Consider the following 57,671-nt stretch of genomic DNA (forward strand, 5'->3'; position numbering starts at 1 on the left):
GCTATTACTGCGGTATTGCTGAGAGACGATAAATTACCGGCACCCTCTCAGGCATCGCTGAATTATATCGCATCAGAGTTTAATGGTCTGACACTGGATGAGTCTATTGATAAAGTTCAGAGTGAAAAACAACAATTTGATTTTTTTATTCAAATGGGCGGAAACGATAATTTATATGACAAACGAACGTTAGTTATATCTTCGGATGATGAATATAAAAATCCATATTCTATTCTGACCATTGATAAATATCAGCAGGCGTTTAATGAAATGATAACGTCATTGTCATTTAATCAGGATATTTATTATGGGTACTCATTGGTTACACTTAATATAAAAGATATGCCGTCAAAACAGCAGCCAACTGTAAAAATTAAAAAGATTACTTATATGGATGGCAGCGAAGAATTATCAGATGAAAGCATAAGCGAAGAATTAAAGCTGGATAATGATAAAACAGTAAAAAATATAGATGTCAGTGTAACATATAGCTATGTTTCTGCGCTTGACAGCTATCACCTCTCAGCAGATAAAACTGACATTACAGAGCCTGGTTTTACATTAAAACTGGCAACAGCAGATAAGAATTACCTGAGTTATACCCGTGATGGTGATTTGAATATCATCGCAGAAGATATCTCGGACAAAAATGGAAAAATACTATCATCATCATCCTGTGTCCGTGGTGATGTTGGTTTTACCGACAAAATGAGCGGGTTTATTAATAGTGCAGATAAAGTATCAAAGAAAAATAATAAAGATAAAGATGAGTTGATATACAGGATTGCTACGTATTATGAACAATTTGAAAAAGAAATAAATGAGTCTTCATTATATCAGGTTGCTTGTTTATTTCATGGGACACCGGCTGCGGTTACTGTTTATGCTGTAAAAGATAACGCTAAGGAAAATAGTGAGATAACCATTGTCCCCCGGCATATGATTTTATATCCTGTTGTTGAAGATGAAAAATCAAAGGTATTCTATATTATTGGTCAGGATGGAACTAAGATAGTTAATAACGGGAGAGAGCGGTTATACGCTGTAACCCCACCGTATTTTTATACTGCGCACACAGAGAAAAGAAAGGATGATGATGGCGGTGAATATGACATCACTCGTTACCGGTTATATAAATTAGATACTGAGAATAAAAAATTAGAACAGACAGCTGAAATAAAGAGTATTTTAAATTTATCTGATAATACCTTTGTTACCCGTGATAGTAACGCTATTGTTTTATATAATAAACATAATAAAAAACCGGTTATTTTTTCAGGTAATTATAGTCGGATCAATTTGCTTGAATTTGATGATGGCCGTACCGGGTTTTTCGAATTTCAGGATAAGCAGGGTTATCATATTATTAATGACAAAGGCATGCATATCTTGCCGATCACCGATTACAGCATAGATAAAGGCGGAAATAACAGCCTTCTTTTTAGTCCGGGATTTTTTATTGAAGATAAAACAAACACGGCAGATAAGCGGTTTTATTTTCTTAATCCGGAAGGGAGCATATTTCTGACTCTTAATGGTTATGACAAAGTCTATGCTATAAAAAATAATATGATTCACGTCAGCCGGGAAAAAGCACACGGATTTACCGATTTACAGGGTAAAGAGGCAATCCCGCTGATTTATGAAGACGCACGTGACTTTGATAATGGTTATGCACTGGTGAAAAAAGATGATCGCTGGGGCGTGATTAATAAGCAAGGTGAGGTTGTTATCCCGTTTAAATATAACACACATAATTCTCGGTCAACCTCCAATGGTCTTACATCATACGGTATTGATGATAAAGACTATACAATGACTGAATTACTTAACGCGAACGGACTGAAAACTGAAGAAAATGTGCCAAAAACCGCACACTAACCGAAAGAGGATGTTATGGTCAGGAATACATTGAAATATTCGGTATTAGCGCTGCTTGTCAGCGGTACAGTAAATGCCGCGACAGTAGATTTACGGGTGATGGAAACCTCTGATATTCACAGTAATTTAATTGATTTTGATTATTTTAAAGACAAACCGACAGAACAGTTCGGGTTGGTGCGCACCGCCGGGTTGATTAAAGCGGCAAAAAATGAAGTTATTAATTCAGTATTAGTGGATAACGGGGATTTAATTCAGGGCAGTCCGTTGGCGGATTACATGGTAAATAAGGGGCTGAATAAGGGTGAAGCGCATCCGGCTCATAAATTAATGAATACCATGGGATATACCGTTGGTAACTTTGGTAATCATGAATTTAATTTCGGGTTGGATTATCTGAAAAAGGCCATTAGCGGCGCAGATTTTCCGTATGTGAATGCCAATGTGATTGATGCAAAAACCGGTAAGAATGTATTTACACCTTATATTATTGTTGATACGCCGGTAAAAGACCGTGACGGAAAAGAGCATATACTGAAAATAGGCTATATCGGGTTTGTGCCGCCGCAAATTCTTATCTGGGATAAAACAAATCTGGAAGGAAAAGTACAGGTTAATGATATTACCGAAACGGCTAAAAAATTAGTTCCGCAAATGAAAGCGGAAGGTGCGGATATTATCGTTGCTATTCCGCATTCGGGTTTCTCGCAGGAGCCCTATAAAGCAATGGCAGAAAACTCGGTTTATTATCTCAGTGAAGTACCGGGAATTAATGCCATTATGTTCGGGCATTCTCACGGTGTATTTCCCGGCAAAGAATTTGCGGATATTAAAGGTGTGAATATAACAGACGGCACTGTCAATGGCATTCCGGCAGTGATGCCCGGTCAGTGGGGTGATCATCTGGGTGTCGTGGACATGGTGCTGAATAATGATGACGGAAGTTGGAAAGTCACACAGGCTAAAGCACAAGCGCGCCCGATCTTTGATAAAATAAATAAAAAACCGCTGGTCGCGCGTGATGATAAACTGGCATCTGTTATTGATGAGCAACATAACGCGACACGTGAATTTGTCGGTAAATTAATCGGTAAATCACCGGATAATATGTACAGCTACCTTGCGCTGTTACAGAGTGATCCGACAGTGCAGATTGTGAATAATGCACAAACTGATTATACCCGCCGCTTTATTCAGGGTGATCCGGATCTGGCTGATTTACCGGTGCTTTCTGCCGCCGCGCCATTTAAAGTGGGCGGACGTAAAAATGCACCGGCTGATTTTGTTGAAGTAGAAAAAGGGGATATGACCTTCCGTAATGCGGCAGATCTCTATCTTTATCCCAATACGCTGGTGGTGGTGAAAGCAACGGGCGCAGAAGTTACTGAGTGGCTGGAGTGCTCCGCAGGCATGTTCAACCAGATTGATCCGCAGTCAGAAGCGCCGCAGAGCCTGGTTAACTGGGATGGTTTCCGGACCTATAATTTTGATACTATTTCCGGGATCAATTACCAGATAGACCTGACTCAGCCGGCTAAATATGATGTTGATTGTCAGTCAGTTAATCCGCAGGCGAATCGTATTAAAAACGTGACATATCAGGGTAAACCTATTGATCCGAAATCGGTTTTCCTGGTGGCAACCAATAATTACCGTGCATACAGCGGCAAGTTTGCGGGCACCGGTGATGATCATATTGCATTTGCATCGCCTGATGAAAACCGCAGTGTGCTGGCGGCGTATATTGCTGCTGAAACTAAAGCAAAAGGCGCGGTATCGGCGCAGGCAGAGCAAAACTGGACATTTGTACCCATCAAAACGGATAAGACATTAAATATTCGTTTCGAAACCTCCCCGGGGGATAAAGCTACTCAGTTTATTAAAGAGAATGCCCATTATCCGATGACCCGCACCGGCACCGATGATGTAGGTTTTGCTGTTTATCAGGTTGATTTAAAAGCGAAGTAAGTCTTCACTGACAAAAAAGCCGCCCATTAACTGAGGCGGCTTTTCTATCTTAAAAATCAGCAAAGTGTCGCGATAATTACCTGATCTGCATTAAACAGGGCGGTTACCTCATCACCGATATTGAGCTGCTGACGGCTGACTTCCGGGTTATCCAGCGTTGAGCACAGATGCGCGCCGCCGGTCAGTGTGACCAGAATTTCACTGTTTTCCGCCCCGCGGGCAATGGAGTCTATTTTGCCGGTGAGCCGGTTATCAAACTCCGCACTGATATCGCCGGACTTACTTATTTTTACCCACGGCGCTTTAATCAGAGTAAGTACTTCCTTACCCACGGAAAGCCCCAGCCGGTTGGCGCTCTGTTCTGTCAGTGCAACAGCCAGCTCCGTTTTTTTATCCGCCAGCAGAACATTGACATGTTGCTGAACGTGAGAGTGATTACGCGACACAATGGTGCCGAAAAACTGATTGCGTGCGCTGGTCTGTAATGAAAAGCGGGAAATAGCCGCCAGCAGGCTGTCGAGAGGGAGATTATCCTCTTTCAGCACATCAAAGGCCTTTTGCTGGATCTGTGCCAGCAGATCATATAACTGAAGTAAGCGCTCACCATAGCGCGTAAGTGTTGCACCGCCGCCGCCTTTCCCGCCTGTTGCGCGGTCAACAATGGTTTCCTCAGATAACTGATTCATTTCATTGATGGCATCCCACGCACTTTTATAGCTGATACCGGCGAGTTTTGCTCCCTGACTGATGGATCCGGTCGCTCTGACCTGTTTGAGTAATGCAATCCGCCGTGGATCGGCAAATAAATTACCCTGTAATTTCAGCGTTAGTAAAATATCCAATGTAAAATACCTTGTATATTATTCAGGCAGGAAATCCGGGCAGAATGTCCGTCCGGTGCGGTATTGATCGTCTGCTATTCTAGCAAATCGCCTGTTTTTTTCATTAGCGATTATGGTCGTTATTATGACCGCTCATTTCAGATAAGAATTTATAATTCGGATGAAAGCAGATATGGTATACACCCGACGTCATTCAGGATGCAGTCAACGAACCTGCAGTTTGAATGAATAAGGGTATGGCTATTATCTATTATTCAGGGCGGTATCTCTATGCAGAATATCTTATTCAGTCTCCACCAGGCGGTAAAAGATTCCCCGGAAGGCGATGGTGACAGCACAGAAGTTTTTGCGCGGGCGCTGGCAGAACAGACATTCTGGGTTGAATCTCAGGGAGCTGAGTCAGGCGGACAGGTCGGGCTGGCATTTTCTCAGGGAGACGATGACGAAGAGCCGCGTTTATTTGCCTATATGCGGGATGACGGCAGTGATGATGCTCCGGCGGACATTGAAAAAGAGATGGCATCGGGAGAACGGGATTACACCTGGCTGCCGGGCGCTTTTTTGCTGGGATTATCCGGAAAAATCGATTATACGCTCTGTGTGGTCGGCGGGGACGGGCAATCATTATCGTTGAACAGTCGTTTCGTTAAGATGCTTTTCCTTTATATGCAGGCGTTATATCAGGAAGAAGATGAACCGGCTGCGGCACCTGTTAATGCAGTAAAAACCATTGCACAGCCTGCCGGTAATATCAGCGATATTGTGGCAAAACCTAAAAGTGGTGCCGGAAAAGTAATTGGAATGCTGCTTGCAGCGGCGGTTATTGTGGCTGTTGTGTATTTTACACAGTCATAGACCGCACGAATCGCTATGCCGTCGCAGGGATGATTTGTATAGAATGATAACGATTATGACGCTATTATATACTTGTCATACTTTAGTATGCTGTTGAATATCCTTTTCGCCCGATGCAAAGAGATTTATCACTATGTTTGAGTTGATTAAAAGTTTAGGTTTCGCACTGTTAATGGTGCCTGTTGTCATGGTAGGGCTGGGCGCTTTAATTTGGGGATTAGGTGAAATTTTCAACCTGATTTCAAAAGGCGATCGCCACGGAAAGCAGCATTAATTATACCTTATTCAGGATTACCTGCGATCGCGGGTAGTCCGTTTTTATTCTGTCACTCCTCTCATTTTTTGCGTAACCCCCCATTTTTCGTAAAGTTTCCGGCTTAACTGACGATAGTGCGATAAACACTCTTTCATTTTCCGCTGTATCTTGTTATATACAACGGGTTAATCCTAATTTATCCTGGTGGAAAAAATGAAAAAACAGTTCAGTAAGTTACTTGCCGGTGTTGTTATCTCTGCGGCAATGATGAGTCAGGCGTGGGCGGCGGAAAAAGTGGTTGTTTTTGCTGCGGCATCGCTGACCAATGCTGTTGATGAGATCTCGGCAAAATATAAGCAGGAGAAGAAAGGTGAGGTTGTTGCCTCTTATGCTTCTTCTTCAACGCTGGCACGTCAGATTGAAAACGGCGCACCGGCAGATATTTTTATTTCTGCGGATCAAAAGTGGATGAATTACGCGCAGGAAAAAAATCTCATCGTGAATGACACCCGCAAAACACTGCTGGGTAACGAACTGGTGCTGATTGCCGCGAAAGACAGTAAAATTGATAAAATCGATATTAATAAACAGACTGACTGGGTTAAATTACTGGATGGCGGGCGTTTAGCTGTCGGCGATCCGGATCATGTACCGGTCGGCATTTATGCACAGGAAGCGCTGGAAAATTTAGGTGCCTGGAAAATGGTTGATCCGCTGCTGGCGCGTACTAATAATGTGCGCAGTGGCATGGCACTCGTTGAGCGCGGTGAAGCACCTCTGGGGATTGTTTACGGCTCTGATGCAGTGGCAAGTGATAAAGTAAAAGTGGTCGCGATTTTCCCGGCAGATACCCATAAGCCTGTTGAATACCCGGCAGCGATCCTTAAAGAACACAATAATGCGGATGTGAAAGGCTTCTATGATTATCTGCAAACACCGCAGGCAAAAGAAATTTTCAAACGTTACGGTTTCAGCCCTCTGTAAAAGTAAGGACTAACAAACAGCGATGTTGAATGAGTATGAATGGCAGGCGGTCATCCTCAGCCTGAAAGTGTCAGCGGTTGCCGTGGCGGTGAGTTTGCCGCTCGGTATTTTGATGGCATGGGTGCTGGTGCGCTGCCGTTTTCCCGGCAAGTCGCTGTTAGACAGTCTTATCCACTTACCACTGGTGTTGCCGCCGGTGGTAGTGGGTTATCTGTTGCTAATCAGTATGGGGCGCAAAGGATTTATCGGTGAATGGCTCTATAACTGGTTTGGTTTCAGTTTCACCTTCAGTTGGCGCGGTGCGGCGCTGGCATCCGCTGTGGTTGCTTTTCCGCTAATGGTCCGGGCTATCCGCCTCGCGCTGGAGGCCGTGGATATGCGGCTCGAACAGGCGGCACGGACACTGGGTGCTTCACCATTGCGTGTCTTTTTTACCATTACACTGCCGCTGTCGCTTCCGGGGATTATTGTCGGAACGGTACTGGCGTTTGCACGCTCGCTCGGCGAGTTTGGCGCAACCATTACGTTTGTATCCAATATTCCGGGAGAAACCCGCACTATTCCGCTGGCAATGTACTCTCTGCTTGAAACGCCCGGAGCTGAAATGGATGCGGCAAGACTGTGTGTTATCGCCATTATCCTGGCAATGGCGTCGCTGATGGCATCCGAATGGCTGACCCGGTGGGGGCGTAAACGACTGGGGATGGCAGCATGTTAATTCTGGATTTTGAGCAGCAGCTCGGCGATTTATCCATGGTTATCAATACGCAACTGGCAAGCGACCGGATAACTGCCGTTTTCGGGCTTTCCGGCGCCGGGAAAACCTCGTTTATCAATGTGATAGGTGGACTGACCCGCCCGCAAAAAGGGCGGATTGAGCTGAACGGCCACACACTGGTGGATATTGAAAAACGCATTTGTCTGCCACCGGAAAAACGCAAAATTGGCTATGTTTTTCAGGATGCCCGCCTGTTTCCGCATTACCGGATAAAGGGCAACCTGCGCTACGGTATGGCACCGGAAATGGCGGATCAGTTTGACAGTATTGTTGCACTGCTCGGTATCGGACATTTATTAAACCGTCTGCCGATGACCTTGTCCGGCGGAGAAAAACAGCGGGTGGCGATAGGGCGCGCATTACTGACCGCCCCGGATATCCTGTTGATGGATGAACCGCTTGCCTCGCTTGATCTTCCCCGCAAGCGTGAACTTCTGCCTTTTCTGGAAAAATTGGCGCAGGATATCCGTATCCCGATCCTGTATGTCAGCCACAGTCTGGATGAAATTCTGCGTCTGGCGGAAGATGTGGTTATCCTGGATAAAGGCCGTATTCTGGCACAAGGTCCGCTGGAGGAGGTATGGGCAGGCTCTGCACTGCGTCCGTGGCTCCGTGAGGAGAGTCTTTCCAGTGTGATTAATGTGACAATTCTGGAGCATCATGATCGCTATGCAATGACTGCAACCGCCATCGGCGACCAGGTTCTGTGGGTGCCGCATATTGACGGCGGGCGGGATACGGCGGTGCGTGTGCGAATCAGCGCAGATGATGTCTCTGTTGCGCTGGAAAAACCTAAAAGCAGCAGTATCCGCAATATATTGCGTGCAAAAATCACAGAAATGTATGAAGACGATAACGGACAGTCAGACGTGCGCCTGGCGGTGGGTAATCACTTTATCTGGGCGCGGATCACCGGCTGGGCAAAAGATGATTTACAACTCAAACCCGGGCAATGGGTTTATGCGCAGATCAAAAGTGTTTCTCTGAGCCGCCGGTTATAATCCGTTTACCGGAAATTAATTCAGAAAAAATAAAATAGCGGAATAAATTTCCGCATTTTTATTTTCAGTAATAAAGTATCCATTCATCCTATTCTTATTGAATTTATTTTCTGTCAGCGATATATATTACCGGATGATCCTGAGGATTATAACAGATAACCACGATCCGATTTTCGGATCAAATAAGCCACTTATATTCTCAGGCAATGTATTTTCAAACAATGTATTCTCAGAAAATGGAATTATCACGAAATCAGAGGGATTAAATGAAAAAAGCGCTTCTTGTGTTATTACTGGGTATTTTTACCGGCGGCCAGGCGCTGGCAGCGAATCAGGTCATGTGTTACACCTATCTGAAAAAAGTGAAAGATGTTGAAATCGAAAGCTTAAAAGTCTGGTGTCTCGGCACAACGGACGGGTCGCAGGGCGGAATGAAAATACCGGAACTGCTGAATATGGGCTATAACGTGGTTTCAATGCAGAATTTCCCGTATGAATATTCCGAAGGTGGCTATACCTATGACGGTGCAAAACTTCTGTTGATCCTTGAGGATACTAAATTCCCGAATCAGGACCCGGCTGCGAAGAAACCGGCAAACTGGAAGTTTGATAAATATAAATAACGAGATTATCTGTTATTGAATTAATATAAAATAATAACGCCTTCAGTCAGAAGGCGCTTTCGTTGCCAAAAATAATAATCAGATAATAAATTGTTCCCGGAAATAAATCATCCCCGGAAACAAACCGTATCAGCTCAGAATATGCTGACGGATAACCTGTGCAATGCCCGGGCGGGTATTATCCAGAGTCACAAGATCCGCATGTGCTTTTACATCATCACCGGCATTTCCCATCGCTACACCCAATCCTGCATTTTCCAGCATACTGATATCATTATGATTATCACCGAATGCCATCACGTCGCTCATGGACAGCCCTTGTGATTCCACCCACTCCTGCAAACGGCGGCCTTTACTGTTACCGCGCCGGGCGATATCCACCTGATTGATCCACGACCATTCGCAGGACAGCCCTAATTCTGCTTCCACTGTATCGGTAAAATCGCGCAGCTTGTTCAGATCATCAGAGCAGGTGGCGAATTTCCATATGGTGTCAGTACGGGTCAGCTCATCAATAAAGTTATCCACTTTACGCATGACCGGGCGCTGATGTTCGGGCAGCGTCGCAGACCAGTTCAGCGTGCGCTCAATGGTGCTGCTGTCAGTGTGATATAACATGGCATCAGACACATACATCAGATGCTCAATATCCGTTTCGGCCAGGCGTTCCAGCAACAGGCGGGATTCACTGACACTCATCGGGTCGGAGGCTAACACCCGGCGGGCATGATAATCATAAAGATAGGTGCCGTTACAACAGATCGCCGGGGTATCGAGCTGTAATGTCTGGTAAAACGGATGGATAGCCACATGGTGACGACCGGTGACGATCAGCACCTGCACACCGGCACGGCGGGCCTCAGTGATGGCATCCAGGGATTCCTGTAAAATGTGTTTATCCGGATTGAGAAGTGTACCATCGAGATCAAAAGCGATGACGCGATAAGACATAGCAGGGTGCCCCTTGTGTGATTATCAGAACCGGATCATGACAGCGCAGGCGGCCTGGCTGCCCCCTGACGGTATCCCGAATGAGTCCGGGCGGAGATAACTGTAATATAGCATGTTAATTGTTTCGTGATAAACGCTAAGTGCGGTATTATTATACAGATAGGCTTATGTTTTTTATTACAAATCAGGTTGTTAAAAACTAAATAAGTAAGTCATGAGAATTAAGGAGCGCAAATGAAGCAGGTGGTTTATGTTGCCAGCACTGAGAGTCATCATATTCATGTCTGGCAGATGAATGAAAACGGTGATTTATCACTGTTGCAGACGATAGTAACCCCCGATCAGGTGCAGCCGCTGATAACCAGCCCTGATGGTCGTTACCTTTATGCGGCGGTCAAACCGGCGAATGCGGTGGTAACTTACACGATTGCAGCAGATGGTCAGCTGACACAAACCGGGCTGACCCCGCTTCCCGGCACTGCCGCTTATATTACAACAGATAATACCGGGCGCATGCTGTATGCGGCTTCTTACCATCAGGGGACTCTGGCGGTGCTGCCTGTCGGTGCAGACGGTATCCCGGCTGTACCGGTGCAGATAATTGAAGGGCTGAAAAACCCGCACTCCGCCAATATTGCACAGGATGGGCGCACGCTGTTTGTTCCGTGTCTGGGTGAGGATCATATCCGCACTTACACGATTGAGGATGATGGTCGGTTAACGGAGCGTCGCGCGGATATGCTGACGGTCGCAGCCGGTGCGGGTCCGCGCCATATGGCGTTCCATCCGGAAAAACATGTTGCGTATTGCCTTAATGAATTGAATGCCACGGTGAATGTCTATCGTGAATGGATAAAAGTGCGTGAAATTCAGTCTGTTGATCTGATGACAGATGAGTATCAGGGACGCCGCTGGGCGGCTGATATCCACATAACCCCGGACGGACACCATTTATATACCTGCGAGCGCACCACGAGTGTGATTAATCACTATCGCGTCTCTGATGATGGCGGGCATCTGCAACTGGCGGGTGTCTATCCGACTGAAACGCAGCCGCGCGGTTTTGCGGTGGATAAGAGTGGGAAATTCCTTATTTCAACCGGTCAGCTTTCTCATCATGTGTCAGTTTCACGAATTGATGCGATCACCGGTAAATTACATTTGCAGGCGCGCTACCCGGCGGGACAGGGACCGATGTGGGTCACTGTACTGGCACTGAAGTAAGGTCTTGACTTCAGCCGGACAATACTTCCGGGACGGGGCTGATAACGGGCAAAAACGAAAAGATGCTGTAAATACATCCATGGCGCAGATGCTTTTCGTTTTTGCCCGTTATCGCCATTTACATTGACTACAGAGTAGCCAATGAACAGATATATTTTGATTTAGACAGTAACCAAATCAATTGCCTGAGTGAGTTTTTGCAACTGTTCATCGGTGATGATATATGGCGGCATAAGATAGATCAGACGCCCGAACGGACGGAGCCACACTCCCGCATCAACAAATCTGCGCTGTAATTCCCCCATACTGACCGGTTTTTCTGTTTCAATGACGCCGATCGCCCCCAGCACCCGGACATCACGAATACCGCTGCGTGTTTTCAGTCGCAGCAGGGCGGCTTTCAGTTGTGTTTCAATCTCTGCAACGCGCTCAGCCCAATTCCCCGACAGCAGCAGATCAATGCTGGCGACCGCTGTGGCGCAGGCGAGCGGGTTGCCCATAAAGGTCGGACCGTGCATAAAGCAGCCCGCATCTCCCTGACTGATGGTGTCTGCGATATGACGGGTGGTGAGTGTGGCAGAGAGAGTCATATAACCCCCGGTAATCGCTTTGCCAAGACACATAATGTCCGGTGATATTCCGGCATGTTCACAGGCGAATAATTTGCCGGTACGACCAAAACCGGTGGCTATCTCGTCGGCAATCAGCAGGATATTGTAGTGATCACACAGGCTTCTAACTCCTTTCAGGTATTGCGGATGGTAAAAACGCATGCCGCCCGCACCCTGAACAACCGGCTCCAGAATAACCGCCGCCACATCCCTGTGATGTGCTGCCAGCAGCGTTTCCATAGAGATGAGATCGTCACTGTTCCACTCATCGTAAAATTCGCACTGCGGTGCATCAGCAAACAGGTGATTTGGCAGATAGCCCTGCCAGAGGTCGTGCATCGAATTTTCCGGGTCGCACACCGACATCGCGCCGAATGTGTCGCCGTGATAGCCGTGGCGCGGGGTCACAAAGCGGTGACGCTTTTCACCGCGTGCCTGCCAGTATTGCAGTGCCATTTTCAGTGCCACTTCCACGGCGACAGAGCCGGAGTCGGCTAAAAACACACACTCCAGCGGCGCAGGTGTGATTGCCACCAGGCGGCGGCACAGGGCAACTGCGGGTGAATGCGTTATCCCGCCGAACATCACATGTGACATCTGTGACAGTTGCGCTGTGACGGCGTCATTAAGTTCCGGATGATTATAGCCGTGGATTGCGGCCCACCAGGAGGACATGCCGTCAACCAGTTCGCGCCCGTCTTCAAGCGTCAGTATTGCACCTCGTGCCGATGCAACCGGATAGACCGGAAGCGGGTTACTCATTGATGTATAAGGGTGCCAGATATGTTTTTGGTCAAAATCAGCATCATCATCTGACCAGATGTTCTCCGGGAAATGGGGCGTCAATGTCATCATGTAAACCAATTCAATTCAAATATAGTTGACATGATAATGATGATATTTAAACTGGCAACACTTTTTTATTGGGAGTTGCCGTTATGAGTCATCGTCGTCAGTGGACATTAAAAGAAGCCAAAGACTTGTTTGAAAAGCCTTTTTTTGAATTGTTGTTTGAAGCACAGACAATCCATCGTCAGCATTTTGACCCGCAAAAGGTACAAATCAGTACGTTGCTTTCTATTAAAACCGGTGCCTGTCCGGAAGATTGTAAATATTGCGCGCAGAGTGCGCGATACAAAACCGGGCTGGAAAAAGAGCGTCTGATGGAAGTAGAGCAGGTGGTGGAAACTGCGCGCAAAGCCAGAGCTGCCGGTTCAACACGGTTTTGCATGGGGGCGGCGTGGAAAAATCCGCATGAGCGCGATATGCCGTATCTGGAAACCATGGTGCGGGAAGTCCGTGCGCTGGGAATGGAAACCTGCATGACTCTCGGAATGCTCAATGATTCGCAGGCTGCACGTCTGGCAGAGGCCGGGCTGGATTATTACAATCATAATCTCGATACCTCGCCGGAATTTTACGGCTCCATCGTCACCACCCGCACATATCAGGATCGGCTGGATACCCTGGACAATGTGCGTGATGCCGGGATAAAAGTCTGCTCCGGCGGCATTTTAGGGCTGGGCGAGGATGTGCGTGACCGCGCGGCAATGCTGGTTCAGCTGGCAAATCTGCCAAAAGCCCCGGAAAGTGTGCCGATCAACATGCTGGCGAAAATTAAAGGAACGCCGTTTGAAGATAACGAAGAGGTTGATCCGTTTGATTTTGTCCGCACTATTGCCGCCGCAAGGATAATGATGCCGCACTCTCATGTCCGTCTGTCCGCCGGGCGCGAACTGATGAATGAACAGACCCAGGCGCTCTGTTTTATGGCAGGGGCTAATTCCATTTTTTACGGCTGCAAACTGCTCACCACCACCAATCCCGAAGAAAATACCGATATTCAGTTATTCCGCAAACTGGGGATCAAACGCGAAGCGATCCATGTTGAGCTGGGTGATCAGGAGCAGAGCGCAAGCCTGCTGGACGCCATCATCCACAGCGACGAACCGCAGTTTTACAACGCAGCACTCTGAACGGCACAATAATTATGTGGCAAACTTTTCTTTCTGATCGCCTGAAGCAGGCGCACCAGCAGGACGCCGTGCGTGTGCGCGAAGCCAACAGCGGCGCAGACGGGCGGACAGTCCTCATAAATGACCGGCGGGTGATTAATTTTTCCGGCAATGATTATCTCGGTCTGAGCCGCCATCCGGCAGTGATCCGCGCCTGGTGCGACGGCACGGCACAATTTGGTATCGGCTCCGGCGGCTCCGGACATGTCACCGGCTACACAACTGCACATCAGTCACTGGAACAGATGCTGGCAGACTGGCTGGGATTTGACCGGGCAATTTTGTTTGTCTCCGGGTTCAGCGCAAACCAGGCGGTGATCACCGCACTGATGCAGGCCGGCGATCATCTGATTTGTGACAAACTCGCGCATGCATCAATCATGGAAGCCGCGATGCATTCACCGGCTGAATTTACCCGGTTTCATCATAATGATACCGCCCATCTGAGCACCCGGCTGAGCCGGACTCAGCACAAGAGCGGCAAAACGCTGGTGATCACGGAAGGGATCTTCAGCATGGACGGGGACACGGCACCACTGCGTGAGATCGGCACACTCACCCGGCAGCACAATAGCTGGCTGATGGCAGATGATGCGCACGGAATTGGTGTTTGCGGCGCAGAGGGCAGAGGATCCTGTGATGCCGCCGGGATACATCCGGATATCCTGATTGTCACCTTCGGCAAAGCGGTCGGTGTCAGCGGTGCTGCCGTGCTGTGCAATGCGCAGACGGCGGATTACCTGACACAATATGCCCGCCATCTTATCTACAGCACCACATTTCCTGCCGCCCAGGCCTGTGCGCTGTATGCGGCAATTCAGGAAATTCAGTGTGGTGATCTTTTGCGCGAACAGCTTGCAGACAATATCCGTACTTTCCGTCAGCAGGCGGCACATCTGCCTTTGCAACTGTTGCCGTCATCTTCCGCTATCCAGCCGCTGATCGCCGGGGATAATGCCACAGCGCTGGCACTCTCGCACTATTTGCAGGCGCGCGGCTTGTGGGTGAAAGCTATCCGCCCGCCAACAGTGCCGCCGGGCACAGCGCGCTTGCGTATCACAATCACCAGCGCCCATCAGAAAGCGGATATCACCTTACTTACGGAGGCGCTGGATGCATTCTGCTGTCAATATCGTCCCGGTGAATAAAGCGGCGGTTGCCGCCGCATTCGGGCGTGCGGCGGGGCAATATGATGCTGTCGCACATCTCCAGCAGCAGACCGGGAAACACCTGTACAGCCTGACGAAACAAAGGCTCTGTCCGCAATCACTGACACAGTTGCACGGGCTGGATGCCGGGTGCGGCACAGGTTTTCTCAGTGAGCAATGGAAAGCGGAGTGCGGATCGATCACCGCGTTTGATCTGTCACCGGCAATGCTGGCACACGCCCGCGCGCAGCAACGCGCAAGCTGTTATGTTCAGGGCGATATTGAACAGCTGCCGTTTGCGGATAATCAGTTTGATTTCTGTTTCAGTAATCTTGCGGTGCAATGGTGTGATTCCCTGAGCGCCGCACTGGCCGGGTTGTTTCGTGTTACGCGTGCGGGTGGCACGGTGGCATTTTCCACCCTCAGCACCGGCTCATTAGCCGAGCTTAATCAGGCATTTTCCTGTGTTGACAGCGCGCGCCACGCCAACGGCTTTCTGAGCAGGGATGCTATCCGGGCTGCCTGTCTGCCATATCATCATACTCTGTCTGAAGTGCAATACCGGCTTACCTTTTCATCTCTGCCTGCACTATTACACTCACTCAAGGGAATTGGTGCGACGCGTGTACATCAGGGGCGAAGCGCCGGGCTGATGACGCGCAATAAGCTGGCACAGCTTGCGGCGCACTATCCGGCAGAAAACGGGGCATACCCGCTCAGTTACAGTATTCAGTACGGAGTTATTCATGTTGAAAAATAATTGGTTTTTAACCGGCACAGATACAGATGCCGGAAAAACGGTGGTCAGTTGTGCACTGTTACAGGCAGCAAAGAAACAGGGATTCCGCTGCGCGGGGTACAAACCGGTTGCATCCGGCAGTGAAATGACGGCTGACGGGCTGCGTAACAGTGATGCACTGGCGTTGTGGCGTAATACAGTGGTACCGGTCAGTTATGAAGAGATAAACCCGTACACCTTTGCAGAGCCGACGTCACCGCACATTGTTAGTGAGCTGACGCAAACGCCGGTTGATTTTGCCGTAATGACCGCCGGATTATATGCACTGAATCAGCGGGCTGACTGGGTGTTAACAGAAGGCGCGGGGGGCTGGTTTACGCCGCTCTCACAGACTCAGACCTATGCGGATTGGGCAATACAGATGCAGATGCCGGTTATTTTAGTGGTGGGTGTGAAGCTCGGCTGTATTAACCACGCGCTGCTGACAGTACAGGCGATACAGCAGGCAGGGCTGCGGCTGGCGGGCTGGGTGGCAAATGAAGTCACACCACCGGGTGCTTATCAGACGCAATATCTGGAGACGCTCACGCGGCTTATCCCTGCTCCTTGCATGGGTAAGCTGCCGCATCTTCCTGATCCGCTGCAGTATGATTTATCGGGCTACATGAATATTTGTCTGCCGGAGGTATAACTCCCGGTTCTGCTGTCACCGGGCGGATCCTGCCGGGATCACGGTTAATCTTCCGTCCGGTAGTTTTTAATCAGGAAAAAATCCTGAAATATATTTTCAGATTGTGCTGAAAGTGACAGTTTTATGAAGTCACGATGTCACGCAAGCACCCATTCCCAAACGACTTTATTAAGTTATCCACCATTTCTGTGGATAACCCTGTGCATTAACTTTAGAAAACTCACGCCGACCTTGCAAATACGCGGCTTTCACTGACATTGTTGTAAAATCGGGCTTTTGTGATTTATTGTTAAATTACAATAAGATAAATAAAAGCAAGAGCGGTTCCGCGGGAAAAATAACGACTGGTTAATGGTGCATCAAAATTCAGCATATTTTAAAATTGCAAGAGGTTTTTTTTGGGGATAACTGTGTCTGAGCAATATAATTTTCCGGGGTTTTGCAAGCAAAAAATAACAAAATTACGGATTTTTTATACCGGGGCTTGAAGCTGGTTTTTTATCCAGTATCATAGTCTCCCTATTCGCGCAGGATTCGGGCAGGGGAGCTCATGAGCAAACAATTTAAACTGCATTCTGACTTTAAACCGGCCGGTGACCAGCCGGAGGCAATTGCAAAGCTGGTGGAAGGTCTGGAAGACGGACTGGCGCATCAGACACTGCTGGGCGTGACCGGTTCCGGGAAAACGTTCACCATTGCCAATGTGATTGCCACACTCAACCGCCCGACCATGATTATGGCGCCGAACAAAACCCTTGCGGCGCAGCTTTACAGCGAACTCAAAGATTTTTTTCCTGAGAATGCGGTGGAGTATTTTGTTTCTTACTATGATTATTATCAGCCGGAAGCCTATGTACCCAGCTCGGATACCTTTATCGAGAAAGATGCATCGGTCAATGAACACATCGAGCAAATGCGTCTTTCTGCAACTAAAGCTCTGCTGGAGCGCCGTGATGTTGTCGTGGTCGCGTCTGTTTCGGCGATTTACGGGCTGGGCGACCCTGACAGCTACCTGAAAATGATGCTGCATCTCTCTGAAGGGATGATCATTGATCAGCGCTCGATCCTGCACCGCTTGTCTGATATTCAGTACACCCGCAACGATCAGGCTTTCCAGCGCGGGACATTCCGCGTACGCGGTGAAGTGATCGACATCTTTCCGGCGGAATCGGATGATTATGCGCTGCGTGTGGAGCTGTTTGATGATGAAGTTGAGCGCCTCTCCCTGTTTGATCCGCTGACCGGGCATATTCATTACGGCGTGCCACGCTATACTGTGTACCCGAAAACACACTATGTGACCCCGCGCGAACGCATTGTTGATGCTATGGAAGGCATTAAAGTTGAGCTGGCGGACCGGCGCAAAGTTCTGATCGAAAATCATAAATTGGTGGAAGAACAGCGGTTATCACAGCGGACACAGTTTGATCTGGAAATGATGAATGAGCTGGGTTACTGCTCAGGCATTGAAAACTATTCGCGCTATCTCTCCGGGCGCAAGACGGGGGAATCGCCGCCGACACTGTTTGACTATCTGCCGGCAGACGGTCTGCTGGTGATTGATGAATCTCACGTTACTATTCCGCAGATTGGCGGGATGTATAAAGGCGACCGCTCGCGTAAAGAAACGCTGGTGGAGTACGGTTTTCGTCTGCCGTCGGCGCTGGATAACCGCCCGATGCGCTTTGAAGAGTTTGAAGCACTTGCGCCGCAGAGTATTTATGTCTCCGCGACACCCGGAAAATACGAAGCAGAAAAATGCGGCACTGATGTGGTGGAGCAGGTTGTTCGCCCTACCGGGCTGCTTGACCCGATAATTGAAGTGCGTCCGGTCACCACCCAGGTGGATGATTTATTGTCAGAAATCCGTATAAGGGCCGTGAAAAATGAGCGAGTGCTGGTTACCACACTGACTAAACGGATGGCGGAAGATCTGACTGAATACCTGGAAGAGCATGGCGAGCGGGTGCGCTATCTCCACTCGGACATTGATACTGTCGAGCGCGTGGAAATCATCCGTGACCTGCGCCTGGGTGAGTTTGATGTGCTGGTGGGGATAAACCTGCTGCGTGAAGGGCTGGATATCCCTGAAGTCTCGCTGGTGGCGATTCTGGATGCGGATAAAGAAGGGTTCCTGCGCTCCGAGCGCTCGCTCATTCAGACCATCGGACGTGCTGCCCGTAACCTGCACGGCAAAGCGATCCTCTACGGTGATAAAATTACAGCATCTATGGCGAAAGCGATTGAAGAAACCGATCGCCGCCGTGAGAAGCAGATCGAGTTTAATAAAGAACACGGTATTGTGCCGACCGGGCTGAATAAGAAAGTCGGCGATATTCTTAAAATTGGTCAGGGATCGGCGGGGGCCAAAAATAAAGGTAAAGGGAAGGGGAAAGCGGCGGATACACAGGATTACCAGCGCCTGTCACCGAAAGAACTGGAACTTAAAATTCAGGAGCTGGAAACTCAGATGTACCGGCATGCACAGGATCTGGAGTTTGAGCTGGCGGGTGAAGTGCGTGATCAGCTACAGGCTCTGCGTATGCTGTTTATTGCCAATTCCTGATCACGGCAGCAGGCTGATAGTTTTGTTCAGTGCATCCGACAGCAACTGACGGTCATGGCGGTACGGCACATCTTTCGCTTCCAGTACTTCCTTGACTATCAGCCGGTCGCGGACATCGCTGGTATCAATATGCGGCGCACAGAGAATGGCATCAATACGCGGGCGCCCGATACGGCGCTCGATAACAGCAATTTTTTCACTCAGGGAGAGTGACGCCGCAGCCTGGCTGAGCTCTTTACCCAGGTTCTCAATATAGATCATCGGTGCCTGATTGAAATTAATGGCTTTGGTAAAATCGGGCAGCAGCATCAGCGGCATCAGGCTGGTAAAAAAACTGCCCGGCCCGATAATGATCAGATCAGCACGGCTGATGGCATCCAGTGCTTCTTTAGTGGCTTTGACTGACGGGAAAAGCTGTAATTCCTGTGGCGGAAAGCGCAATTGATCAACATTCACTTCACCGTAAACTTCATTGCCTTCATTATCAATAGCCATCAAATCAACCGGTGTTTCTGACATCGGGATAAGCTTCGCCCTTACTTTCAGCATATTACGGATGAGGTTAATAGCATCCAGCGGGCGTACACTCATGTTATCGAGGGCTTTGAGAATAAGATTCCCGAGATTGTGCCCTGACAGCTCACCGTTACCGCTGAAACGGTACTCAAACATTGTCGAGGCAATAGAAGGCTCAGTTATCATCTGATTCAGGCAGTTACGCATATCACCCCACGCAATTCCGCCCTCAGCACGGCGGATACGCCCGGTGGATCCGCCGTTGTCTGTCGTTGTCACCACACCGGTTAACCGCGATCCCAGAACATTAAGGCAGGACATCACCCGACCCAGGCCATGACCCCCGCCTAAAGCAACAACATGTTCCAGCGAAGTGAGTGTGCGGCTTTCCATCGTGTTTATGTATTCCCTGAGTCTTCATATTTATTTGCGCGGTAATCTACCATAAAATCTGATTTTTCGCGTCACGATACTGTTATTTATCAAACTAAGGTCAAACTAAAGTCAGGCTCAGGTCAAATTCGGATCAATGAGAAAGGGAAATTATCAGTGAAGTACGTAGATAAACCCGCCTAATGTCAGGACGGACATAATCGTACTGAAAAATAACGTCGATGCCATCTCCTGCTGCGCGATTCTGTATTGAACGGCCAGTATGATACAGATAGAGGCGCTCGGGATAGCCAGGGTGATCACCGTCATATTAAGTGACTGCGCGTCGACTGCAAAAGCAGAGCCAATCAGCAAAATTACCAGCGGCAGCAGAATATTTTTGCTGATAACCGACAGCGCAACAGTCATATTAAATGTTACTTTAAATGAATACAGTATTACCCCGCACGCAAACAGAGCAACCCCGCCGGTTGCGTTACCGAGCAATTGCAGTGAGCCGTTTATCGCAGCCGGGATGCGCACATCACACAGCAACAGCACAAACGCGGCGGCAGGCGCCCAGACCATCGGCTCTTTAATCGTGGATAATAAATTAGCGCCAAGCGTAACGGGTTTTGCCGCAGGCGCATTGCCGGCTGCGGGCTGGCTGTGACGGGCAAGCACAATCAGTGTTACCGGGCTCAGGATCAAATTCAGGATAATCCCGGTAAATGCGATAGGGATGGTGCTGACTTCACCGAACAGATGCCCCAGAACCGGGATCCCGACAAAGGGAGCCGCAGGTGCGCTGATGGCAAGGGCTTGTAATGCGGCAATCGCCGGCGGGCGGCGGAAGATCACGGCAGCGATAAAAAACGTGATGAGATACGCACCGGCCATCCCGGCAAGTAGTAACACACCCATCACCCAGTCGCTGAGCAGTACATCACGGGAAATCCCCATGATCCCGGCAAACAGTGTCAGCGGGAGTGCATATAACATGATCATCCGGTTCAGTGTTGCGCCTTGTGAGGCATCAAAATCCCGGTGCCAGCCGGCAAAAAAACCAAGCAGCAGTGTGACGACAATCGGCAGCAGGGCAGCAATAATGGTTTCAGTCATGAGAGAGTCCGGTGTGTTTCCTAAGTGAAATTCATTAGAATCCGGTATGAACAAAAAATCAACTGCTCAATATGAGTACGCCACCCGCTGGTATAACGATCGCTCGCATGGTAAGAGTGTAGTAACAATAATAACAACGGACTTAAAACACACCATGAATGACCTGACGTGTACTATCCCGGCTCTGGAAACGGAGCGACTTATTTTGAGTGCGCACCGGAAAACGGATCATAAAGATGTGGCCGCCTTATGGGCAGACCGCACCGTGACGCACTATATTATGGCGGGACAGCGCTCCACGTCGCGCGACAGCTGGATGCGCATGCTGTCATACCTCGGATTATGGCCGTTACTGGGATATGGGTACTGGGCGGTCAGAGATAAAAGAACCGGTCGTTATATGGGCGATATCGGTTTTGCTGATTTTTACCGCGAACTGGATACGGATATCAGCCAATATCCGGAAGCGGGCTGGGTATTTTCGCCATGGGCGCAGGGACAGGGTTATGCAGGAGAAGCATTGGATGCCATTCTGAACTGGCTGAAAAATGTACGCGGTATCAATGAGTGCGTTTGTATTATTTCTCCGGATAATCAGCCGTCAGTAAATCTGGCTGAGCGTCATGGTTTCCGGCAAAAAGAAATACTGGGTATGGACTATAAATCCGTTATTTTATATCACCTTACAATCGATTAACCAAGGTAAGGCGGATAACTGCGTCAGATCAAGAAATCAGCAGATAGTTTTCCGGTAAATCAGGTCAGTTTATGGTCATTTACCGGTCTGTATTTGTTAATTATTATCACTATGTATTTTCTAATTATATGAAAGATATTGTGAAAATTTCGTTATGCCGCGCATTGTTGTTTTATTTCTCCTGTGAAACAAATACCCGGTAACTCGTTGTATAATATAATATATAGCGTATTTATCATGGCAATTAGCCAATGGCAACGCTAGAATCAATTCACTTAGCGTGGTTATTAACTTTATTAATGACAACGATTAACTCCTAGCCTTCACACCTACGTTTCAGGTCAGACCGGAAATAGGGTGCGCTGGCCGTGACTCTGCTTGCAGAGCCACCAGGGTGCAGGATAGAAATGTCCGCATCTCCCGTATTTGGAAAGGTGTTATGACAGAACAATTGATTGATCCCTTTGCGCGGAAATTTTATTACCTGCGCCTCTCCGTCACAGACGTATGCAATTTCCGTTGCAACTATTGTCTGCCTGATGGTTATAAACCTGATGGTCACAAATCCTTTCTTTCTCTCGGCGAAATCCGCCGGGTTACCCGTGCATTTGCTGAACTGGGGACGGAAAAAATTCGTCTGACCGGCGGCGAGCCGACCATGCGCCGTGATTTCACAGAGATAGTTGCAGCCATCAATGAAAATAAAAATATCCGCACTATTGCGGTGACCACCAATGGTTACCGGATGGCGCGTAATATCCGTGAATGGAAAGACGCCGGGCTGACTGCGGTGAATGTCAGTGTCGACAGTCTTGACCCCCGCCAGTTTCAGGCTATCACCGGGCAGGATAAATTCATGCAGGTGATGAGTGGTATCGATGCCGCCTTTGATGCGGGTTTTGAGAAAGTGAAAGTGAATGTGGTGCTGATGAAAGATGTGAATGACATCCATCTGCCCGCATTTCTTAACTGGATCAAAGATCGCCCGATTCAGCTGCGCTTTATTGAACTGATGGAAACCGGTGACGGCAGTGACACATTCCGCCGTTTTCATATCTCCGGCAATGTTATCCGCGCCCGCCTGTTACAGGCAGGCTGGCAGCAACAGGCGCGTTCACGCAGCGACGGCCCGGCACAAGTCTTCAGTCATCCGGATTATCAGGGCGAAATCGGTCTGATTATGCCTTATGAAAAAGATTTTTGTCAGAGCTGCAACCGCCTGCGCGTTTCCGCTATCGGCAATCTGCATTTGTGTCTGTTCGGTGAACAGGGGATCACGCTGCGTGACCTGCTGGCTGAAGACGGACACGACGATGAGCTGAAAGCACGCCTTCAGCGCGCCCTGCAACACAAACGCGAAACCCACTTTCTCCATCAGGGAGACAGTGGTATGACCCCGAATTTATCTGTCATCGGCGGCTGATCCGCCGGCAGCATCAGGAGTTTATATGTCTCAACTCACCCATATCAATGCGGCGGGCGAAGCCAACATGGTGGATGTCTCCGGTAAACAGGAAACGGTCCGCGAGGCGCGCGCCGAAGCCTTTATCACCATGGATGCCGCCACCTTACAGATGATTATTGATGGCAACCATCACAAAGGTGATGTCTTTGCGACCGCCCGCATAGCCGGTATTCAGGCGGCAAAACGCACCTGGGATTTGATCCCGCTGTGTCACCCGCTGATGCTGAGCAAAGTGGAAGTGCAGTTAAGTGCGCAAACTGAATTTTCCCGTGTGCGTATTGAATCCTGCTGCCGTCTGACCGGCAAAACCGGCGTGGAAATGGAAGCCCTGACAGCCGCCTCTGTGGCAGCGCTGACTATCTATGACATGTGCAAGGCGGTACAGAAGGATATGGTTATCGGCCCTGTCCGGTTACTGGAAAAGAGCGGCGGAAAATCAGGTCACTTTAAGGCGGATGCATGATTACAGTGCTGTTTTTCGCGCAGGTGCGCGAGCTTATCAATACAGATGAACTGTCCCTGGCGAGTGAGTACGCCACCGCTGAAGATTTGCGCCGCGCGCTGAGTGAGCGCGGCGATCGCTGGGCGCTCGCACTGGCGTCCGGTAAATTATTATGTGCGGTAAATCAGTCATTTGTACCGTTATCTCATCCGTTACAGGATGGTGATGAAGTGGCGTTTTTCCCGCCGGTTACCGGAGGCTGAGAGATGAACAATACCCGGATTGCCGTTCAGGCAGACAATTTCAGTGTCGGCGAAGAATATCAGTGGCTGGCAGGCTGTGCTGATGATGGTGCGGTCGTGACCTTTACCGGTAAAGTCCGCAATCATAACCTGGGTGATAATGTGGCTGCTCTGACACTGGAGCACTATCCCGGCATGACGGAAAAGGCGCTGGCGGATATTGTATTGCAGGCGCGTGAGCGCTGGGAATTGCAGCGGGTCACGCTTATCCACCGGGTCGGCAGTCTTTATCCTAATGATGAGATTGTGTTTGTCGGCGTCAGTGCCGCTCACCGCGGCATGGCATTTGAGGCGGCAGAATTTCTGATGGATTACTTAAAAACCCGCGCACCTTTCTGGAAAAAAGAAACCTTACCGCAAGGTGGGGAACGTTGGGTTGATGCCAGAGAAAGTGACCAAAAAGCCGCAGATCGCTGGTAAATTAATACAGATAGCCGCCGTTTCACCGTATTTTTACCGGATGCTGAGCATTGCGTTAAAAATTCCGGCAATATGTAAAGAAAATGGATCGGTTTCCTGACAGTTTGCCTGCTGGCAACGCCCTCTTTATGTGATAATCTATAGCCTTGGTCGTTTATCATCCGATAAACAATTTGATACAGATGAAAGGGTTATCCATCATGGACCGATTTCCTCGTTCTAACGGCTCGATAGTTTCACAAGCGGGCGCCGGTATTCAGGCTTACATGGCCCAGGTTTATGGCTGGATGGCTGTGGGTCTGGTACTGACGGCATTTGTTGCCTGGTATTCATCCGGCTCTGAAGCCATTATGAGCCTTGTTTTCTCCAGCAAAATCACCTTTTTCGGGCTGATCATCGCACAGCTGGCACTGGTCTGGGTTATCTCCGGCATGGTTGAGCGCCTGAGCGCTTCCGCGGCGACCGGGCTGTTTATGCTCTATTCGGCACTGACGGGGCTGACACTCTCCAGTATTTTTATCGTTTATACTGATGCCTCTATCGTCAGCACCTTTTTTATCACCGCGGGGATGTTCGGTGCGCTGAGTATTTACGGCTACACCACCAAGCGCAGCCTGTCCGGAATGGGTAACTTCCTGTTCATGGGGCTGATTGGTATTATCATCGCGTCACTGGTGAATATCTGGCTGAAAAGCGAAGGTATGACCCTGATCATCACCTATATCGGTGTGATCGTGTTTGCCGGTCTGACCGCGTATGACACACAGAAACTGCGTAACCTGGGTGAGCAGATTGACAGTAATGACAAAGACACCATGCGCCGCTATGCGATTGTGGGTGCGCTGTCACTGTATCTGGACTTCATCAACCTGTTCCTGATGCTGCTGCGCCTCATGGGCGACCGCCGCTAATCACGATACAGAAAATAGCGTTATGACAAAAAACCGGTTCATTCAGAACCGGTTTTTTTATGTTTACAGATTGGGCTGCGTGGCATCACTGATAATCTGTTCCAGTGTCCGTGCTGCCTGCCGGGCTTCTGTCACATTGGTATTGTGTGGATTGATACTGACGATCAGCGCCTTCCACAGCGCCCAGGCCATGGCTCTTTCCCTGGTGGCGTCATCGGTTTGCAATGTATCAAAAAATACTCTGCGGCTCTGTGCGTCAAAGAATGTCCACGCCATCACAAAATCGCAGGCAGGATCGCCTGTGCCGAGTTGCCCGAAATCAATCACCGCCTGCAGGCGGTTGTTCGCAGTGAGCAGATTACCCGCACTGATATCGCCGTGAACCCAGACTGGCGGGGATGTCCAATGAGAATCAAGTCCCTTTTCCCATGTTTTTTCAAGCAGCGCGCAGTGAGTCTGAGCGCTTAGTTGTGTCAGCGCATGGCGGGTTTCACTGTTATAAACAGCTAAATCACCGCCCCGGTAAAAATTGTGTGATCCGGCGGGCGGGCCGCCGCTGGCATCAATTTTCTGAAACTCATTAAGAAAATGAGCCAGATCGCGGGCAAATCCTGTTTTGTCTGCTGGTGGGTATGCTGCCACCGTTTCACCCGGGATCCAGCGGTAAACTGACCACGGAAAAGGATAGATTTCCGATGGTTTTCCGACTGCGAGCGGTACGGGGATACGAACTGATAATTTAGTCGCCAGACGCGCAAGCCATTGCTGCTCTTTGCTTACCTGACCTGCATAATCCGCAGATGACGGCAGGCGGATCAGCATTTCGTCACCCAGGTGAAATGTCCGGTTATCCCAGCCGCTGGTTGCCACCGGTGATACAGGCAGGTCAGCCCACTGCGGATACTGTTCAGCGATAAGTTTTCCGGCAAGGGTGGTATCAATAACCACTATTATTGTGCTCCTGTTTATTTTCTGTCCGTGATTTTTACGCAACCTTGCGCCGGAACAAGGTATATGCGGCAGTGCCGGTAATAACGGCGATCACCAGCAGCGGCCAGAGGCTTTGCCAGATCACAGTGAAACCGGCATCTTTCAGGTAAATCTGTTTGGTGATTTCATTGAAATGACGGATGGGATTTATCCAGGTGATATGTTGCAGCCACAGCGGCATGTTTTCCACCGGCGCAATATAACCGGAAAGCAGCACGGCGGGCATCATAAAGACAAATACACCGATAAACGCCTGCTGCTGCGTGGCGGAAAGGGCGGAGATAAGCAGCCCGAAGCCGACCAGTGATAAGCCGTACAGACTCATGGTGAAGTAGAACAGGAGCAGTGAGCCGGAGAAGGGGATTTGATAGGCGAAAATGCCGATCACCAGCACAATACTGGCCTGTGCCGTTGCCACAATCAGCGCCGGAACCGCTTTGCCGACAAAAATCTCACCTGTGGTGAGCGGGGAAACCAGTAACTGATCCAGCGTGCCCTGTTCCCGTTCACGGGCAACAGACAGAGACGTTACAATCATCACGCCGATAGTGGTTATCAGCGCCACCAGAGAGGGCACGATAAACCATTTGTAATCCAGATTCGGATTGTACCAGTTGCGCACCACCAGCTCACTGGTGACGGCTTGCGGCATACGTTCCTGCTGATAATTTGCCACTATCTGTTGCACATAATTTGCGGCGATCTGCGCACTGTTTGAGTTTCGCCCGTCCAGCAGTATTTGTAATTGTGCAGGCGTTTTTGCTGCCAGATGTGCGCTGAAATTCTGCGGGAAGTGCACTAAAAGCAGCGACTGCCGGTTATCTATTGCCTCACGCACTTCCTGCCTGTTCTGTAATAGCAAGACCTGTGAAAACGCACTCGCTTTGGCGAACTGCTGAGTCAGTTCAACAGACGCCGCGCCTTTGTCTTCATCATAAATAGCGATTGTCGCGTTGGTAACTTCCAGGGTGGCGGCGAGCGGAAACAAAATCATCTGAAAAATCACCGGCACTATCAGGATGGTTCTGGTCTGCCGCTCGCGCAGAAGAAGCTGTAATTCTTTAATAATTAAGGTGAAAATCCGGTGAAACATTGTTTTCTCCTTAATCCAGCCGGCGGCGGGTTTTCAGCGCTGTCAGCCCGATAAACACAATGGCGGACAGAACCAGCATGATCAGATTGGCGATAATCACCGGCATGATATTGCCTGCCAGAAAGAGAGTTTGCAGGCTTTCGACAAAATAGCGTGCCGGTATTACCCGGGTCACGGCTTGCACCGCAAGCGGCATACTGTCGATTTCAAACACAAAGCCGGACAACATAATCGCGGGTAAAAATGCGGCATTCAGGGAGATCATCGCCGCATTGAATTGATTGCGCGTAATGGTGGAGATGAGCAATCCCATACCGAGCGCCGTAGCGAGGTAAAGCGAAGTCACCAGCGCCAGCAGCCACAACGAGCCATGGTAGGGCACGCCGAGCAGATAAACGGTCACCAGCATACAAAGTACCATCACAAAGCTGCCGAGCACCTGATACGGCAACAGCTTGGACAGCAACAGCTCTGTTTTCGTTACTTGTGTGGAGAGCAGCGCTTCCATGGTACCGCGCTCCCACTCGCGGGCGATCACCAGAGAGGTCAGAATCGCGCCGACCACGGTAATAATAATGCTGATAGCGCCCGGGATAATAAAATGCTGACTGATGGCGGCGGGGTTAAACCAGTAGCGCAGGCGGATATCTATCAGCGGCGGGCTGCTGATCCCCGCATCCTGTGCGCGTTGCTGTTTCCAGACCTGCCAGACACCTGTGGCGTAGCCCTGCATAAAGTTAGCGGTATTCGGCTCGCTGCCGTCCGTGATTATCTGAATCGGCGCGATATCATCCTGACGGGCAAGACGCTTATCAAAATCTACCGGGATCACCACAATGCCGCGGATATGCCCGGCCTGAAGTTTATCAATCAATTCATGGCGGTTATCACTGAGGGTGGCATCAATAAAAGGTGAGCCGGTAAAGGCGTGGATAAGCTCCTGCGCCGGTTCACTTTGTTGATTAACCAGGATACCAATGCGCAGTTTTGATGAGTCCAGGTTAATACCATAGCCAAAAATAAACAATAAAATCAGCGGAATAACAATCGCTATCAGCGCGCTGGACGGGTCACGGACAATCTGTTTGCTCTCTTTAATGCATAATGCCCGCAGGCGGCGCCATGAAAAGCCTGAAGGTGAAGCGGGTTGCCGGTTCATGATGCCTCCTCCGGTGTGTGCTCTTTATCATATTGTTCGACCAGCCCGATAAACGCATCCTCCATTGAAGGATCAGGATGGGCGTCACTTGCCACACCGGCTTTCAACTGATCGGGTGTTCCGGCGGCTATAATTTTGCCGTGATAGACCAGTCCGATACGGTCACAATATTCCGCTTCATCCATAAAGTGAGTCGTTACCATTACGGTTACGCCTTTATCCACCATACCGTTGATATGCAGCCAGAATTCCCGGCGGGTGAGCGGATCAACCCCGGAGGTCGGTTCATCGAGAAACAGAATATCCGGTTCATGCATCAGTGCGCAGGCGAGTGCCAGCCGCTGTTTAAAACCAAGCGGCAGATCTTCTGTGGTCTGGCGCAGGATCGGATCAAAATTGAAGGTGCTGACCATATCCGCAATTTTTTGTTTCTGCACTTTACCGCGCAGCCCGTATACACCGGAGAAAAATGTCAGGTTCTGTGCGACGGTCAGGTTACCGTACAGTGAGAATTTCTGTGCCATATACCCCAGGCGGCTGCGGGCTTTGGCGGAACTGGTTTTCAGATCCAACCCCAGTACAAGTGCGCGTCCGGATGTCGGGATCATCAGCCCGCACATCATTTTAAAGGTGGTGGATTTCCCTGCACCATTCGGACCGAGCAGACCAAAAATCTCCCCGCGTTTTACCTGAAAATCCACATGATCGGTGGCGGCAAAATCCCCGAATTTTTTGGTAAGACTGATGGCCTCAATAACGGTTTCGTCCGGTGCGGCAGGAATTTGCGGCATAATTTGTGCCAGTGCGGAGCGATGAGAAGGGCCGCCGCCGAGCAGATCGATAAAGGCATCCTCAAAACGGGGTTTTGCCGTCTGCAATTCTGCATCCGGGCAATTCAGTGCGTTGAGCAGGGCGCGGGTATCTGTCTGTGGTTTTACGATCAGGCGGACATAACGCCCCTGAATAACACCGTCTGTCACATCCGGCTGAACTAATGCCTCCTGCAACAAACGCCGCCGTTCTGCGGGTTGAGTTGCCAGCAAAAATGAGCGTCCGCTCATGGTTTCTGTCAATTTTTCCGGTTTGCCCTCATAGAGCAGTTTGCCCTGATTCAGCAGCAGCACATCGCGGCACTGTTCTGCTTCATCCAGATAAGAGGTACTCCAGAGGATCAGCATACCGTCATCTGCCAGCGTGTGAACCATGCGCCACAGCTCGCGGCGGGCGATAGGATCAACCCCGACACCCGGCTCATCGAGCAGTAATACCTGCGGCTGCCCGAGAAGGGTGCAGGCCAGTCCCAGCTTCTGTTTCATTCCGCCGGAAAGCTTCCCTGCCATGCGCCCGGTAAAATGTGTGAGATCAGTAAAGGTAAGCAGACGATCAAAGGTGTTCGGCTGTTCAGATTGAGGCAACCCGCGCAGCTCAGCATATAAACGGAGATTTTCCATCACCGTCAGGTCTTCATACAGCCCGAATTTCTGCGGCATATAACCGAGCCGGGCGCGCAGCGCGACACTGTCAGTGATCGGGTCAAACCCGGCTACGCGGATCTCGCCGCTGTCCGGTTTCAGCAGTCCGGCGAGCATACGGATAAGCGTGGTTTTTCCGGCGCCGTCAGGACCTGCCAGCCCGGTAACACCGCCGCCGGAAATTGTGGTACTCAGCCGGTCAACTGCCGGACTGTTCAGTCCGGGGAAGTTTTTTTCTACTCCATTCAGGGTGATTGTGATGTCTGACATCATTTATCCCTGCGGCTGTTCACTGTCAAAACGGACAGTTACCGGCATTCCCTGACGCAGCAGCGGATCGGCATCTGTCACCACAATGCGCAGGCGATAAACGAGATCGGTGCGCAGCGCCGGGGTTTCAACCGATTTCGGGGTAAATTCAGCCGTCGGAGAAACAAACCCGACATGCCCGTGATACGGCTGACCGGGGCGGCTGTCAGTCTCCAGCAGAACCGCGCGTCCGGGCTGTGCCTGTCCCAGCTCACTTTCACTGACATAAGCACGCACCCAGACAGGATTGGTCAGGGAGAGGGTAAAAACAGTACTGCCTGCAGGTAAAATTGTACCCGGTTCAATGGCGCGGGTAAGAATAGTGCCGTCAGCAGGCGCGGTAAGGCGGGTATCCGCCAGATCCAGTTTTGCCTGTGCAACAGCAGCTTCTGCTTGTTTCAGTTGCCCGCGGGCTTGTTCTATCTCTTCTTTGCGAAATCCGTTTTCCAGCTGCATCAGTTTATCCTGCGATGCTTTCAGAGCGGCTTCAGCCTGATCCCGCTGATTACGGGCATTTTCCAGGTCATTGGCTGAAATCGCCTTGCTTTGCATCAGCCCGGACTGACGCTGATAAAATTGCCGGGCAAACTGTGCGGCAGCGGTATTACGGGCGACATCGGCTTTTGCCTGTGCAATTTCTTCCGTGCGGTAGCCGGTTTCCATCATGGATAACGCGGCCTGTGCGCTGTCACGTACACCTTCTGCTTTGAGCAGCGCGTGGCGGTAGGGCGCATCATCAAGCGCGCCCAGAAGGTCACCGGTCTTAACCACGGCACCTTCATCCACATTCAGGGATTGCAGTCTGCCGCTCACGCGAAAACCGGGGCTGACTGTCCGGATATCCACATTGCCGTACAGCGCCACCGGCCCGGATGGTCGCGACTGCCACCAGTACCAGCCTGCGGCACTGATCAGTAAAATCAGAATAATGATGAATGATCCTGCTCTTTTCATTGGCGTCATGAATTCATTTCCCGTCCGTTATTGGCCTGTGTGATGCATCAAGCCAGATAATGTTCCTTCAACCCGTTTAATATCAGCCGGATATGTTCGCTGAGTACTGCATTTATCATCTCATACTCTTTTTCACCGATATTATCCCAGCCCGCCTGGCGCAGAAGTGTCTCCCGCGCCAGCCGGAAAGATAAAATCTCTCCCATGATGGCATGGGTATGGATAAGAGTATTTATATGCCCGTCCGGCAAACCGGTATATAATGCCACCAATCTGGCCTGGCGTGAAAAAATAAGGGCGAGGGCGTTTTCATGAATAATCGTATACGCTTTTGTCGGAATAAGCTGTTCGCGGGACATTATCCGGCTGATATTAATGTTGTTTTTTTTCAGTACCAGATCGTTATACGCAAGAAAACTCAGTTCAATCAGTTGCAGACAGCGCGTTTCATCCTGCTCATTGTGGTCCTGTGACAAAAATATATCTATTTCTTCAATGACAGGACTGAATTCATCACGGATAATGTCTGCAATATATTGCGCTACTGCCAGATATAAGCCATCTTTAGAGCCGAAATAATAAGCAATAGCCGCGATATTTTGATCAGCACGTTGTGCAATCTGGCGAGTAGTGGCACTATTTGGGCCGTTTAGTCCGAAAATCTCAATAGCGGCTTCCAGTAAAGCCTGTTTGGCGTGTTCGCCGCGAGGCGTATTAGTCGTGTTGACTGACATAGCGTATATCCTTATGGGTGTGTCGGCATAAACGAGTGATCAATCATGTGATTAAACTTTATGCTCATCGTTATATATTGTAAATGAGCAGAAACAAACGGATTGATCAGGTACGTATTTTATCGATATTTCTTCCGGAGTGACGGATTAATTTTCGACATTCAATCATCAGCAGGCCCCGCAGACAAATCACCGGGGCGGAGTCTTAACAATTCATGAGTTTTTCATCCTTACCATTATGCCCGGAAATTCTGAAGGCCGTCGAAGAGATGGGCTACGAACAGCCAACCCCGATTCAGTTACAGGCCATTCCTAAAGTACTGGCCGGTCACGATTTATTAGCAAGCGCACAAACCGGTACAGGGAAAACCGCCGGTTTTACCTTACCTATCCTGCAATATTTAGAGGATAATCCGCGCAAAGGCGGCGGACGCCCTGTCCGTGCGCTTATTTTATCGCCAACCCGTGAACTGGCGGCGCAAATCGGCGAAAATGTCCGTGAATACAGCCGTCACCTGCGCACACGTTCGCTGGTGGTTTTCGGCGGTGTGAGCATCAATCCGCAAATGATGAAACTGCGCAGCGGCGTGGATATTCTGATCGCGACCCCGGGTCGCCTGTTGGATCTGGAACATCAGCGCGCGGTTGACCTGTCGAAAGTTGAAATTTTAGTACTGGATGAAGCCGACCGCATGTTGGATATGGGCTTTATTCATGATATCCGCCGTGTTATCAATAAATTACCGGCAAAACGTCAGAATTTACTGTTCTCCGCGACCTTCTCCAACGGCATCAAATCGCTGGCGAACACTATCCTGAACAATCCGGTTACGGTAGAAGTTGCACCGCGTAACAGTGCATCACAGCAGATCACGCAGTTTGTGCATCTGGTGGACAAAAAGCGTAAAGCTGAATTACTGGCGCATCTGATTGGCCGTGATAACTGGGAACAGGTACTGATTTTCACCCGTACTAAGCACGGCGCAAACCGTCTGGCTGAGTTCCTGAGTGACAGCGGCATCAAAGCAGCAGCAATCCACGGTAATAAATCCCAGGGTGCAAGAACCCGCGCACTGGCTGATTTCAAAAGTGGCGGCATTCGTGCCCTGGTGGCAACGGATATCGCAGCCCGCGGACTGGATATTGAACAACTGCCGTATGTGGTGAACTATGAACTGCCGAATGTGGCAGAAGATTATGTCCACCGTATCGGACGTACCGGACGCGCGGAAGCCACCGGTATGGCATTATCACTGGTATGTATTGATGAGCACGAATTATTACGTGACATCGAAAACCTGCTGAAAAAACCAATCGAGCGCATGGCAGAACCGGGCTATGAGCCGGATCCGTCTATCAAAGCTGAGCCTATCCAGAAAGCTAAACAAGGTCGTGGCGGCGGCGGTCGTTCTTCAGGTCCCCGTCAGGGCGGACAAGGTCGTGATCGTGGTGCAGAAGGGCGCAGCAATTCAAACAGCGGCGACAAACGCCCGGCGCGTCCGCGTCAGCAAAAACCACGCAGCACCTCATCCGACTCCGGCAGCCCCTGGGGCAACCGCGGTAAATAACGGACCAGGTTGACTGATGCGTGTACTGTTAGCACCAATGCAGGGGGTCTTAGACCCCCTTGTTCGTCATTTGCTGACTGAAGTGAATGATTATGATCTTTGCATCACCGAGTTTGTCCGTGTGGTGGATATGCTGCTGCCGGAAAAAGTCTTTTTCCGCATCTGTCCGGAATTGGCGCACGGTGGTGTAACAGCATCCGGAACACCGGTTCGTGTGCAATTGCTGGGACAGTATCCGCAGTGGCTGGCAGAAAATGCCGCGCGTGCGGCGGAACTCGGCTCGCAGGGTGTTGATCTCAACTGCGGTTGTCCGTCAAAAATGGTCAACGGCAGCGGCGGCGGGGCAACCCTGCTTAAAGATCCTGAACTGATTTATCAGGGCACCCGGGCTATCCGCGCAGCGGTTCCCTCACATCTCCCCGTCTCTGTAAAAATCCGCCTCGGCTGGAGCAGCAGTGAGCACCAGTTTGAGATAGCGGACGCCGTTGAACAGGGCGGTGCAACTGAAATCACGGTACACGGACGAACCAAAGAAGCAGGATACCGCGCTGAGCTTATCGACTGGCCGGCAATCGGGGCTATCCGTCAGCGTTTGTCCATCCCGGTGACCGCCAATGGCGAAATCCTGGATTGGCAGAGTGCGCAAAACTGCGCAGCCGTCACCGGCTGTGATTCCCTGATGCTCGGGCGTGGTGCTCTGAATGTGCCGAATCTCAGCCGTGTGGTGAAACACAACAGCCCGTTTATGCCGTGGGCAGATGTGGTTGCATTGCTGCATCACTACACACAACTGGAAAAACAGGGTGATACAGGGCTGTATCATATGGCGCGGATCAAACAGTGGTTCAGTTATCTGCACAAGGCCTATCCTGAAGCTGAATCGCTCTTTTCTGTTATTCGTACACTGAAAGATTGTCCGTCTATTGCGCAGGCAATTTCCCGTGAGCGGGATAACCTGTCTGTACCCTTATTCATTCAAACCCCAGGTTCGTTGGCCGCACTCAGATAGCCGCCTGCCTGCATCCTGAATGACATTGGTATATTTACGATCAGAATGCATAAAATTTGCATTTTACTGTGTATCGCACTTTAATTAACAGATAAGCTACAATTAACTGAGACACAACGTTTTCTGAATCCGTCTATATACATACAGCTGGAGGTACTAATGAATTTTCTGTCCTGGATTATCTTTGGTCTGATTGCAGGGGTACTGGCTAAATGGGTTATGCCCGGAACCTATAATATCGGTTTTATTATGACAATCATATTAGGGGTTGCCGGCTCTGTAGTCGGGGGATATATCAGTGTCTTTTTCGGCAAAGGGCGTGTAGACGGGTTTAATTTCGGTAGTTTTGTCGTGGCCGTTATCGGTGCCATGGTGGTGTTATTTCTGGCAGGTAAATTTGTCGGCTGAATGATAGCCGGTTAAATCATAGTTATGGGCTGATACCACAGCAAAAAGCAGTAAGACGTTAAGTATGCCGGGGCAGACAGCTGCTCCGGCATTTTTATACCCTTATTCATTCAAACTGCAGGTTCGTTGGCTACGCTCAGCCAGCCGGGTCACATACTGATGTATGCTCCCCATCTATCTTCCCTTGCCGCCTGCCTGCATCCTGAATGACGTTGGGTATACTACCCTTATTGATTCAAACTGCAGGTTCGTTGGCTACGCTCAGCCAGCCGGGTCACATACTGATGTATGCTCCCCATCTATCTTTCCTTGCCGCCTGCCTGCATCCTGAATGACGTTGGGTATACTACCCTTATTGATTCAAACTGCAGGTTCGTTGGCTACGCTCAGCCAGCCGGGTCACATACTGATGTATGCTCCCCGTCTATCTTCCCTTGCCGCCTGCCTGCATCCTGAATGACGTTGGGTATACTACCCTTATTGATTCAAACTGCAGGTTCGTTGGCTACGCTCAGCCAGCCGGGTCACATACTGATGTATGCTCCCCATCTGGCTTCCCTTGCCGCCTGCCTGCATCCTGAATGACGTTGGGCATAGACCTTTATTGATTCAAATTGCAGGTTCGCCGGGAATAAGACAGATAAGTAAATTACGGCTCGATCGGCAGAATATCTGAGCCACCCCATTCAGCCCATGAACCGTCATACAGACGGACATTCTGATGGCCAATGAGTGTCAGTGCGAGAAGCAAAACAGCGGCAGTCATACCGGAGCCGCAGGAGACCACGAGATATTTGCTTAAATCCACTCCGGCGTCACGGAATAGCTGCTGAATCTGTGTCGGGGTTTTGTACATCCCGTTTTCCACCAGTGTATTCCACGGTACATTACAACTGCCCGGGATATGACCCGCACGGACACCGGGACGCGGATCCGGCGTCAGTGCCTGAAAACGATCAGCTGAACGGGCATCGACAATCTGAATTTCCGGGTCGGTAATGGCAAGCAGCACATCATCTTTATTTACCGCATTGTGGCGCTGAAATTCCGGCGAAAATATTTTCGGTACCGGGTGTGCGGTTTCACCGCTTTCTGTGGCATAACCGGCATTTATCCAGCCGTTTAATCCGCTCTGAAGAATCCGTAGATTTTTGACACCAAAGGTTTTCAGTGTCCACCAGGCGCGGGGAGCTGAAAAAAGATTGCCCTGATCATAAATAATCACCGTGGTATCGTTATCAATACCCAGATTGCCTGCGGCCTGCGCGAACATTTCCGGCGACGGCAGCATGTGCGGCAGCGGGGACGCGGTATCAGCCACTTTATCCTGATCAAAATAGTGTGCGCCCGGAATATGGTGCTCAAGCCATAGCTGATAACAATCTGCGGGTTGTGCGGGTGGCGCTTTGCTCACATCGAGAACGACAAGATTGTCGTCATGCAGATGTGTGTGCAGCCAGTCCGGAGTAACAAAATAGTCTCTGTACATCGGAATTAACCTCGTTAGCATGGCGCAGACGGCTACCGTGTTTCGCGGGTGGCGGGTTCCTGCGCCGTGGATGGAGAATCAGGGGCAACTGAACGATTATACATGTTCATCCCGGCAAGAAAAACGCCGCCGAGGGAGCCGAAGGCAAAAATAAAAATGAAAATAATCAATAATTTCTTCATAGAGGCTTTTTACAGTTATCGGGCTGAGCCGGTAAGCCGGCAGAATACAGACAGTATGTTGAACAATTGTAACAAACTTTTGACGAAGCCGTATGCTGAAAATGGGCTGTTTTTCATCAGGGCTGTTTTTACCGGTGCTGATTTTTTTGCTGTAGTGTGAAACAATAGCCCCCTGTTTATTTATCCATAGGTTTTCTGATGCCCCTCTCCGCCACTGTCAAACAACAAATCAGCGCCTGGTATAAAGCCTTGGCGGAGCAGATTGACGGCTTTGTTCCGCGTGCGCCGCAGCGGGATATGATCGCGGAAGTGGCGCGGACGATGGCAGGTGATGAAGGGCGTCATCTGGTAATTGAAGCACCGACCGGTGTGGGGAAAACATTGTCATATCTTATCCCCGGCATTGCAGTGGCGCGTGAACAGCAAAAATTACTGGTGATAAGTACCGCAAATGTGGCATTGCAGGATCAAATTTACAGCAAAGATTTACCGTTGCTGGCAAAAATTATCCCTGATCTGAAATTTACCGGCGCATTCGGACGCGGGCGCTATGTCTGCCCGCGCAATATGGCGGTGATTGGTGCTGCGGAGGGTGAGCAGATTGATTTGATGCTGCTTCTGGAAGATAAAGCCGATGTGGCAACCGCGTCTGAGCGAGATACGGTGCGGCAGTTACAGAATGATTTCACGTCATTCGGCTGGGACGGTCTGCGGGATCATCATAAAAAGTCCATCGCGGACAGTTTATGGCGCAAAATCAGTACCGATAAGCTCAGTTGCCTCGGACGTAACTGTCAGTTTTATACACGCTGCCCGTTCTTTCTGGCGCGGCGTGAAATAGACACTGTCGATGTGGTGGTCGCTAACCATGCGCTGGTCATGGCGGCGATGGAGAATGAATCCGTCCTGCCGGAAAGCAAAAAATTGCTGCTGGTGCTGGATGAAGGTCACCATATTGCCGATGTTGCCCGCGATACACTGGAAGTGGAAGCGGATATCACGCTTACTTCACTTCAGGCGCAGCTTGATAATCTGGCTAAGTTTGTTACGCAGTATATTCAGCAGTTCCGCCCGGTAAAACCGCCGAAACTGGCAGACAGTGCGCGCCTGCAAAAGCATCTTGACGTTATGCTGGATACGTACCGCGATGTGGCGATGTACACACAGGCACTGTTACCTGAACGTGCGGCCGATCCGCACTATCTTTTCCCGCTCGGGGAACTGCCTGAGCCGCTGATGAATGCCGCTCAGCAGTTATCAAAACAGACGGATGCCCTGCACTGTATGGTCGAGGCTATTCTCAGCGACCTGAATGAACAGACGGCAAAACAGGATATCGTGCGTCTGCACAAAGCCATTCTGACGGGCGGAAAAATGCTGGGTGCGCTGGAAAATATGCGCAAATTGTGGCGTCAGGCGGCAATGTCGGAAATTTCTCATGCGCCGGTCTCGAAATGGCTCAGCCGTCGCTATGAAAAAAACCAGTCACACCTGTGGTTTCACTGTGCGGGGATCCGTGTCAGTGAACAGCTCGGGCAGTTGTTGTGGCGCAATGTGCCACATATTGTCGTTACATCCGCCACACTCCGCTCCCTTAACAGTTTCAGCCGCCTTCAGGAAATGACCGGGCTGAGTGAAAAAGCCGATGATCGCTTTGTTTCCCTCGGATCGCCATTTGATCACTGTCGCCAGGGGCGTTTGGTTATTCCGCAGATGCAGTACGAGCCGACACTGACAGATGAAGCGGCACATATTGGAGAGATGGCGCGTTATTTCCGCAGGCAGATTGAGTCCGGAGAGCACCGTGGCATGCTGGTTTTGTTCAACAGCCAGCGGGCAATGGATCTTTTTCTGACTCATGTGACGGATCTGCGGCTGCAATTGCTGGTTCAGGGCGATCAACCCCGCTACCGGCTGGTGGAAACGCACTGTCAGCGGATACGTGACGGGCAGGACAGTGTGTTAATTGGTCTGCACTCTTTTGCTGAAGGACTTGATCTGAAAGGGGATTATCTGACACAGGTGCACATTCATAAAATTGCATTTCCCCCGGTAACCAACCCTGTGATTATTACAGAAAATGAGTGGCTGAAGTCCCTGAACCGCTATCCGTTTGAAGTACAAAGTCTGCCGAGTGCGTCTTTCACACTGATCCAGCAGGTCGGGCGGCTTATCCGCAGTAATCAGTGCCATGGTGATGTGGTGATTTATGATAAACGCTTGCTGACGAAACGCTATGGCAGCCGGTTACTCAATGCCTTGCCGGTCTTTCCGATTGTGCGCCCGGAGATTGATTAGAGACATAAAAGCGGACATCCGTTGTCTGGTATTATCCTGCGTACGGTATTAATCGTAGGTAATATTGAAGATCATTTTAGCCTGTACATCGCCCGGAGAAATTGAATTACCATGCTGATAATATCGGGCAATATAATTTAGGTTGTATTCAACTTCCTGCAAGCTGGCCAGTTTACCGATAAGGTAAGGGTGTTTCATGAGCAGCGGAATATTGCTTGTGTCCAGTACCTGGATACCCACTCCTTTTGCTGAATTATCGCCGATCAGCTTGTTTTTCAGCACACCACGGTTGTTCTCCGTATCCGGTGCAAGGTCAGCGTCAAATGTGATATTAATATTACTGTATCCTTTATCATCAATACCTCCGCTGCATAACAGCTTAATAAAAAAGGGTTTTTCACCAACTGTTGTTCCTTTTCCCGAGAATGAGGTGTATTTGGCCGGCGGAAGATAGACATCCTGATTATTTCCCGAAGTCACTAAACATGACGGGGAAACAATCGTGATAGCTTCAGCACTCAGAAAACTGATAATGGCAGGTGTAGTACCGCTGTTTGGTTTATAACCATACCGGGTATATTCCCCCTGAGCGATAGTTCCCGAGCCTGTTTTCAGGGCTGTTTTGATGATTTCGACGGTAAAGTCAGACCCGCCGAGATAGGCCTGTTGTAAGCTGTCAGCACTTCCCGGAACGCGGTAAGTATCCGGGTAGGTCATACCGACCTGTCCTTTACGGGTGAAGCGGAGCCCTATCCCTGAAATATTGGTGGAAAAGACTTTATTCGCCCCTTCTGTACCGGGAGAGATAATAATCGCATCCAGAATAGTTCCGCCCCGGCAGCGTGCCCAATATTTCCCGGTCTGCGGCATAGTCCATGATCTTTCTTTTATCACGGAGCCGACAGGGAGATCCGGGCGGACAACCACCCGGCCAAAAACCATATCAATCATTTCTGCCGGAACCGTGTCGTCACGAATGCATTCGGCATAAGCACTGCTGCCGGTAAACAGAAGCGCCAGTGCGGCGTAGTGAATATTATGATGTTTTATTGACATAGTGTGTTCTGCCTTTTGCTGAGATCCAGCGGGAAGGTACAGGTTTCATTTTCCAGACGGACAACCCCTTGCGTTGCCTTTTCATCATTGATAAGAACCACACTTCCCTGTGAGACCACGCCAATAGCGTTTCCTTTAAGATCAGTAACTTCTGTGCCGAAAGGAAGCGGTCGTCCGTCTGTTCGCCGGACAATATACATGATGTTTTTTTCGATTTTTGTGCCGAATTTTACTTTAACGATCGCCCCCTCATAAGGGGCAATGTCAGCAGAGGTATTTTGGAATGCGATGTCTTCAGAGCTGCCTTTGGGATCAATTTCAATTTTATTGACACGGTATGGCCTGACATATGGCATCAGGACATAGCCGCTCTTATCAAACCGGCTGGCAGGGAATCCCAGTAATGATGCACCCTGTGCATTTTCAGCTTCGGCCAGAACCATTGTGCCGGAAATTTCAGGTGTGAAAGTTATTCCGCCGGAGTGTGCCACCACTGAGCCGCTGGCTCCCATACCGAATTGACTGTATTTTCTTCCGTAGCTGTAGTTAGCGTTAAGATTAGAAATTGAATTGCGATAGCCTCCGTTGACCGACGCCGCATAGTTACTGTCTTTCATCGCCGTGGCACTGACACCATAAGTCAGTGTATTTCCGGCATCCAAAGCACCGTTGACCCCGATTTGTGATGAACCGAACCGTTTATTATCAATCCATGTGTTTGATGACATGGTTGCGCGATACCCGTCACCGAATGACAGCGGATAGTTTAAATTGAGGTTAATACTGTCGTTATAGCCTTTTTCACGATCATCAGAATAGGTGCGCATAAAACCGACGGAATAGGATAATTTTTCAAGGCTGTTGTTATAACTGAGCTGATATTGCTTATCCTGCCGGTCACTGTCCCAATAATCAGATATTCGTCCGGTCAGATACAGACTGCCGAAATTTTCTGCAAAAGATTGGTTGACGGAATAAATGAATCCCTGTTTTTCGCGGTAATTACCGGTAAAGTCATTATGTATATCAGCATTAATACTGTATATCGCATCATTTACTGAGTAATAATCGCGTCCGGAGCGGCGGTAATAAGATAAATACAGGTTGGTATTTGTGCCCGGATAAATTTGGCTGAATGAAAACTGATAGTTTTCACCCTGAGCGGTGTTGTATTTAAACTCTGTCCGCGTATGAGTGGCATCGAGCGAAAAAGTACCAACAGGGGTATTAAGACCGGTTCCGGCAAGCCAGGCATAGTAATCTTCAGAGATATTAGCGCCGGAATAGAGGGTCAGGAAGTTATTCAGCCCGTACTGTAATGAGCCCTGCATGATATTCGGCTGATAACTTATTCCGTCATAATCCGCTTTACCGGCATTGATGTCATAACGAAAGAAGCCGGGCCGGACTAATTTATTGGATGACGTATAAGGAACCGAAAATGTACTTTCACTGCCATCGGCTTCTTTGATGGTCACTTCCAGATCATTACCATAACCGGATGGGTTAATATCGGTTAATTCAAACGGACCGGCAGGGACAGAGGTCTGATAAATGACAAGTCCGACCTGGCGGACAGTTACCAGGGCATTACTCTGCGCTATCCCGCGAATTAACGGGGCAAAATTTGTGGTGCCGTCAGGATACATATTGCCGTCGGTGGTTAATTTAAGTCCGCGCAACCGCACGCTTTCCAGAATTTCCCCTTCGGTGGCAAACTGGCCGGCGGTAAATTTAGAATTAATGACCGGTACAGGACGCTGTAAATAAGTCTGATTGCTTTTCCAGCCTTTTCTTCCGTTGCGCTGCCAGCTGTAGTTACCTTCCTGTTTCAGTAACCAGCCTTTAAACGACAATCCTGCATTGGTGGTCAGATAAAATGTATCATCATCATTGCTGCCATAGTCGGTCTGCCTGCTGTGATAATAGTTGCTCATATAGGAAACATTAAGAGCAGTAATGCCGTGATCCCAACTGTCTGCAGAGATATAACTGCCGGTATTAAGCAGGTAAATTTGCGGAATAGTGATAAATAATTGCAGAGTACTGGCTTTTAAACTGTCAATAACCAGCGGGGAACTGTTCCATTCATTGAGCGGCAGACAAGTGTTTTCATCCGATTGAGCACCGGAATTCAGTTTTTCTGCATTAATCCCGAAGGCATAAAGCATTTTTTCTGAATAACAGACACCAAGACGGTCTTTTGCTATTTCTTTCACCTGCACATCATGACGACCCTGCCATTTATCATTGGTGTAAACATCAATGGAATAGGTTCCTTCAGAAACAGCTGAAACACTGAACCGGCTAAGGTCAGCGTTCTCTTTTGAGCCGACAATAAATCCGCTCTCAAACTCATAATCTGTATTTTCTTCACACCAGGCAGCAGAAGACACAAGTAAAATTCCGGCAGAAGGCTTTATAAAGTAATCAATTATTATGGTTTTTATACTTATATTTAACATGTTGAATTAGTATCTATTCTAAAGTTGCGTTAAAGGTAAGATCGGAACCGTAATCGTTAATATTACTGATAAAGAGTTTGTCTCCGCGTTTTACTGATTTATTTACTGGTATTTCTGTCCGGTTTTTTGGTAACAGCATAAATGATTTTTTAATAAGTTGTTTTTTATCGGATAAAGTGATTGCTGTCACTGTAATATGAAATGGCGATGTATTGTTTATCTCTATTGCATTACCTTTTGCCAGAAAGGTTAATTGTTCTGTTGCACGATCCCGGTTACCAAGACCCGTTGGTCGGTAAAATAATTTAAATCTGGATCGTATCGCCAGCTGTAATAAATTTTTACCGTCGTTCATGGCTTCCTTATTAATGGGCGGGATATCCAGTATATTAAGCCACCACAGTGTTTCTCTGTCGGTTGCAATGCCCGTTTTATCAATCAATTTTATTCTTAATGTTTGCCCGCCCTTTGCATTGATACGGGAAATAGGCGGGGTAATTTGAAATGGTGTAGTGATATTTTCAGGAAGAACTGTTGAGTCTCCGGTATCAAGCCATATTTGTGCAATTGCCGGACGGTCAGCTAAATTGCTTATTTGTATGGTAATCTCTTTTTCACTTTCCGGATAAACAAAACGCGTGCCATTAACAATAATATTATCGGCCGAAGTAAATAAACTAATAAAAAACAAGGTTAAAAATAAATATTTTTTCATTTTAGCTCCGGAATCAGGTGGCGCGGTCCACACCACCCGAAAAAAAAACAAAGAGTATTCCAGACGACTTAAATATTAATTGTAAACAACTTCATAAGTGGCATAACTGTGTACAGCACCTGTTGTTACAGATGCGGGTGTTGCAGTTGCATAGCCAACATAGTATGTGAATTGTGCGCTGTTTCTGACTAAATCAACAACAGGCGTTACTTTTCGTTGTGCGATTGCACCGGGAATTATTTTACCGTTAAGACTTGTATTAGCAGACAGCGCTAACTGAATATCTTTTGCACCGGTAACATCGGTGTTAGCCAGGTAACCAGCCTGTGCGCCGGCCGCATTTTGTAACAGGTTACCACCGATCCAGTTGATACCCAGTTTGTCTGCAGTTATTGCTGTACCTGCGGTAATAACCGATTGATCTACCGCCAGGCAGTTTGATACGTCGATAACAAAAGGTTTTGCTTTCAGGTAAGTATGCGCACCCGCAGCTCTGACTTCAGCCAGTGAAACCGGCGCCAGACGGACATTGGCATCACTTTGCTGACCATCAACGGAAATAGTGCATGATACGTCTGTTACTTTACCAAAGAAATCAACCTGTCCGCCACCGACGCCTGTTGATGCAGCATTTGCCATTGAGAACCCAAAGGCAGCGACAACAGCAGATGCAATAATTAATTTTTTCATTCTTACTTCCTTATAATATTATTGGTTATATAAAATAAAGTATATAAACGATTCTGTATTTAACGTATTTTTACCGATATAACGACTCACTATTACCTAGTATTGTTGCTTGTTATTTTTGTTTTTAAATAAAAACAAGCCTCAGGTTATTTATCTGACTGGTTACCCAAGTTTATTCTTGTTTTTTTAATTTAATTTCATTGAGGTTCACTCTGACGAAGATGATGTTTAATATATCTTATCTCTAACATGAACCTTTTTTGAGTTTATGAGTGTTTTTTGTTTTTTGAAATACGTTTATCTACTCATTATCATAAATTATTTAACCTGCGATATATAATTCCATGTTTCACTATGATGCCTGGTGATAAAACTATTATTATGATTTTTAACGAAAATGAATTAATCCAATAATTTTTCATATTACATGGTTTTTGGAATATTGATTTATCTCATGATTTAGCATTAAGAATGAAAATAAGAAATAAATAATGAACGCAATATAAATTATCGTTAAGGTTAAAAAATAATCAGGTACATGGTGATGAAGATCTCAAAAATATAAAAGAGATACATTTAATACATTCTCAGTGCGGCATCACCCCGGTATAAAAAAATCATTCCGGATAGATCTTGCTCTTTTTATACACAGTCAGGTGTTTTTTTTTATCATTTTGTCTGTGAAACAGAATTGAATAGAGAAAGTAAATAAAGGATATAAGAGAATAAATGCACTTTCTGATAAAAATCTGGCTGGATAGATAATTTCCGAAACGATTCAGCCGGAAAATAAAAAAAACCGCCCGGAGGCGGTATAAAGGGTAGGATTGACTCACAATGTCTTACTTTTTTTATTATTTCGACACATAAACACTCATTACATGTTCATTTGTTTATGCGGATTTCCTGGTCTGTACAACACAATTTTCAGTATTACTCGATATTTGCTTCGATAAACCACAGATATTGGTCAAGATCCCGCGAGGCTGCTGTAAACATATCTGCGGTATTTTCATCTTCAACCCGGCTGACAGCACCGCGGATGTCATTGGCGACGATAGCGTAGCGGTCAGCCAGTGCTTTAAGATGATCCTGAACGGAATGAATATCCGTCGGATATGCCGGTAATGTTCCCGCCTGACTGATTGCCTGTGATGTTCCCAGTGCAATGCCACCGAGCTGTACCGCACGCTCAGCAAAGGTATCAAGATGGCTGTTCAGCGTGTCGCGCATGCCGTCAAGCATTTCATGGACAGCAATAAAATTCCGGCCACGCAGATTCCAGTGTGCCTGTTTGGTCATCAGTGACAAGTCAATAAACTGGATAACCTGATGATTCAGTTCATCAATAGTGGCTTGTTTTACGTCATCAGCGACATCGTTACGGGTGTACACTAAGTGAGAAGCAGTGTTTTTTACTAATTTAGCGGTGCTCATTATTGTTCCCCTTATTTCTTCTTTATGTAAGTAAATACGCAAGCGCGTTTGCTTTGATGGGGTAACTATAGAGCAGTGCTGGTAATAGTTAAAATCGATTAAATCTATAGAATCAATAGGCGGGTCACATACTTATGTATGCTCCCCGTCTGTTTTCCCTTGCCGCCTGCCTGCATCCTGAATGACGTTGGGTATATAATACGGAGAGATGATTATTTTATTTTTTTGATTTTGGATTTTGGTTTGATAGTAAGTGCGGCCCCCATAGAGGCAATAACGATGCAGGTCAGCGCCAGCCATTGTGTAAAGGTCAGATGCTCATGCAAAAATGTAATACCAACCATAGCACCCACAACCGGCTCCAGGCTCATTAATGTCCCGAATGTCCGGGTCGGCAGCCGGGTTAATGCAACCATCTCCAGCGAATACGGAAAAGCCGTCGACAAAATGGCGATCGCCAGCCCCAGCGGCAGTACCGCCCAGCTGAACATCACACTGATATCACTGTTCAATGCCCCGAGCGGGAAAAAAATAAGTGCTGCGATAAGGGAACCCAGTGAAACCGTGGCAGCACCATAGAATTTTCCGGCGCGCTGTCCGAAGATAATATAGAGCGCCCAGCCGGCACCTGCGCCCAGCGCGTAAAGCATCCCGACAGGGTCGAGTTGCTCAAGTTGCCCCAATTGATCGCCTATAGGTAATAAAAAAGCCAGCCCGGTTATCACCAGCACAATCCAGAAAAAATCAGCCGGCCGGCGGGCGCCAAACATCGCAACCGCCAGTGGTCCGGTAAATTCCAGTGCGACGGCAATTCCCAGCGGAATGGTGGTCAGCGCCAGGTAAAAAAGATAATTCATTATCCCGAGAGAAATCCCGTAGCCTAATATAGGCAGAACCGATGCCCGCGTAAAACTGAGCCGCCAGGGTTTAAAAATAATAAATAAGATGGCCGTCCCTAACAGCAGGCGCAGAGCGGTAACTCCCGGGGCACCAATCACCGGAAAGAGCGTTTTTGCCAGCGACGCACCACTCTGAATAGAAACCATGGACAGCAGTAATAAGCCAATGGGTAACCACGGAGAACCACCGTGCTGACGGGGAGACGCAGACATGAAAACCTCGGGAGCAATAAGAAAAAAAGCGGATAATGACACAGAAAGTGTCATTCAATCTTACCGGGGCTGATTACGGATAGCAAACGATAACTGAGACAAAAAAATCTTTCAGACGGTTTCTCTGTAAAACGTTATATCCCGGAAAAAGGGGCGTGATATACCTGAATCTGGTGAGTGCTATCGTCAGCGGGTCTGCGTATAATTATGCCTGTTTTTTTATTAAGATTGAGTATAACGGGGTGAATATGCGTGAGATAAAACAAATAGCGGTATATTGCGGATCAAGTATTGGTGCCACGGATATCTACCGTCGTGAAGCTGTAAAGTTTGCTGAAGTGCTGGTTGAGCAGGGGATTACGCTGGTTTACGGTGGCGCCAGTGTGGGGATCATGGGAACGATTGCGGATACCGTACTCAGCGCAGGCGGGAAGGTCATCGGTGTGATCCCGTCATTACTGGAAGGCCGGGAGATTGCTCACAAAAATCTGACTGAACTTTATCGTGTCGGCACAATGCATGAGCGAAAGAGTAAAATGATTGAGCTGGCCGATGGTTTTGTTGCCTTGCCGGGCGGGTTCGGTACGCTGGAAGAGTTTGCGGAAGTTTTTACCTGGAGCCAGATTGGTCTGCATCAGAAACCGGTCGGGCTGATGAATATTAATCACTATTATGATCCGCTGCTGACCATGATTAATACCATGGCTGATGAGCAGTTTATGCAGGACAAATACCGCCACATGGCGATTGTGGACACTGATGCACAAAATCTGATCCGCCGTTTCCGTGATTATGACGCACCATCTGTCAAAACGTACGATTAACCGGAGAAGAACGATGAATATCCGTTCTGCGCAGTTGAGTGATATCGGTTGTATTGCGGAGCTTTATCAGCAATTATTTACAGAGATGGCCGCTTTTCAGCCGGAGCGCTGGTTGCCGGCTGAGCAGGCCCCCGAATTTATTGAAAATGCGGTAACAGATGAAAAATTTCATTTGCTGGTGGCAGAGCAGAACGGGAAAATAGCCGGGTTTGTTATCGCACAGACTAAGGAAACACCGGTATATACATGTGTGCGCCCCCGTCATTTCGGCTATATATTTGATATTGTTGTTGATCCGACTGTCCGCGGGCAGGGTACGGGTAAGGCATTACTGAGTGCGGTAAAAGCCTGGTCAAAAGCACAGGGGCATACGCATCTTGAATTATCCGTTCTGCCGGAAAATAAAGGTGCAATGCGATTGTATGAGCAGGAAGGTTATCAGCCGGTGCTCCACACGTTGGCTATCACACACTGATTATACCCTTATTCATTCAAACTACAGGTGCGTTGGCTGCGTTCAGCCAGTCGGGTCACATACTGATGTATGCTCCCCGTCTGTCTTCCCTTGCCGCCTTCCTGTATCTTGAATGACGTTGGGTATATACCCTTATTCATTCAAACTACAGGTGCGTTGGCTGCGTTCAGCCAGTCGGGTCACATACTGATGTATGCACCCCGTCTGTCTTCCCTTGCCGCCTTCCTGTATCTTGAATGACGTTGGGTATATACCCTTATTCATTCAAACTACAGGTGCGTTGGCTGCGTTCAGTCAGCCGGGTCACATACTGATGTATGCACCCCGTCTGTCTTCGCTTGTTACCTGAAGATATCCCGAATTGAGTAACAGAGTACACATTATTGGGTTATCTGTTGCTTTAATACAGTGGCTTTTTCTTTCCATTGTCTGTTAAATCGTTGTGCTGATTTCGGCATTAAATTATAGGTTGTTAATACCTGTTCAAGAAGCAGGAGTGCTTCGTTATTACGATTATTATCAATAAGAAAAGAAGCATAGCTCATTTTAATTTCAATGCGATCCTGATATGCCATAAGTGATTTAAATTCTTCGTCAGCTTCATCATTTTTGCCTGATTTTGCTAATGTGCGGGCATATAATAAATGTCCGGTGGCAGAAATAAATCCGGGATTACTCTCTGTCAGAGTGTCCAGTGTTTCTTTACAACGTGAGTAGTCTTCCATGTTAAACAGAGTATCTGCATAGCGTAACAAAATATCCGGTGAAGACTGGTTATGCCCTTGTAATGATTCATTAAAATAATGTGCTGCGTCCTGATGCCGCTCTTTGTCAGCATAGGCATCTGCCAGCATCAGACAATGTTCGGTTGTTGGTGCAATATCATACTGACGTTGTGCTTCCCTGATATCTTTATCCGGATTTAAGACCGATTTTATTTTTGACTCCAGACGGTTGGCATGGCGGGTATGACGAAATTCAGGAAGCCAGACGGAGAGTGCGTAAGTAATACTACCGACAACGGGAAATACAAATAAAATAAATAACCAGTAATGATTTTGCCGATTTTTTACTGCATGGATTGCAAAATAAATGGCAGGAATTAAATAAAGTATTGCAGCTAATAATGGCATCACAGCCCCGCTATATCCGTTGTTATCTTATTGAACTGAAATTATCAGGGATTGATAAAACAATAGCAATTTTAATAATATGAATATTTCTTTGAATCCTTTTTTTTCGGGTGGTATCGCATTTCCGGCAGAAACAAAAAAATAAAACCTCATGGTTGTCATGAGGTTTTATTTGTTAAGTATTATTACATAAATTAATTCAGAATAATTAATTTGTAAGGTGAACGGTTTTACCGCCGACAATAGTTCGCAGTACTTTCACATCCGCAATATCGTCAGCCGGTATCTGAAAAACATTGCGATCCAGCACAATCATATCTGCCAGTTTACCCGGTTCCAGGGAGCCGAGGATATCTTCCCTGTGCTGGGCATAAGCGGAATCAATCGTTGCCGCACGTAAGACTTCAGTGACCGTTAAATTGCGATCAGTATCCAGGCGCTGTGCAGGCTGACCGTTTACCGGGTGACCACGGCGGGTGACCGCAACTTTCAGGTCAAACCATTCATTAAAATCATCAATCGGCCAGTCACTGCCGAAGGCTACAACCGCACCGGAATCAATAAATTTGGCTATCGGCTCCAGTTGCTGAAAACGGGTATCACCGATCATATTGCGGGTGAATTCTGCCAGTTCGGCGGTTGGTGCAGCCCACTGGAAAGAGAGACAGGCGATAGTGTTGAGTTTTGCAAAGCGTGCATAATCCCCCGCATCCACCAGTTCATTGTGTGCCAGTCCCGGACGGATATCTTTACCCGGATGCGCGGCACGCATTTTTTCGATACCGTTCAGCACCATATTGACAGCACCTTCACCGACAGTGTGCAGGTGTGGATCATAACCTGCCGCCGCAATGCGTTCGAGCAGGGCGTCAATAATATCCGCGGTGAAATAAAGGTCACCGTGGTTTTTTGTTTCGCGCCAGTCCGGCTGTGCCGCCGTGCCGTGGTTGGTGCGGTAAGGTTTCAGCAAGGATGCCGTCATGGTCGGGAACTGTAATACGCCGTCGACAAACATTTTGATATTATTGACTGCAATTCCGGGCTCTGGTCCCCATTGTGCCTGATGATAACGCTGTGCAAATGCGACGGCATTATTCACCGCCTGTGGCACAGAGGCGACATCAGGCGCGTCATCAGGTGTAATTTCACGCGCGGCCTGAACACGCAGCGTCAGTTTACCCTGTTGTTGCAGAGCGAGGAAGGCATCGAGCTGTATGTCGGCAACCCGCGCATCCATTACCATGGTAACACCCTGTTCATTCAGCACTTTTTGTACCAGACGGGCAACATCAACGGCGCGGTCTGCCTGAATCGACGGAATGCTGTCTGCAGCACGCATCGCAGGGGCATCTTCGAGGATCCCGTTGAGTTCACCATTGGCATGTTTACCAATTTTACCATCACCCGGAACAGGGGTTTCTTTGGTTATGTCCAGTAATTCGAGCGCACGACTGTTTGCCAGCAGGGTGTGACAGTCATTGGAGAAGAGCACGACCGGGCGGTTAGTATTGAGTGTATCCATATCTTCGCGGAACATATCGATACCCGCTGGTAACATACCCTGACGCAGCCAGGCGGTAATTTTCAGCCAGTCATTGTTACCGGTGCGCGGATCATTATCCAGATGTGCCTGAACGCGGGTCAGGATCTCATTAATGGTCAGCGATTCATAATTAAGGTGGCAGCCAAACAGTTGGATACCGCCCCAGAACGGATGCATATGACCATCAATAATTCCCGGCATCATCATTTTGCCGTCAAGATCGGTAAACTGAGTATGTTCACCGCGAAAGGCTGCCATCTCATTATTATCACCACAGGCAAGAATACGACCGTCAGCAATTGCAACAGCTTCAACGACACGGTTTTGTGCATCCGCGGTATAAATATAACCGTTGTGATAAATAGTATCAGCGGCAGTAGTTTTCATTATTATCTCCAATCCCTATACCCTTATTCATTCAGGCAGCATCCTGAATGACGTTGGCTATATCAGCAAAGTCAGCTGATAATTAAATGTGTTTCTTCTTCAGTAATTGACGGCGGGCGACGGGTAAAGAAGCGGGTGATAAAACCCAGGTAAACCACGCCGATACTCAGCCAGATAATACCCACAGTCAGTGCCTGTGCATCCAGACTTGTCCATAACCATAATGTCAGCAATACCCCGATCCCGGGGGCGACCAGGCAGCGCAGGATAGTCGCGGCGGTGAGCGAACCTTGTCTGTCAATAATAAAGTGTTTGATAACACACAGGTTTACAAAGGTAAATGCAATCAGTGCGCCAAAACTTATCATGGATGCCACCAGGCTCAGTGAGAGCACCAGCGCCATCAGAGAGGCGAGGGCAACAAACAGGATAGACAGCACAGGGGTATTAAATCTTGCATGAAGGCGGGCAAAGACTGAACGCGGCAGAACCCCCTCGCGACCCATCGCATAGAAAATCCGCACAATGCTTGCCTGGGATGTCATTGCTGAGGCAAACACACCCACCACATAGGCGATAATAAAGGCGGAAGCCATCAGCGCACCCCCCACTTTTTCCATCACCTGAATGCTGGCGAGATCCGTATCCGGCAGGAAATCCCGCCACGCCGGATAACTCAGATGGGCGCAGTAAGAGATAATAACAAACAGTGTTCCGGCAATAAAAACGGTGTAGAGAATTGCTTTCGGCAGGGCACGTCTGGCATCTTTTGTCTCTTCTGCCATGGTGGAAATTGCATCAAAGCCGAGGAACGCCAGACACAACACTGCCGCACCGGCGAACAGACCGGATACCTGGTCTGACATTACGGTCAGCGGGGCGAGCAATGCCTCTTTATCCAATGTAAATGTTGTGCTGAAACTGAGATACAGGAACAGGGCGATAAACAGCAGCTGCATAATAATAATCAGCATGTTCATCGAGGTAACCAGTTTGATCCCGAGGATATTCAGAACAGAGACAACAATAATGGTTGAGACAATGATCAATTCCATCGGGATGGAGGGCAGGGCTTCATGAACAAAGATGCCGATGGCGATGTAGTTGATAATCGGCAGGAACAGGTAGTCGAGCAATTGCGCCCAGCCCACCAGAAATCCGGTATTGCCGCCGAAAATTTTCTGGACATACGAATACGCCGAGCCGGCAAGCGGCAGCGTACTGGTCATTTTACAATAACTGAGTGCGGTAAAAAGAACGGCGGTCAATGTTACCAGATAAGCAACCGGTAAATGACCTTCACTGAGTACAGTCACCTGACCGTAGGTTGTGAATATACCAAGGGGCACCATATAAGCGAGCCCGAAAAAAACCAGCGCGGGAGTTGTTAATACGCGCTTCATCTGCACAGTTGTCTGTTGCATTTTTACAGCCCTTCCCAATAGCCTGAAACATGCCACGGGAACACTGCCCGGGCACAAACTGATTTCTGACAGTCAGCGGGTGACTCTCAGTCCGCATTTATTTTCAATAAACCTCGCACCTTGCGTTTGCATCGTGCGCACTTTATTAAAACGTCAGTGATAAGCGGACCATCACCACACGCTGGGGTAAATGCAGGCGGCGTACAGTATCTGAGTTACCTGTATTTGGCAATAAAAGTTGAACGGAATAATAACAATGAAAATAGTTGTTTTTGACAAAAATACCAATAATTCACATGGCATATAACGTCAGACCGCTCCCCCGGTTTCCATCCAAAGCACCATCAGATTGCTCAGTTGTTCAAAACGGTTCTCATCCAGCATCAGCTGAGCCCGGCGGCGGGTATCTTGTGCCGTGAGCCAGTCGGTGATTGCCACAGATCCGTGGCGGTAGCGCATCTCATTAATCCGCTCAGATTTTTGAGCCAGATGCAGCAGCTCACGCAACCGGGTTTCCTGTGATATCAGTAATTGGCGCTGAGAAAGCGCATCATCCACAGATGCCATCGCCTTATACAGCGACTGGCGGAACTGCACGACCTGCTGTTCATAGCTGTTGCGCGCGAGGCTTATCTCAAGCTCGCGTTTCTGCCAATCTGTCAGCGGGAGGTCCAGAACGGCATTTATTATCGCCAGCGGATTACTTAAAAATTCTAAAAGCCGGGCGCTGCTGCTGCCCAGTGAGCCGGTCAGGCTGAATGACGGATAATATTCAGCCCGCTTAATGTCGACGCGAGCCAGTGCTGTCCGTAGATTTAATTCTGCCAACCGGACATCCGGACGGCGGCTCAGTACCGAAACCGGCACATCCGGGCTGACAACCGGCAGCGGTGAATCCGGCAGACTCTGCGGGTTGGTTAGTATTTTTCCCGGAGGTGCGTTAAGCAACACGGATTGTTCGTTCAGTACAGACTGATATTGCTGACGCAGTATCTGCAGGTTGTTTTCCTGATTCAGGACACTCTGCTGAGCATTAATAACATCCAGTCCGGCAATACTCCCTGCCCGGTAGCGGGACTGAGTCAGGCGCAGTGTTTCCCGTATATATGTCAGGCTCTGTTCACTGTCAGTAATTTTTTTATTAATCAGGGCAATACGCCAGTAATTTTCAGCAGCCCGGCGGGTAAGTATCAGCTTGGCTGCCCGTAAATCCTCTTCTGAAGCTTGCTGCATCCACCCGGCCACATCCCGCTGACGGGCTAATTTTCCCCATAAATCTACTTCATAACTGACGTTAAGTGTGGCACGTGCTTCCCCGGTTTTTATCAGATCCGATGCACCGGATAATGGTTTATTTCGTGCAATGTTTGTTGATGCGGAGGTGGAGAGGGAAGGATAAAGGTTCAGTCCTGCCTGTTCCGCTTCCAGCTGTGCGCGGTATAACCGCAATACGGCAAGGGCGACATCACTGTTAGCGGCAGTCACCTGTTGTAACCATTGCTCCAGTTGCGGATCGGCAAACTCACGCCAGTCAAATATTGCCACATTGTGGATTTTTTCTGCCTGTTGCCAGTGATCCGGATATGTTATCTGTGGTGGTTCGAATTTACTGTTGAGCAGGTTTCCGCAACCGGAAGTAAGTAACATGCTGAGATATAGTGTTATTTTTTTCACGGACGTTGTCCTTACGGTTTATTCATCTGCCAGGGCAGTAACAGGATCCATGGCGGCGGCTTTACGTGCTGGTAACCAGCCGAAAATCATGCCGATGATGGTCGAGCAGAGAAACGCCACCGCGGCGGCCTGCCAGGAATAAATCGCCGTCAGTTCAGTCCCGGGTCGTGAAAAAATCCCGCTGATGACGAGCGACAGAGCAATACCCAGCACTCCGCCGATCAGACACACCAGCACGGCTTCAATCATAAACTGCTGCATAATATCGCGCCGCCGGGCGCCCACCGCCATGCGCACACCAATTTCATGGGTGCGCTCTGTGACGGAGACCAGCATTATATTCATTACTCCCAGGCTGCCTATCATCAATGCAACGGAGGCGACAGACAGGATAAGCAGACTGAGGATCATCGCACTTTTTTCATAACTCCGGCGGTATTTATCCAGATTGAAAATCCGGAAATCCTCTTTACCATGCTGTAAAATTAATGTTTGTCGTATGCTTTCCGCTGTGGCATCTGTGTTTGCATCATCCCGGGCGCGTATAACCACATTGGAAATAGTTGATTTGCCGGTCATACGCTGCATTACCGTGTTATAAGGCATCCAGGCGTTAACATCACCATACCCGTAATCCCGGGTGTTTTTTGCCACTCCGATGACCCGTGCCGGAACCGGTCCGATAAATACGATTTGTCCGACCGGAGGAATACCTGCCGGGATGAATAGCGCGTTAACTGCATTTTCATCCAGAACAATGTCTTGCGAGGCTTTACTGCCATCACGAAATACACCGCCTTGTAATACAGGGAAATTCCATATCTGAAAATATTCATGGTCGACACCGGTGATTCTGACCGGCACTGAGCGCCCGCGAAATGTCATATTGTTATCTGTGATTACCTCCGGTGACAGACTGCTCACACCAGACAATGCTGCCAGTTTTGGCATATCGGAAGGCAATAAATAGCTGTCATTTTCTTTGGTGTAATCGATGCCCGCTGAGACTGAAATAATATTTGAGCCCAACCCGCGGATGTTTTCCAATGTCTTCTGTTTAGCACCTTCACCGATAGCAACAACTGTCACGACAGCGGATATGCCGAAAATAATTCCGGTCATTGTCAGAATAGTGCGCTGACGGTGCGCATTCATGGATTTCAGCGCCATCATAAAGGATTCGCGGATGCTGTCTGCCATGCGTTGTTGCAAGCTTGACCGGGGCGCAATCCGTGGGGTGAGCGGTGTACTGACGGCAGTATCCGGTCCGTTATCTGCGGCAATCTGTCCGTCGTGCAGTTCAATAATCCGCCGGGCATGCTGTGCCACAAGCGGATCATGTGTCACCATGACAATGGTATGACCGAGCTGGTTCAGTTCCGAGAGGATCGCCAGCACTTCCTGACCGGAGGCGGAGTCCAGTGCGCCGGTCGGCTCATCTGCCAGAATAATTTCACCGCCGTTCATCAGTGCCCGGGCTATACAGACTCTCTGTTGCTGACCACCGGATAATTCACCCGGTTTATGATATTCACGCCCCGCTAATCCGAGGCGTGCGAGTAATTCCAACGCCCGCGCACGTCGTTCACTGCGGTTGCTGCCTGCATAAATAGCCGGGATTTCGGTATTGGCGGCAGCGGTCAGGTCATTCATCAGGTGGTAACGCTGAAAAATAAACCCGATATGCTCACGGCGCAGGGATGCCAGCTCATCAGGGGAAAGGCGGGCGGTATCACGTCCGCCGAGTCGGTAATTTCCGCTGTCCGGGGTATCAAGGCAGCCCAGGATATTCATCAGCGTGGATTTTCCTGAACCGGACGAACCGGTTATTGCCACAAATTCGCCGGCAGAAATCGTCAGTGAAATATTATCCAGCACCGTCAGCGCCTGCCCGCCGTTGGTGTAGCGGCGGGAGACATTCTGTAACTCAATCAGTGCACTCACAGATTTGAATCTCCTGTATCAGGCATTATCGTCTGTGGTATCACGACTTCTTCACCCTCCCGTAAGCCGGACAGGATCTGAATATCAATATTATTGGTTATGCCGGTGGATATCTCACGCGGTTCCGGTATTCCGGATGCATTTATCACCATCACTTCCTGACGGTTATCCGCCGTTGTGGTGACGGCAGCGGCAGGGATCAGCAGGACATTTTTTGCCTCACTGATCAGCAGGGAAACCTGTGCTGTCATGGCGATACGTAACCGGTTTTCCGGATTAGGTACATCCAGTAACGCGCTGTAATACACGGATGCATTGCCGGTTGTACCGCCGCTGTTACTGTTATCCTCTTTCAGTACGGAATCCGGTGCGGGTTCGACCATCCGCAGTGTTGCTTCATAGCGGCGGTCAGGCTCGGAAAAAATAGTAAACCAGGCTTTTTGTCCCGGAAATACCCGGGTGATATCGGCTTCGGATATTTGTGTGTGGACAGTCATGGTATCCAGTTGTGCAATTTTGACGATAGTCGGTGCGCTCTGCTCGGCGTTAACTGTCTGTCCGCTGCGGGTAACCACGGCGATCACGACACCGTCCATCGGCGCGGTAACGCGGGTATAACTCAGCTCCAGTTTTTTCTTATCCACCTCAATCTGTGATTGCACCATCCGGGATTTCAGTGACAATATGTCCGCCTGTGCAGTGGCAAGGGCTGTCTCTGCGGATTCAAATTCTTCCCGTGACCCGGCATCGTCGCGCAACATATTGCGCTGGCGTTTAAACTTTGACTCTGCCTGGCGCAATTGCGCATCTTTGGTTATTTTCTCTGCTTTGACCTGATCGAGAGCCGCTTCTGCGTTACGCAGATTATTTTTCTGTTGTAAATCATCGATATCGGCAATCAACTGATCTTTTGTCACCCGGTCGCCTGTTTTGACTTTAAGGTTTTTCACCTGACCGGTAACCTGCGCACCTACATTTACCCGTTCAACGGCATCCAGTTTACCTGCCGCCAGGACAGTATTTTCAATATTCCCGGTACGTACCGGCGTAGTTATTAACGCCACAGGCACTGTGCGTTGTTGTAAAAAAAACCATACCGCGGTAACGATAAGCAGAACGCAGATAATAATCCCTGTAAACGTACGCGGCGTCAGTTTCATTTTAATAATGTCCGTTATTAATTTTCAGTAACCTACTGTTTTATAAAATACCAGATAGATTGTAATGTTTTATTGTGACAGTAATTATGAGTCTGTTCAAAGTAATAAGAATAAATTAATTTCTGTATTTTATATTAAGAGTATGTGTATCAGCGTGTTTTTTTCTGGCAATAATTATTACTTCTGATTGCGTCGGTATGATTATTTATTTATTTATTTCAATGCGTTATATTTAATTGTGGTGCTGTTTATACGTGTTCTTTCTTTTTGTTGCAATGACTTTTAATACAGTCTTTGTATCTGTGTCAGGTCTGGCTATTCGGATCTGCGTGAGTGAAAATATTAAACATGCTGGTTCATTTAGGAATGAACTGATGTATTTATAATATCAGTAGTGTTGACGAAAATACTTTTTAGTATGCCCGTTCATTTTATTAAAATACCGTTTCCGGATTAATCATATGAAAACTTACAATGCATAATAAAAAATAACCAGCTTATTCTGGTGTGATTAATTAAACTCTGCTTAAGAAAGTAACAAATGCTGATTATTGTGCCATGATATCTTTTTGTGTTTATTCTATAAA

At 48.6% G+C, this 57,671-nt stretch carries 51 protein-coding genes and 1 riboswitch (1 of these 52 cut by a window edge); of the genes, 26 read left to right on the top strand and 25 right to left on the bottom strand.

Going from position 1 to position 57,671, the window contains the following annotated elements; genetic code table 11:
• Together ACMHKJ_RS09730 and ACMHKJ_RS09735 are read left to right on the top strand one after the other, a co-directional pair.
• Positions 1 to 1,881, top strand: partial view of a WG repeat-containing protein gene (locus ACMHKJ_RS09730; RefSeq protein ID WP_413493482.1) — the 3' portion only. It extends 51 nt beyond the left edge of the window; only the last 1,881 of its 1,932 coding nucleotides appear in the window; its start codon lies beyond the left edge, outside the window; its stop codon occupies positions 1,879 to 1,881.
• A 15-nt stretch (positions 1,882 to 1,896) separates the two neighbouring features.
• The gene (locus tag ACMHKJ_RS09735; RefSeq protein WP_413493484.1) at positions 1,897 to 3,849 is read left to right on the top strand and encodes a bifunctional 2',3'-cyclic-nucleotide 2'-phosphodiesterase/3'-nucleotidase; all 1,953 of its coding nucleotides are present in this window, start codon (positions 1,897 to 1,899) and stop codon (positions 3,847 to 3,849) included.
• Between the two features lie 56 nt (positions 3,850 to 3,905).
• Here the strand turns inward: ACMHKJ_RS09735 and modE are convergent, their stop codons facing one another.
• The gene (gene modE / locus ACMHKJ_RS09740; protein ID WP_413493486.1) at positions 3,906 to 4,691 is read right to left on the bottom strand and encodes a molybdenum-dependent transcriptional regulator; all 786 of its coding nucleotides are present in this window, start codon (positions 4,689 to 4,691) and stop codon (positions 3,906 to 3,908) included.
• 270 nt (positions 4,692 to 4,961) lie between these two features.
• Between modE and ACMHKJ_RS09745 the strand changes: the two genes are divergently transcribed.
• The 6 genes from ACMHKJ_RS09745 to ACMHKJ_RS09770 all read left to right on the top strand — a co-directional run bounded on the left by ACMHKJ_RS09745 (position 4,962) and on the right by ACMHKJ_RS09770 (position 9,188).
• Positions 4,962 to 5,546, top strand: a complete 585-nt coding sequence (locus ACMHKJ_RS09745) for a hypothetical protein (protein WP_413493488.1) — start codon at positions 4,962 to 4,964, stop codon at positions 5,544 to 5,546.
• A 133-nt stretch (positions 5,547 to 5,679) separates the two neighbouring features.
• Entirely contained in the window at positions 5,680 to 5,820 is a 141-nt protein-coding gene (locus ACMHKJ_RS09750) for an AcrZ family multidrug efflux pump-associated protein (protein ID WP_413493490.1), read from the top strand.
• 195 nt (positions 5,821 to 6,015) lie between these two features.
• A complete protein-coding gene (modA, locus tag ACMHKJ_RS09755) occupies positions 6,016 to 6,786 on the top strand; it encodes a molybdate ABC transporter substrate-binding protein (protein ID WP_413493492.1) in 771 nt (256 codons plus the stop codon).
• 22 nt (positions 6,787 to 6,808) lie between these two features.
• The gene (modB, locus tag ACMHKJ_RS09760) at positions 6,809 to 7,504 is read left to right on the top strand and encodes a molybdate ABC transporter permease subunit (RefSeq protein ID WP_413493494.1); all 696 of its coding nucleotides are present in this window, start codon (positions 6,809 to 6,811) and stop codon (positions 7,502 to 7,504) included.
• Positions 7,498 to 8,565, top strand: coding sequence for a molybdenum ABC transporter ATP-binding protein ModC (modC, locus tag ACMHKJ_RS09765; protein ID WP_413493495.1), 1,068 nt, complete (start codon positions 7,498 to 7,500; stop codon positions 8,563 to 8,565). Before modB ends, modC begins: the two co-directional genes overlap by 7 nt.
• Before the next feature lie 266 nt (positions 8,566 to 8,831).
• The gene (locus ACMHKJ_RS09770; protein ID WP_150384556.1) at positions 8,832 to 9,188 is read left to right on the top strand and encodes a hypothetical protein; all 357 of its coding nucleotides are present in this window, start codon (positions 8,832 to 8,834) and stop codon (positions 9,186 to 9,188) included.
• Between the two features lie 129 nt (positions 9,189 to 9,317).
• On the opposite strand, the gene ACMHKJ_RS09775 is transcribed toward ACMHKJ_RS09770, so the two are convergent.
• Positions 9,318 to 10,139 carry a pyridoxal phosphatase gene (locus tag ACMHKJ_RS09775; protein WP_413493498.1) on the bottom strand — a complete coding sequence of 274 codons (822 nt, stop codon included), beginning with the start codon at positions 10,137 to 10,139 and terminating at the stop codon, positions 9,318 to 9,320.
• Between the two features lie 234 nt (positions 10,140 to 10,373).
• On the opposite strand from ACMHKJ_RS09775, the gene pgl reads away from it, so the two are divergent.
• The gene (pgl, locus tag ACMHKJ_RS09780; RefSeq protein WP_413493500.1) at positions 10,374 to 11,363 is read left to right on the top strand and encodes a 6-phosphogluconolactonase; all 990 of its coding nucleotides are present in this window, start codon (positions 10,374 to 10,376) and stop codon (positions 11,361 to 11,363) included.
• 161 nt (positions 11,364 to 11,524) lie between these two features.
• On the opposite strand, the gene bioA is transcribed toward pgl, so the two are convergent.
• A complete protein-coding gene (gene bioA / locus ACMHKJ_RS09785; RefSeq protein ID WP_413493576.1) occupies positions 11,525 to 12,826 on the bottom strand; it encodes an adenosylmethionine--8-amino-7-oxononanoate transaminase in 1,302 nt (433 codons plus the stop codon).
• A gap of 86 nt (positions 12,827 to 12,912) precedes the next feature.
• On the opposite strand from bioA, the gene bioB reads away from it, so the two are divergent.
• The 5 genes from bioB to uvrB all read left to right on the top strand — a co-directional run bounded on the left by bioB (position 12,913) and on the right by uvrB (position 19,133).
• A complete protein-coding gene (gene bioB / locus ACMHKJ_RS09790; RefSeq protein WP_413493501.1) occupies positions 12,913 to 13,950 on the top strand; it encodes a biotin synthase BioB in 1,038 nt (345 codons plus the stop codon).
• A gap of 14 nt (positions 13,951 to 13,964) precedes the next feature.
• Positions 13,965 to 15,137: an 8-amino-7-oxononanoate synthase gene (gene bioF / locus ACMHKJ_RS09795; RefSeq protein WP_413493503.1), complete on the top strand. Its 1,173-nt coding sequence runs from the start codon at positions 13,965 to 13,967 to the stop codon at positions 15,135 to 15,137.
• Positions 15,103 to 15,897, top strand: coding sequence for a malonyl-ACP O-methyltransferase BioC (bioC, locus tag ACMHKJ_RS09800; RefSeq protein WP_413493505.1), 795 nt, complete (start codon positions 15,103 to 15,105; stop codon positions 15,895 to 15,897). The genes bioF and bioC overlap by 35 nt, the downstream gene beginning before the upstream one ends.
• Positions 15,887 to 16,567 (top strand): dethiobiotin synthase, encoded by a 681-nt coding sequence (gene bioD, locus ACMHKJ_RS09805; RefSeq protein WP_413493578.1) that lies wholly within the window; start codon positions 15,887 to 15,889, stop codon positions 16,565 to 16,567. Before bioC ends, bioD begins: the two co-directional genes overlap by 11 nt.
• 550 nt (positions 16,568 to 17,117) lie before the next feature.
• Positions 17,118 to 19,133, top strand: a complete 2,016-nt coding sequence (uvrB, locus tag ACMHKJ_RS09810; protein WP_413493506.1) for an excinuclease ABC subunit UvrB — start codon at positions 17,118 to 17,120, stop codon at positions 19,131 to 19,133.
• Here uvrB and ACMHKJ_RS09815 read toward each other — a convergent pair whose 3' ends face one another.
• Positions 19,134 to 20,042, bottom strand: a complete 909-nt coding sequence (locus ACMHKJ_RS09815; RefSeq protein ID WP_413493508.1) for a gluconeogenesis factor YvcK family protein — start codon at positions 20,040 to 20,042, stop codon at positions 19,134 to 19,136.
• A gap of 153 nt (positions 20,043 to 20,195) precedes the next feature.
• Positions 20,196 to 21,143, bottom strand: a complete 948-nt coding sequence (locus ACMHKJ_RS09820) for an AEC family transporter (RefSeq protein WP_413493510.1) — start codon at positions 21,141 to 21,143, stop codon at positions 20,196 to 20,198.
• A 46-nt stretch (positions 21,144 to 21,189) separates the two neighbouring features.
• Here ACMHKJ_RS09820 and ACMHKJ_RS09825 point away from each other — a divergent pair, with 46 nt between their 5' ends.
• From ACMHKJ_RS09825 to ACMHKJ_RS09850, 6 genes are all read left to right on the top strand, one after another.
• Positions 21,190 to 21,840 (top strand): GNAT family N-acetyltransferase, encoded by a 651-nt coding sequence (locus ACMHKJ_RS09825; RefSeq protein WP_413493511.1) that lies wholly within the window; start codon positions 21,190 to 21,192, stop codon positions 21,838 to 21,840.
• Between the two features lie 301 nt (positions 21,841 to 22,141).
• Positions 22,142 to 22,292: riboswitch (molybdenum cofactor riboswitch) on the top strand.
• The gene (gene moaA / locus ACMHKJ_RS09830; protein WP_413493513.1) at positions 22,280 to 23,263 is read left to right on the top strand and encodes a GTP 3',8-cyclase MoaA; all 984 of its coding nucleotides are present in this window, start codon (positions 22,280 to 22,282) and stop codon (positions 23,261 to 23,263) included. (Overlaps the previous riboswitch by 13 nt.)
• A 25-nt stretch (positions 23,264 to 23,288) precedes the next feature.
• Positions 23,289 to 23,768 (top strand): cyclic pyranopterin monophosphate synthase MoaC, encoded by a 480-nt coding sequence (gene moaC, locus ACMHKJ_RS09835; RefSeq protein ID WP_067405422.1) that lies wholly within the window; start codon positions 23,289 to 23,291, stop codon positions 23,766 to 23,768.
• Positions 23,765 to 24,010, top strand: a complete 246-nt coding sequence (gene moaD / locus ACMHKJ_RS09840; protein WP_413493515.1) for a molybdopterin synthase sulfur carrier subunit — start codon at positions 23,765 to 23,767, stop codon at positions 24,008 to 24,010. The genes moaC and moaD overlap by 4 nt, the downstream gene beginning before the upstream one ends.
• 3 nt (positions 24,011 to 24,013) lie before the next feature.
• On the top strand, positions 24,014 to 24,469 hold the full coding sequence (moaE, locus tag ACMHKJ_RS09845; protein WP_413493517.1) for a molybdopterin synthase catalytic subunit MoaE: 456 nt from the start codon (positions 24,014 to 24,016) through the stop codon (positions 24,467 to 24,469).
• A 200-nt stretch (positions 24,470 to 24,669) separates the two neighbouring features.
• Positions 24,670 to 25,380: a Bax inhibitor-1/YccA family protein gene (locus ACMHKJ_RS09850; RefSeq protein WP_413493519.1), complete on the top strand. Its 711-nt coding sequence runs from the start codon at positions 24,670 to 24,672 to the stop codon at positions 25,378 to 25,380.
• Between the two features lie 63 nt (positions 25,381 to 25,443).
• Here ACMHKJ_RS09850 and ACMHKJ_RS09855 read toward each other — a convergent pair whose 3' ends face one another.
• From ACMHKJ_RS09855 to ACMHKJ_RS09880, 6 genes are read right to left on the bottom strand one after another with little or no spacing between them, the layout of a single operon-like run.
• Entirely contained in the window at positions 25,444 to 26,328 is an 885-nt protein-coding gene (locus tag ACMHKJ_RS09855) for an aminoglycoside phosphotransferase family protein (protein ID WP_413493521.1), read from the bottom strand.
• 37 nt (positions 26,329 to 26,365) lie between these two features.
• Positions 26,366 to 27,463 carry an ABC transporter permease gene (locus ACMHKJ_RS09860; protein ID WP_413493523.1) on the bottom strand — a complete coding sequence of 366 codons (1,098 nt, stop codon included), beginning with the start codon at positions 27,461 to 27,463 and terminating at the stop codon, positions 26,366 to 26,368.
• Between the two features lie 10 nt (positions 27,464 to 27,473).
• Positions 27,474 to 28,622, bottom strand: coding sequence for an ABC transporter permease (locus ACMHKJ_RS09865; RefSeq protein WP_413493525.1), 1,149 nt, complete (start codon positions 28,620 to 28,622; stop codon positions 27,474 to 27,476).
• On the bottom strand, positions 28,619 to 30,364 hold the full coding sequence (locus ACMHKJ_RS09870; protein WP_413493580.1) for an ATP-binding cassette domain-containing protein: 1,746 nt from the start codon (positions 30,362 to 30,364) through the stop codon (positions 28,619 to 28,621). The genes ACMHKJ_RS09865 and ACMHKJ_RS09870 overlap by 4 nt, the downstream gene beginning before the upstream one ends.
• Positions 30,365 to 30,367: 3 nt before the next feature.
• Entirely contained in the window at positions 30,368 to 31,357 is a 990-nt protein-coding gene (hlyD, locus tag ACMHKJ_RS09875) for a secretion protein HlyD (protein WP_413493582.1), read from the bottom strand.
• Between the two features lie 47 nt (positions 31,358 to 31,404).
• Entirely contained in the window at positions 31,405 to 32,091 is a 687-nt protein-coding gene (locus ACMHKJ_RS09880; protein ID WP_413493527.1) for a CerR family C-terminal domain-containing protein, read from the bottom strand.
• Between the two features lie 215 nt (positions 32,092 to 32,306).
• Between ACMHKJ_RS09880 and rhlE the strand changes: the two genes are divergently transcribed.
• From rhlE to ACMHKJ_RS09895, 3 genes are all read left to right on the top strand, one after another.
• Entirely contained in the window at positions 32,307 to 33,659 is a 1,353-nt protein-coding gene (rhlE, locus tag ACMHKJ_RS09885; RefSeq protein WP_413493528.1) for an ATP-dependent RNA helicase RhlE, read from the top strand.
• A 16-nt stretch (positions 33,660 to 33,675) separates the two neighbouring features.
• Positions 33,676 to 34,668, top strand: coding sequence for a tRNA dihydrouridine(16) synthase DusC (gene dusC, locus ACMHKJ_RS09890; protein WP_413493530.1), 993 nt, complete (start codon positions 33,676 to 33,678; stop codon positions 34,666 to 34,668).
• A 159-nt stretch (positions 34,669 to 34,827) separates the two neighbouring features.
• Entirely contained in the window at positions 34,828 to 35,076 is a 249-nt protein-coding gene (locus ACMHKJ_RS09895; RefSeq protein WP_413493532.1) for a GlsB/YeaQ/YmgE family stress response membrane protein, read from the top strand.
• A 649-nt stretch (positions 35,077 to 35,725) separates the two neighbouring features.
• Here ACMHKJ_RS09895 and sseA read toward each other — a convergent pair.
• Both sseA and ACMHKJ_RS09905 read right to left on the bottom strand, forming a co-directional pair.
• Positions 35,726 to 36,565 carry a 3-mercaptopyruvate sulfurtransferase gene (gene sseA / locus ACMHKJ_RS09900; protein ID WP_413493534.1) on the bottom strand — a complete coding sequence of 280 codons (840 nt, stop codon included), beginning with the start codon at positions 36,563 to 36,565 and terminating at the stop codon, positions 35,726 to 35,728.
• Positions 36,566 to 36,597: 32 nt separating this feature from the next.
• Positions 36,598 to 36,747, bottom strand: coding sequence for a hypothetical protein (locus ACMHKJ_RS09905; protein WP_413493536.1), 150 nt, complete (start codon positions 36,745 to 36,747; stop codon positions 36,598 to 36,600).
• 198 nt (positions 36,748 to 36,945) lie between these two features.
• Between ACMHKJ_RS09905 and dinG the strand changes: the two genes are divergently transcribed.
• On the top strand, positions 36,946 to 39,045 hold the full coding sequence (dinG, locus tag ACMHKJ_RS09910; RefSeq protein WP_413493538.1) for an ATP-dependent DNA helicase DinG: 2,100 nt from the start codon (positions 36,946 to 36,948) through the stop codon (positions 39,043 to 39,045).
• Between the two features lie 48 nt (positions 39,046 to 39,093).
• On the opposite strand, the gene ACMHKJ_RS09915 is transcribed toward dinG, so the two are convergent.
• The 6 genes from ACMHKJ_RS09915 to rhtA form a co-directional block, all read right to left on the bottom strand.
• On the bottom strand, positions 39,094 to 40,101 hold the full coding sequence (locus tag ACMHKJ_RS09915; RefSeq protein WP_413493540.1) for a fimbrial protein: 1,008 nt from the start codon (positions 40,099 to 40,101) through the stop codon (positions 39,094 to 39,096).
• On the bottom strand, positions 40,092 to 42,497 hold the full coding sequence (locus tag ACMHKJ_RS09920; protein WP_413493543.1) for a fimbria/pilus outer membrane usher protein: 2,406 nt from the start codon (positions 42,495 to 42,497) through the stop codon (positions 40,092 to 40,094). The genes ACMHKJ_RS09915 and ACMHKJ_RS09920 overlap by 10 nt, the downstream gene beginning before the upstream one ends.
• Positions 42,498 to 42,579: 82 nt before the next feature.
• Positions 42,580 to 43,281 (bottom strand): fimbrial biogenesis chaperone, encoded by a 702-nt coding sequence (locus ACMHKJ_RS09925; protein WP_413493545.1) that lies wholly within the window; start codon positions 43,279 to 43,281, stop codon positions 42,580 to 42,582.
• A 75-nt stretch (positions 43,282 to 43,356) separates the two neighbouring features.
• A complete protein-coding gene (locus tag ACMHKJ_RS09930; RefSeq protein WP_413493547.1) occupies positions 43,357 to 43,971 on the bottom strand; it encodes a fimbrial protein in 615 nt (204 codons plus the stop codon).
• Between the two features lie 933 nt (positions 43,972 to 44,904).
• Positions 44,905 to 45,408, bottom strand: coding sequence for a DNA starvation/stationary phase protection protein Dps (gene dps / locus ACMHKJ_RS09935; RefSeq protein ID WP_413493549.1), 504 nt, complete (start codon positions 45,406 to 45,408; stop codon positions 44,905 to 44,907).
• A 212-nt stretch (positions 45,409 to 45,620) separates the two neighbouring features.
• The gene (gene rhtA / locus ACMHKJ_RS09940; RefSeq protein WP_413493551.1) at positions 45,621 to 46,520 is read right to left on the bottom strand and encodes a threonine/homoserine exporter RhtA; all 900 of its coding nucleotides are present in this window, start codon (positions 46,518 to 46,520) and stop codon (positions 45,621 to 45,623) included.
• A 248-nt stretch (positions 46,521 to 46,768) separates the two neighbouring features.
• On the opposite strand from rhtA, the gene ACMHKJ_RS09945 reads away from it, so the two are divergent.
• A complete protein-coding gene (locus ACMHKJ_RS09945; protein WP_413493584.1) occupies positions 46,769 to 47,344 on the top strand; it encodes an LOG family protein in 576 nt (191 codons plus the stop codon).
• A 13-nt stretch (positions 47,345 to 47,357) separates the two neighbouring features.
• Positions 47,358 to 47,819, top strand: coding sequence for a GNAT family N-acetyltransferase (locus tag ACMHKJ_RS09950; protein WP_413493553.1), 462 nt, complete (start codon positions 47,358 to 47,360; stop codon positions 47,817 to 47,819).
• Positions 47,820 to 48,199: 380 nt separating this feature from the next.
• On the opposite strand, the gene ACMHKJ_RS09955 is transcribed toward ACMHKJ_RS09950, so the two are convergent.
• The 6 genes from ACMHKJ_RS09955 to ACMHKJ_RS09980 all read right to left on the bottom strand — a co-directional run bounded on the left by ACMHKJ_RS09955 (position 48,200) and on the right by ACMHKJ_RS09980 (position 57,084).
• On the bottom strand, positions 48,200 to 48,952 hold the full coding sequence (locus tag ACMHKJ_RS09955; protein WP_413493554.1) for a tetratricopeptide repeat protein: 753 nt from the start codon (positions 48,950 to 48,952) through the stop codon (positions 48,200 to 48,202).
• Positions 48,953 to 49,160: 208 nt separating this feature from the next.
• Entirely contained in the window at positions 49,161 to 50,882 is a 1,722-nt protein-coding gene (locus ACMHKJ_RS09960) for an amidohydrolase (protein WP_413493556.1), read from the bottom strand.
• A gap of 71 nt (positions 50,883 to 50,953) precedes the next feature.
• Positions 50,954 to 52,306, bottom strand: a complete 1,353-nt coding sequence (locus ACMHKJ_RS09965) for an APC family permease (protein ID WP_413493558.1) — start codon at positions 52,304 to 52,306, stop codon at positions 50,954 to 50,956.
• 309 nt (positions 52,307 to 52,615) lie between these two features.
• A complete protein-coding gene (locus ACMHKJ_RS09970) occupies positions 52,616 to 53,980 on the bottom strand; it encodes a TolC family protein (protein WP_461435650.1) in 1,365 nt (454 codons plus the stop codon).
• Positions 53,981 to 53,998: 18 nt separating this feature from the next.
• Positions 53,999 to 55,924, bottom strand: a complete 1,926-nt coding sequence (locus ACMHKJ_RS09975) for a MacB family efflux pump subunit (RefSeq protein ID WP_413493560.1) — start codon at positions 55,922 to 55,924, stop codon at positions 53,999 to 54,001.
• The gene (locus ACMHKJ_RS09980; protein ID WP_413493562.1) at positions 55,921 to 57,084 is read right to left on the bottom strand and encodes an efflux RND transporter periplasmic adaptor subunit; all 1,164 of its coding nucleotides are present in this window, start codon (positions 57,082 to 57,084) and stop codon (positions 55,921 to 55,923) included. The genes ACMHKJ_RS09975 and ACMHKJ_RS09980 overlap by 4 nt, the downstream gene beginning before the upstream one ends.
• Between the last annotated feature and the right edge of the window lie 587 nt (positions 57,085 to 57,671).

Origin of the sequence: Morganella psychrotolerans, assembly GCF_965118875.1 — a bacterium.
Taxonomy (GTDB): Bacteria; Pseudomonadota; Gammaproteobacteria; order Enterobacterales; family Enterobacteriaceae; genus Morganella; species Morganella psychrotolerans_C.

What these genes read in the sequence shown, in the direction of transcription:
- ACMHKJ_RS09860 (WP_413493523.1), bottom strand. Translation starts at nt 27,463, where the DNA reads ATGTTTCACCGGATTTTCACCTTAATTATTAAAGAATTACAGCTTCTT.
- moaD (WP_413493515.1), top strand. Translation starts at nt 23,765, where the DNA reads ATGATTACAGTGCTGTTTTTCGCGCAGGTGCGCGAGCTTATCAATACA.
- pgl (WP_413493500.1), top strand. Translation starts at nt 10,374, where the DNA reads ATGAAGCAGGTGGTTTATGTTGCCAGCACTGAGAGTCATCATATTCAT.
- ACMHKJ_RS09895 (WP_413493532.1), top strand. Translation starts at nt 34,828, where the DNA reads ATGAATTTTCTGTCCTGGATTATCTTTGGTCTGATTGCAGGGGTACTG.
- moaE (WP_413493517.1), top strand. Translation starts at nt 24,014, where the DNA reads ATGAACAATACCCGGATTGCCGTTCAGGCAGACAATTTCAGTGTCGGC.
- ACMHKJ_RS09870 (WP_413493580.1), bottom strand. Translation starts at nt 30,364, where the DNA reads ATGTCAGACATCACAATCACCCTGAATGGAGTAGAAAAAAACTTCCCC.
- ACMHKJ_RS09950 (WP_413493553.1), top strand. Translation starts at nt 47,358, where the DNA reads ATGAATATCCGTTCTGCGCAGTTGAGTGATATCGGTTGTATTGCGGAG.
- ACMHKJ_RS09955 (WP_413493554.1), bottom strand. Translation starts at nt 48,952, where the DNA reads ATGCCATTATTAGCTGCAATACTTTATTTAATTCCTGCCATTTATTTT.
- ACMHKJ_RS09825 (WP_413493511.1), top strand. Translation starts at nt 21,190, where the DNA reads ATGAACAAAAAATCAACTGCTCAATATGAGTACGCCACCCGCTGGTAT.
- bioA (WP_413493576.1), bottom strand. Translation starts at nt 12,826, where the DNA reads ATGACATTGACGCCCCATTTCCCGGAGAACATCTGGTCAGATGATGAT.
- ACMHKJ_RS09770 (WP_150384556.1), top strand. Translation starts at nt 8,832, where the DNA reads ATGAAAAAAGCGCTTCTTGTGTTATTACTGGGTATTTTTACCGGCGGC.
- dinG (WP_413493538.1), top strand. Translation starts at nt 36,946, where the DNA reads ATGCCCCTCTCCGCCACTGTCAAACAACAAATCAGCGCCTGGTATAAA.
- ACMHKJ_RS09745 (WP_413493488.1), top strand. Translation starts at nt 4,962, where the DNA reads ATGCAGAATATCTTATTCAGTCTCCACCAGGCGGTAAAAGATTCCCCG.
- ACMHKJ_RS09815 (WP_413493508.1), bottom strand. Translation starts at nt 20,042, where the DNA reads ATGGAAAGCCGCACACTCACTTCGCTGGAACATGTTGTTGCTTTAGGC.
- hlyD (WP_413493582.1), bottom strand. Translation starts at nt 31,357, where the DNA reads ATGAAAAGAGCAGGATCATTCATCATTATTCTGATTTTACTGATCAGT.
- ACMHKJ_RS09945 (WP_413493584.1), top strand. Translation starts at nt 46,769, where the DNA reads ATGCGTGAGATAAAACAAATAGCGGTATATTGCGGATCAAGTATTGGT.
- bioF (WP_413493503.1), top strand. Translation starts at nt 13,965, where the DNA reads ATGTGGCAAACTTTTCTTTCTGATCGCCTGAAGCAGGCGCACCAGCAG.
- dusC (WP_413493530.1), top strand. Translation starts at nt 33,676, where the DNA reads ATGCGTGTACTGTTAGCACCAATGCAGGGGGTCTTAGACCCCCTTGTT.
- bioB (WP_413493501.1), top strand. Translation starts at nt 12,913, where the DNA reads ATGAGTCATCGTCGTCAGTGGACATTAAAAGAAGCCAAAGACTTGTTT.
- modC (WP_413493495.1), top strand. Translation starts at nt 7,498, where the DNA reads ATGTTAATTCTGGATTTTGAGCAGCAGCTCGGCGATTTATCCATGGTT.
- ACMHKJ_RS09865 (WP_413493525.1), bottom strand. Translation starts at nt 28,622, where the DNA reads ATGAACCGGCAACCCGCTTCACCTTCAGGCTTTTCATGGCGCCGCCTG.
- ACMHKJ_RS09850 (WP_413493519.1), top strand. Translation starts at nt 24,670, where the DNA reads ATGGACCGATTTCCTCGTTCTAACGGCTCGATAGTTTCACAAGCGGGC.
- ACMHKJ_RS09775 (WP_413493498.1), bottom strand. Translation starts at nt 10,139, where the DNA reads ATGTCTTATCGCGTCATCGCTTTTGATCTCGATGGTACACTTCTCAAT.
- ACMHKJ_RS09960 (WP_413493556.1), bottom strand. Translation starts at nt 50,882, where the DNA reads ATGAAAACTACTGCCGCTGATACTATTTATCACAACGGTTATATTTAT.
- ACMHKJ_RS09750 (WP_413493490.1), top strand. Translation starts at nt 5,680, where the DNA reads ATGTTTGAGTTGATTAAAAGTTTAGGTTTCGCACTGTTAATGGTGCCT.
- ACMHKJ_RS09980 (WP_413493562.1), bottom strand. Translation starts at nt 57,084, where the DNA reads ATGAAACTGACGCCGCGTACGTTTACAGGGATTATTATCTGCGTTCTG.
- ACMHKJ_RS09880 (WP_413493527.1), bottom strand. Translation starts at nt 32,091, where the DNA reads ATGTCAGTCAACACGACTAATACGCCTCGCGGCGAACACGCCAAACAG.
- ACMHKJ_RS09735 (WP_413493484.1), top strand. Translation starts at nt 1,897, where the DNA reads ATGGTCAGGAATACATTGAAATATTCGGTATTAGCGCTGCTTGTCAGC.
- dps (WP_413493549.1), bottom strand. Translation starts at nt 45,408, where the DNA reads ATGAGCACCGCTAAATTAGTAAAAAACACTGCTTCTCACTTAGTGTAC.
- rhlE (WP_413493528.1), top strand. Translation starts at nt 32,307, where the DNA reads ATGAGTTTTTCATCCTTACCATTATGCCCGGAAATTCTGAAGGCCGTC.
- modB (WP_413493494.1), top strand. Translation starts at nt 6,809, where the DNA reads ATGTTGAATGAGTATGAATGGCAGGCGGTCATCCTCAGCCTGAAAGTG.
- rhtA (WP_413493551.1), bottom strand. Translation starts at nt 46,520, where the DNA reads ATGTCTGCGTCTCCCCGTCAGCACGGTGGTTCTCCGTGGTTACCCATT.
- ACMHKJ_RS09915 (WP_413493540.1), bottom strand. Translation starts at nt 40,101, where the DNA reads ATGTCAATAAAACATCATAATATTCACTACGCCGCACTGGCGCTTCTG.
- ACMHKJ_RS09965 (WP_413493558.1), bottom strand. Translation starts at nt 52,306, where the DNA reads ATGCAACAGACAACTGTGCAGATGAAGCGCGTATTAACAACTCCCGCG.
- modA (WP_413493492.1), top strand. Translation starts at nt 6,016, where the DNA reads ATGAAAAAACAGTTCAGTAAGTTACTTGCCGGTGTTGTTATCTCTGCG.
- bioC (WP_413493505.1), top strand. Translation starts at nt 15,103, where the DNA reads ATGCATTCTGCTGTCAATATCGTCCCGGTGAATAAAGCGGCGGTTGCC.
- uvrB (WP_413493506.1), top strand. Translation starts at nt 17,118, where the DNA reads ATGAGCAAACAATTTAAACTGCATTCTGACTTTAAACCGGCCGGTGAC.
- moaC (WP_067405422.1), top strand. Translation starts at nt 23,289, where the DNA reads ATGTCTCAACTCACCCATATCAATGCGGCGGGCGAAGCCAACATGGTG.
- ACMHKJ_RS09925 (WP_413493545.1), bottom strand. Translation starts at nt 43,281, where the DNA reads ATGAAAAAATATTTATTTTTAACCTTGTTTTTTATTAGTTTATTTACT.
- moaA (WP_413493513.1), top strand. Translation starts at nt 22,280, where the DNA reads ATGACAGAACAATTGATTGATCCCTTTGCGCGGAAATTTTATTACCTG.
- sseA (WP_413493534.1), bottom strand. Translation starts at nt 36,565, where the DNA reads ATGTACAGAGACTATTTTGTTACTCCGGACTGGCTGCACACACATCTG.
- ACMHKJ_RS09905 (WP_413493536.1), bottom strand. Translation starts at nt 36,747, where the DNA reads ATGAAGAAATTATTGATTATTTTCATTTTTATTTTTGCCTTCGGCTCC.
- ACMHKJ_RS09820 (WP_413493510.1), bottom strand. Translation starts at nt 21,143, where the DNA reads ATGACTGAAACCATTATTGCTGCCCTGCTGCCGATTGTCGTCACACTG.
- ACMHKJ_RS09930 (WP_413493547.1), bottom strand. Translation starts at nt 43,971, where the DNA reads ATGAAAAAATTAATTATTGCATCTGCTGTTGTCGCTGCCTTTGGGTTC.